At 71.7% G+C, this 56,613-nt stretch carries 48 protein-coding genes (2 of these 48 cut by a window edge); 26 read left to right on the top strand and 22 right to left on the bottom strand.

The features are described from left to right. Nucleotides 1–3,074, top strand: partial view of a hypothetical protein gene (locus ACIQNU_RS25225; protein ID WP_401370461.1) — the 3' portion only. It extends 646 nt beyond the left edge of the window; 3,074 of the gene's 3,720 nt are visible here — the last part of the coding sequence; the start codon falls outside the window, past its left edge; its stop codon occupies nucleotides 3,072–3,074. 13 nt (nucleotides 3,075–3,087) lie between these two features. Here the strand turns inward: ACIQNU_RS25225 and ACIQNU_RS25220 are convergent, their stop codons facing one another. The 5 genes from ACIQNU_RS25220 to ACIQNU_RS25200 form a co-directional block, all read right to left on the bottom strand. Next, nucleotides 3,088–4,185, bottom strand: a complete 1,098-nt coding sequence (locus tag ACIQNU_RS25220) for a maleylacetate reductase (protein ID WP_401370458.1) — start codon at nucleotides 4,183–4,185, stop codon at nucleotides 3,088–3,090. 29 nt (nucleotides 4,186–4,214) lie between these two features. After that, on the bottom strand, nucleotides 4,215–5,732 hold the full coding sequence (locus ACIQNU_RS25215) for a long-chain fatty acid--CoA ligase (RefSeq protein ID WP_401370455.1): 1,518 nt from the start codon (nucleotides 5,730–5,732) through the stop codon (nucleotides 4,215–4,217). 91 nt (nucleotides 5,733–5,823) lie between these two features. Beyond that, nucleotides 5,824–6,663, bottom strand: a complete 840-nt coding sequence (locus ACIQNU_RS25210) for an ABC transporter ATP-binding protein (RefSeq protein WP_401370453.1) — start codon at nucleotides 6,661–6,663, stop codon at nucleotides 5,824–5,826. Between the two features lie 34 nt (nucleotides 6,664–6,697). Next, nucleotides 6,698–7,540 (bottom strand): ABC transporter permease, encoded by an 843-nt coding sequence (locus ACIQNU_RS25205; RefSeq protein WP_401370450.1) that lies wholly within the window; start codon nucleotides 7,538–7,540, stop codon nucleotides 6,698–6,700. Continuing rightward, nucleotides 7,537–8,385 (bottom strand): ABC transporter permease, encoded by an 849-nt coding sequence (locus ACIQNU_RS25200; protein ID WP_401370447.1) that lies wholly within the window; start codon nucleotides 8,383–8,385, stop codon nucleotides 7,537–7,539. Before ACIQNU_RS25200 ends, ACIQNU_RS25205 begins: the two co-directional genes overlap by 4 nt. 190 nt (nucleotides 8,386–8,575) lie before the next feature. On the opposite strand from ACIQNU_RS25200, the gene ACIQNU_RS25195 reads away from it, so the two are divergent. From ACIQNU_RS25195 to ACIQNU_RS25185, 3 genes are read left to right on the top strand one after another with little or no spacing between them, the layout of a single operon-like run. Continuing rightward, on the top strand, nucleotides 8,576–9,565 hold the full coding sequence (locus ACIQNU_RS25195; protein WP_401370446.1) for an ABC transporter substrate-binding protein: 990 nt from the start codon (nucleotides 8,576–8,578) through the stop codon (nucleotides 9,563–9,565). Further along, on the top strand, nucleotides 9,562–10,572 hold the full coding sequence (locus tag ACIQNU_RS25190; protein WP_401370444.1) for an MBL fold metallo-hydrolase: 1,011 nt from the start codon (nucleotides 9,562–9,564) through the stop codon (nucleotides 10,570–10,572). Before ACIQNU_RS25195 ends, ACIQNU_RS25190 begins: the two co-directional genes overlap by 4 nt. An 18-nt stretch (nucleotides 10,573–10,590) precedes the next feature. Beyond that, complete coding sequence (locus ACIQNU_RS25185) at nucleotides 10,591–11,607, top strand: fumarylacetoacetate hydrolase family protein (protein WP_401370442.1); 1,017 nt, start codon at nucleotides 10,591–10,593, stop codon at nucleotides 11,605–11,607. A gap of 69 nt (nucleotides 11,608–11,676) precedes the next feature. Here the strand turns inward: ACIQNU_RS25185 and ACIQNU_RS25180 are convergent, their stop codons facing one another. Then, nucleotides 11,677–12,153: a MarR family winged helix-turn-helix transcriptional regulator gene (locus tag ACIQNU_RS25180; protein ID WP_401370440.1), complete on the bottom strand. Its 477-nt coding sequence runs from the start codon at nucleotides 12,151–12,153 to the stop codon at nucleotides 11,677–11,679. A gap of 90 nt (nucleotides 12,154–12,243) precedes the next feature. On the opposite strand from ACIQNU_RS25180, the gene ACIQNU_RS25175 reads away from it, so the two are divergent. Genes ACIQNU_RS25175 through ACIQNU_RS25155 form a run of 5 tightly spaced genes read left to right on the top strand, consistent with a single transcriptional unit; the run spans nucleotide 12,244 to nucleotide 17,444 of the window. Next, entirely contained in the window at nucleotides 12,244–13,098 is an 855-nt protein-coding gene (locus ACIQNU_RS25175) for a p-hydroxycinnamoyl CoA hydratase/lyase (protein WP_401370437.1), read from the top strand. Nucleotides 13,099–13,115: 17 nt separating this feature from the next. Then, nucleotides 13,116–14,090, top strand: coding sequence for a dioxygenase (locus ACIQNU_RS25170; protein WP_401370436.1), 975 nt, complete (start codon nucleotides 13,116–13,118; stop codon nucleotides 14,088–14,090). A 5-nt stretch (nucleotides 14,091–14,095) separates the two neighbouring features. Then, nucleotides 14,096–15,580 carry an aldehyde dehydrogenase family protein gene (locus ACIQNU_RS25165; protein WP_401370433.1) on the top strand — a complete coding sequence of 495 codons (1,485 nt, stop codon included), beginning with the start codon at nucleotides 14,096–14,098 and terminating at the stop codon, nucleotides 15,578–15,580. Nucleotides 15,581–15,589: 9 nt separating this feature from the next. Beyond that, a complete protein-coding gene (locus tag ACIQNU_RS25160; RefSeq protein WP_401370430.1) occupies nucleotides 15,590–16,255 on the top strand; it encodes a nuclear transport factor 2 family protein in 666 nt (221 codons plus the stop codon). Nucleotides 16,256–16,295: 40 nt separating this feature from the next. Further along, nucleotides 16,296–17,444, top strand: a complete 1,149-nt coding sequence (locus ACIQNU_RS25155) for an ABC transporter substrate-binding protein (RefSeq protein ID WP_401370428.1) — start codon at nucleotides 16,296–16,298, stop codon at nucleotides 17,442–17,444. A 45-nt stretch (nucleotides 17,445–17,489) separates the two neighbouring features. Here ACIQNU_RS25155 and ACIQNU_RS25150 read toward each other — a convergent pair whose 3' ends face one another. The 4 genes from ACIQNU_RS25150 to ACIQNU_RS25135 all read right to left on the bottom strand — a co-directional run bounded on the left by ACIQNU_RS25150 (nucleotide 17,490) and on the right by ACIQNU_RS25135 (nucleotide 20,815). Beyond that, on the bottom strand, nucleotides 17,490–18,056 hold the full coding sequence (locus ACIQNU_RS25150) for a sigma-70 family RNA polymerase sigma factor (RefSeq protein WP_401370426.1): 567 nt from the start codon (nucleotides 18,054–18,056) through the stop codon (nucleotides 17,490–17,492). Nucleotides 18,057–18,319: 263 nt separating this feature from the next. Next, the gene (locus tag ACIQNU_RS25145; RefSeq protein ID WP_401370423.1) at nucleotides 18,320–19,138 is read right to left on the bottom strand and encodes a hypothetical protein; all 819 of its coding nucleotides are present in this window, start codon (nucleotides 19,136–19,138) and stop codon (nucleotides 18,320–18,322) included. 11 nt (nucleotides 19,139–19,149) lie between these two features. Continuing rightward, nucleotides 19,150–19,992 carry a lytic transglycosylase domain-containing protein gene (locus ACIQNU_RS25140; protein ID WP_401370421.1) on the bottom strand — a complete coding sequence of 281 codons (843 nt, stop codon included), beginning with the start codon at nucleotides 19,990–19,992 and terminating at the stop codon, nucleotides 19,150–19,152. 127 nt (nucleotides 19,993–20,119) lie between these two features. Beyond that, nucleotides 20,120–20,815, bottom strand: a complete 696-nt coding sequence (locus ACIQNU_RS25135) for a hypothetical protein (RefSeq protein WP_401370420.1) — start codon at nucleotides 20,813–20,815, stop codon at nucleotides 20,120–20,122. 49 nt (nucleotides 20,816–20,864) lie between these two features. On the opposite strand from ACIQNU_RS25135, the gene ACIQNU_RS25130 reads away from it, so the two are divergent. The 8 genes from ACIQNU_RS25130 to ACIQNU_RS25095 all read left to right on the top strand — a co-directional run bounded on the left by ACIQNU_RS25130 (nucleotide 20,865) and on the right by ACIQNU_RS25095 (nucleotide 29,282). Beyond that, nucleotides 20,865–21,227 (top strand): hypothetical protein, encoded by a 363-nt coding sequence (locus tag ACIQNU_RS25130; RefSeq protein WP_401370418.1) that lies wholly within the window; start codon nucleotides 20,865–20,867, stop codon nucleotides 21,225–21,227. Further along, nucleotides 21,224–21,523 (top strand): hypothetical protein, encoded by a 300-nt coding sequence (locus tag ACIQNU_RS25125; protein ID WP_401370416.1) that lies wholly within the window; start codon nucleotides 21,224–21,226, stop codon nucleotides 21,521–21,523. The genes ACIQNU_RS25130 and ACIQNU_RS25125 overlap by 4 nt, the downstream gene beginning before the upstream one ends. A gap of 121 nt (nucleotides 21,524–21,644) precedes the next feature. Continuing rightward, entirely contained in the window at nucleotides 21,645–21,953 is a 309-nt protein-coding gene (locus ACIQNU_RS25120; RefSeq protein WP_401370415.1) for a hypothetical protein, read from the top strand. Nucleotides 21,954–21,970: 17 nt separating this feature from the next. Continuing rightward, nucleotides 21,971–22,732, top strand: coding sequence for a hypothetical protein (locus tag ACIQNU_RS25115; protein ID WP_401370412.1), 762 nt, complete (start codon nucleotides 21,971–21,973; stop codon nucleotides 22,730–22,732). Between the two features lies 1 nt (nucleotide 22,733). Beyond that, nucleotides 22,734–24,044, top strand: a complete 1,311-nt coding sequence (locus ACIQNU_RS25110) for a hypothetical protein (protein ID WP_401370409.1) — start codon at nucleotides 22,734–22,736, stop codon at nucleotides 24,042–24,044. Between the two features lie 182 nt (nucleotides 24,045–24,226). After that, nucleotides 24,227–25,720, top strand: a complete 1,494-nt coding sequence (locus ACIQNU_RS25105) for an SCO6880 family protein (RefSeq protein ID WP_401370407.1) — start codon at nucleotides 24,227–24,229, stop codon at nucleotides 25,718–25,720. A 251-nt stretch (nucleotides 25,721–25,971) separates the two neighbouring features. Beyond that, entirely contained in the window at nucleotides 25,972–27,465 is a 1,494-nt protein-coding gene (locus tag ACIQNU_RS25100; RefSeq protein ID WP_401370550.1) for an ATP/GTP-binding protein, read from the top strand. Nucleotides 27,466–27,488: 23 nt separating this feature from the next. After that, complete coding sequence (locus tag ACIQNU_RS25095) at nucleotides 27,489–29,282, top strand: type IV secretory system conjugative DNA transfer family protein (protein WP_401370548.1); 1,794 nt, start codon at nucleotides 27,489–27,491, stop codon at nucleotides 29,280–29,282. Here the strand turns inward: ACIQNU_RS25095 and ACIQNU_RS25090 are convergent. Both ACIQNU_RS25090 and ACIQNU_RS25085 read right to left on the bottom strand, forming a co-directional pair. Further along, the gene (locus ACIQNU_RS25090) at nucleotides 29,176–30,429 is read right to left on the bottom strand and encodes a DUF418 domain-containing protein (RefSeq protein WP_401370405.1); all 1,254 of its coding nucleotides are present in this window, start codon (nucleotides 30,427–30,429) and stop codon (nucleotides 29,176–29,178) included. The two genes, ACIQNU_RS25095 and ACIQNU_RS25090, sit on opposite strands and share 107 nt — an antisense overlap. Continuing rightward, a complete protein-coding gene (locus ACIQNU_RS25085) occupies nucleotides 30,426–30,818 on the bottom strand; it encodes a hypothetical protein (RefSeq protein WP_401370403.1) in 393 nt (130 codons plus the stop codon). Before ACIQNU_RS25085 ends, ACIQNU_RS25090 begins: the two co-directional genes overlap by 4 nt. Nucleotides 30,819–31,065: 247 nt before the next feature. On the opposite strand from ACIQNU_RS25085, the gene ACIQNU_RS25080 reads away from it, so the two are divergent. Continuing rightward, on the top strand, nucleotides 31,066–32,088 hold the full coding sequence (locus ACIQNU_RS25080) for an NlpC/P60 family protein (RefSeq protein ID WP_401370401.1): 1,023 nt from the start codon (nucleotides 31,066–31,068) through the stop codon (nucleotides 32,086–32,088). A 90-nt stretch (nucleotides 32,089–32,178) separates the two neighbouring features. On the opposite strand, the gene ACIQNU_RS25075 is transcribed toward ACIQNU_RS25080, so the two are convergent. Further along, a complete protein-coding gene (locus ACIQNU_RS25075; RefSeq protein WP_401370399.1) occupies nucleotides 32,179–33,228 on the bottom strand; it encodes a hypothetical protein in 1,050 nt (349 codons plus the stop codon). 70 nt (nucleotides 33,229–33,298) lie between these two features. Beyond that, nucleotides 33,299–34,270 carry a hypothetical protein gene (locus ACIQNU_RS25070; RefSeq protein WP_401370397.1) on the bottom strand — a complete coding sequence of 324 codons (972 nt, stop codon included), beginning with the start codon at nucleotides 34,268–34,270 and terminating at the stop codon, nucleotides 33,299–33,301. A gap of 284 nt (nucleotides 34,271–34,554) precedes the next feature. Between ACIQNU_RS25070 and ACIQNU_RS25065 the strand changes: the two genes are divergently transcribed. After that, the gene (locus tag ACIQNU_RS25065) at nucleotides 34,555–35,028 is read left to right on the top strand and encodes a DUF4913 domain-containing protein (RefSeq protein WP_401370395.1); all 474 of its coding nucleotides are present in this window, start codon (nucleotides 34,555–34,557) and stop codon (nucleotides 35,026–35,028) included. 3 nt (nucleotides 35,029–35,031) lie between these two features. Here the strand turns inward: ACIQNU_RS25065 and ACIQNU_RS25060 are convergent, their stop codons facing one another. Next, entirely contained in the window at nucleotides 35,032–36,114 is a 1,083-nt protein-coding gene (locus tag ACIQNU_RS25060; RefSeq protein ID WP_401370393.1) for a hypothetical protein, read from the bottom strand. A 206-nt stretch (nucleotides 36,115–36,320) separates the two neighbouring features. Between ACIQNU_RS25060 and ACIQNU_RS25055 the strand changes: the two genes are divergently transcribed. Then, nucleotides 36,321–36,920, top strand: a complete 600-nt coding sequence (locus ACIQNU_RS25055) for a hypothetical protein (RefSeq protein ID WP_401370391.1) — start codon at nucleotides 36,321–36,323, stop codon at nucleotides 36,918–36,920. Nucleotides 36,921–37,040: 120 nt separating this feature from the next. Further along, nucleotides 37,041–38,633, top strand: a complete 1,593-nt coding sequence (locus tag ACIQNU_RS25050; RefSeq protein ID WP_401370388.1) for a glycosyl hydrolase — start codon at nucleotides 37,041–37,043, stop codon at nucleotides 38,631–38,633. A 38-nt stretch (nucleotides 38,634–38,671) separates the two neighbouring features. Here ACIQNU_RS25050 and ACIQNU_RS25045 read toward each other — a convergent pair whose 3' ends face one another. After that, nucleotides 38,672–41,620 (bottom strand): AfsR/SARP family transcriptional regulator, encoded by a 2,949-nt coding sequence (locus tag ACIQNU_RS25045; RefSeq protein WP_401370385.1) that lies wholly within the window; start codon nucleotides 41,618–41,620, stop codon nucleotides 38,672–38,674. 290 nt (nucleotides 41,621–41,910) lie between these two features. Here ACIQNU_RS25045 and ACIQNU_RS25040 point away from each other — a divergent pair, with 290 nt between their 5' ends. Continuing rightward, the gene (locus tag ACIQNU_RS25040; protein WP_401370383.1) at nucleotides 41,911–43,800 is read left to right on the top strand and encodes a hypothetical protein; all 1,890 of its coding nucleotides are present in this window, start codon (nucleotides 41,911–41,913) and stop codon (nucleotides 43,798–43,800) included. Nucleotides 43,801–43,888: 88 nt separating this feature from the next. Here ACIQNU_RS25040 and ACIQNU_RS25035 read toward each other — a convergent pair whose 3' ends face one another. After that, on the bottom strand, nucleotides 43,889–45,301 hold the full coding sequence (locus tag ACIQNU_RS25035) for an MFS transporter (protein ID WP_401370381.1): 1,413 nt from the start codon (nucleotides 45,299–45,301) through the stop codon (nucleotides 43,889–43,891). 21 nt (nucleotides 45,302–45,322) lie between these two features. Beyond that, nucleotides 45,323–46,696: an FAD-binding oxidoreductase gene (locus ACIQNU_RS25030; protein WP_401370378.1), complete on the bottom strand. Its 1,374-nt coding sequence runs from the start codon at nucleotides 46,694–46,696 to the stop codon at nucleotides 45,323–45,325. Nucleotides 46,697–46,918: 222 nt separating this feature from the next. Between ACIQNU_RS25030 and ACIQNU_RS25025 the strand changes: the two genes are divergently transcribed. Further along, on the top strand, nucleotides 46,919–48,073 hold the full coding sequence (locus ACIQNU_RS25025; RefSeq protein ID WP_401370375.1) for a LuxR C-terminal-related transcriptional regulator: 1,155 nt from the start codon (nucleotides 46,919–46,921) through the stop codon (nucleotides 48,071–48,073). Nucleotides 48,074–48,082: 9 nt separating this feature from the next. On the opposite strand, the gene ACIQNU_RS25020 is transcribed toward ACIQNU_RS25025, so the two are convergent. After that, complete coding sequence (locus ACIQNU_RS25020) at nucleotides 48,083–48,670, bottom strand: TetR/AcrR family transcriptional regulator (RefSeq protein WP_401370372.1); 588 nt, start codon at nucleotides 48,668–48,670, stop codon at nucleotides 48,083–48,085. 92 nt (nucleotides 48,671–48,762) lie between these two features. Between ACIQNU_RS25020 and ACIQNU_RS25015 the strand changes: the two genes are divergently transcribed. Further along, nucleotides 48,763–49,836 (top strand): alpha/beta hydrolase, encoded by a 1,074-nt coding sequence (locus ACIQNU_RS25015; RefSeq protein ID WP_401370369.1) that lies wholly within the window; start codon nucleotides 48,763–48,765, stop codon nucleotides 49,834–49,836. 214 nt (nucleotides 49,837–50,050) lie between these two features. After that, a complete protein-coding gene (locus ACIQNU_RS25010; RefSeq protein ID WP_401370367.1) occupies nucleotides 50,051–52,126 on the top strand; it encodes an SMI1/KNR4 family protein in 2,076 nt (691 codons plus the stop codon). 22 nt (nucleotides 52,127–52,148) lie between these two features. Here the strand turns inward: ACIQNU_RS25010 and ACIQNU_RS25005 are convergent, their stop codons facing one another. Further along, nucleotides 52,149–53,423, bottom strand: coding sequence for an MFS transporter (locus ACIQNU_RS25005; protein ID WP_401370364.1), 1,275 nt, complete (start codon nucleotides 53,421–53,423; stop codon nucleotides 52,149–52,151). Nucleotides 53,424–53,652: 229 nt separating this feature from the next. On the opposite strand from ACIQNU_RS25005, the gene ACIQNU_RS25000 reads away from it, so the two are divergent. Beyond that, complete coding sequence (locus ACIQNU_RS25000; RefSeq protein ID WP_401370362.1) at nucleotides 53,653–54,567, top strand: 2-deoxy-5-keto-D-gluconate 6-phosphate aldolase domain-containing protein; 915 nt, start codon at nucleotides 53,653–53,655, stop codon at nucleotides 54,565–54,567. Between the two features lie 23 nt (nucleotides 54,568–54,590). On the opposite strand, the gene ACIQNU_RS24995 is transcribed toward ACIQNU_RS25000, so the two are convergent. Both ACIQNU_RS24995 and ACIQNU_RS24990 read right to left on the bottom strand, forming a co-directional pair. Then, entirely contained in the window at nucleotides 54,591–55,139 is a 549-nt protein-coding gene (locus ACIQNU_RS24995) for a Uma2 family endonuclease (protein WP_401370546.1), read from the bottom strand. Between the two features lie 341 nt (nucleotides 55,140–55,480). After that, on the bottom strand, nucleotides 55,481–56,613 hold the 3' portion of the coding sequence (locus tag ACIQNU_RS24990) for a M28 family peptidase (RefSeq protein ID WP_401370359.1). 2,302 nt of this gene lie beyond the right edge of the window; 1,133 of the gene's 3,435 nt are visible here — the last part of the coding sequence; its start codon lies beyond the right edge, outside the window — the gene reads right to left on this strand; its stop codon occupies nucleotides 55,481–55,483.

Genomic DNA, 56,613 nt, shown 5'->3' with positions numbered 1-56,613 from the left:
CGCCCGCCGCGCAGGAACCCGTCACCGCCGAGCACCTTCAGATGCTGTTCCGTGCCGCAGCCGTTCGCTCGGCCAGGAGGAAGCGCAGACTGCTGGTCGTGGTGGACGCGCTGGACGCCGACGCCGCATGGCCCGGTGGGCCCAGCATCGCGGCCCTGCTCCCCTACGAGCCAGTGCCCGCACAGATCACGAAGCAGGGCGGAAAACGCTCGCTCCGCGTCATCGTGTCGAGCCTTCCCGCCGCCGAGCCACCCACCGACGTACCGGCCGACCACCCCTTACGCAGAAGGGAGTTCGTACGCGCCCTCGACCCCGTGGCGCAGACCGGGGACATCGAGCGTGCCGCCCTGGAGGAACTGGCTCGGCTCGGGGCGTCCGAGGTGGGGCGGACCCTCGTGGGGCTGCTTGCCATGGCCGGGGCAGGTCTGCGTACCGAAGATCTGGCCGCGTTGGCCGGCGTCGACCTCGCCGAGGTCGACCTGTTGCTGGCGCGCGCCCGGGGCCACTTGCTGGACGACCTCGACACCTACGCCTTCGGCACCGACGACCTACTTCACACCGCACGGGAACAGAGCGGGCCCGACCTACGCGCCCACTGCACCGGCCTCCTCCACGCCTGGGCCGACTCCTGGCAGGCGCGCGGCTGGCCCGCCTCCACACCCCCCTACCTCCTGTCGCACTATCCGCGTCAGTTGTGCGAGCCCCGCCGCATCGAGCGGTACGTGCTCGATCCGCGCCGCCAGCTTCGGCTCGTCGCGGACAGCCGGCTCGATGAGGCGCTGGCGCAGCTCGACCTCGTACCGGCCGGGGACGGCGAAGACCTCGGGTCGGCCGCACGCGTGGCCGTCTCCCGTGCCCTGCTGTCCCGGCGCGCCCGCCTCGTACCCAGGCACTTTCCCGAGCTGTTCGCGCTCGCCGGAGACGCCACCCGCGCGCGGGAGCTGGCCCTGTCGGCGCCGGACGACGCGGACAAGGCGGTACGGCTGGCCGATGTCGCCGTGGTTCTCCATGAGGAGGCAGCGGCACGGGAGGCGGCTGAGTGGGCGGTGCGCGCTCTGGCAGCCGCGCCTCTGCTCGCCGAACAGACCCAGCAGTGGGAGGACTTGGCCAAGGCGGGCTTCGCGCTCCACGACTGCGGTCGGCGCGAGGCCGCGCGCCCAGTGCTGCGTGCCGTCCTCTCCTGCGAAGCCGTGGGATGGGCGTCCCGCATCGAGGCCGCGAAGCTCCTCGGTGCGGAGACCACGGACTGGCTCCTCAGGGTGGCGGAACACGCCGAGGCGCTGATCGAGGGTGCGGCCGGGGAGCAGGCCGAAGCCCTGGAGATCTGGGGGGAGTTGATCGAGGAAGGGGTGCTGTCCAGATTCGACCCCAGGTTTCAGGACCTCCTCAAGGACGCCCGACCGCAACCACTCCCCCCGCCGCCGGAACCACCCTCCAGGCCGAAGCAGAAGGGCCCCACAGGTGCCGCCACCATCCGGGACCGCATCGAAATCTTCTGCGCGGACCTGGACCCCTCCACGGACCTCACCCACGTCGACCTCATCGCGCTCGGCGTCAGTGCGTTGATGCCAACCCGTCGCGGCAAGGCCCGCAGCCTGGCGCGGACGGCACGAGAGGAACTGCTCGCCGCCCTCACCGCCCCCGAGACCCGCTCACCCGCCGACCGCGCCCATCTGAGCCTCGAACTCTCCACCACGTTGACCCGCGTCGTACGGGCCCTGCTCGATGTAGATCACGAGACCCCCGCGAAGGACCTTCTGGACGAGGTCCCGGAAGCGCTGCGTACGGATGTGCTGGGCGACGACATCCGGGAACAGGCCCTCACCGTACTGGAACAACAAGCCGCCCCCACGACGGAGACGGACTCCGAACTCCCCGTAATCAAAGAGGCGTTGGAGAAACATCCCGCCCACGGGCGACAGCTCCTCGCCGCCGCCTACGCACGCTGGGAAGGGCATGCGTCCGAGGTGGGCGGCCTCGGGTGGGGGCTGCCGCTGGCCTCGGCGCTCGCCACGACCGGGCACATCGAAGAAGCCGAACGGCTCGCGCGCCGGTCACCGGAACCGGCCGGGCGGGCAGCCGCGTTGGCCGCCGTGTCGACGGGCTGCGCGGTCGGCGGGTACGGCGCGGAGGCAGGCCGGTACGCACGGCAGGCCGCCGCGTCGGCCACGGACCTGCCCGACGACCCGGCCGTACGCGGACTGGTCGCCCAGGCGTTCGCGCACGCCGGTGACGCCGGATCGGCGGAGGCGTGGGCGAGCTGGGAGCGGCCGAGGGGCGAAGTGCGGGAGCAGGTCGAGCGGTCGCGGATCGCCGTGGCCGTGGGTCTCGCCCGCCACGATCCCGAGGCCGCCGCCCGGATCGTGGGAGAACTCCTCACGGAGGCGGACCGGGTGGCCCGCTCACCGCGCCAACGCGGCAGGCTGCTCCCCCGGGTCGCGGAGCTGCTGCTCGCCCTGCCGGATCCACGGCGCCCCGGCCCCGCCCTGTCCGCGACCCTCGCGCGCCTCTGTGCCGGTGAGGCGGAGTCCCTCCAGTCGTGGAACCCGTACACCGTGCTGCTCAACGGCCTGCTCAAGGCGAGCGGGCACTTCCCCGAGGTGCCCTCACTGGGGGACAAACTGGGGCACTGGGAGCGGTACATGGCCTCGACGCCGTTGCCCGACGGCGTGCTGCCCGTCGCGGAGTGGGCCGTCCTGCACGCCTTCCGGGGCGATGTCCGCACCGCGCGGGACACGGCCGCGCGGGCGGGTACACCGGGCGAGCGGGCCGCGGCCCTCGCCGCCGTGGCGGCCTACCTCGCCGGCATCCCGGCCGTCGTCCCCGCCACGGACGGCCGGGCGCCCCAGCGGCGGCGGGTGCTGCGCTTCCTCGCGCTCGCCGATGCCCTGGGCCCGGACGCGTCCCGCGACGAGGACCAGGCCCGCCGTCTCGTACGGGAGGTACTGACGGGCGAGCACTGGCGCGAGCACTGGCGGTACGCGCTCCCGCTGCTCCCCCGCCTTGCCCCGCGATCCGTGCCCCTCCTCGCGGAGCTGGCCTCCGCGCACACCCGCCCCCAGCCGCAGTCCTGACGAGCCCCTGCCGTCATGCGTCCGCGCCGCTGTACGCCCTCCGCAAGAGCGATTCGGCATCCGAGAAGCTCAGGGGACGGGGGTTCGCGTAGGGGTGGGCGACCGTCAGTTCGGCGATTCTGGAGATGTCGGACTTCTTCATGCCCAGTTCCTCAAGGGATCTGGGGGCGCCCAGGGTGCGGGACAGGGTTTGCAGGGCCGCCGGGGCGTCGTGAGTGGACAGGGCTCGGGTGAGAGGGAGCAACTGGGCCTGCGCGGCAGGCGCGTTGAAGGCCAGGGCGTACGGCAGGACCACCGTGTGGGTGGCCGCGTGCGGGAGGTCCAGGGCGCCGCCCAGTACGTGGCAGAGCTTGTGGTGCAGGGACATGGTGGTGGCGCCCAGGCAGGCGCCGCAGAGCCAGGCCCCATAGAGGGCGTCGGCGCGCGCCGCCGGAGCGGAGGGGTTCTCGGCGATGGCCGGCAGGGCCGTGGCGATGCGGCGTACGCCTTCCTCGGCGAGGAGCGCGACGAAGGGGGAGGTGTCCGGTGCGTACAGCGCCTCCGCCGCGTGGGCGATGGCGTTCATGGCGCTGGTGACCGAGTCCACGGTGGGCAGGGAGTAGGTGAGTTCGGGGTCGTAGACGATGGCGCTCGCCAGGACTGCCGGGTCCTTCCCGGTGGTCTTGCGGCCCTGTTCCGTCAGTCCCCAGGTCGGCGTCATCTCGGAGCCCGCGTAGCTGGTGGGGACGGCGATGTACGGGAGGCCGGGGTCCAGGGCCAGCGCCTTGGCGAGGCCCGTCGCGGAGCCGCCACCCACGGCCACGCAGGCGTCGGCCCCGCGCGCGGCGGCCTCCGCGCGTGCCTCGGCGGCGACCGTGACCGGCACGTGCGTACGGGCACCCGCCCAGGTCCCCGCGCAGCGCGCGCCGAGCCGGGCCGCCACGGTCGCGGCGAGGCGGGCGCGGCCGGGCGTCGAGAGGACGAGGACGCGGCTCAGGCCGAGTTCGTCGGCCAGGGACGGCAGTGCGCGCAGTGCGCCGGGGCCGAAGGTCACCCGGGCGGGCGCCGGGCGGTAGGTGAAGGCGAACGGCGCCCCGGCCCCCTCCGCCGGATCCATGTCTTCCGGATCCATCTGTCGCCCCCTCATTCCGTCGCGCCCCCTCATTCCGCCGCCCCGAAAGCCGCCCGTATCTCCGACTTCACGATCTTCCCGGCCGCATTGCGCGGCAGCGCGTCCGTGAACTCCACCGTCCTGGGCACCTTGTACTTGCCGAGCCGCTCCCCCACGAAGGCACGCAACTCCTCGGCGCCGACCTCGGTGACGGCCCCGGTGCCGGGCCTCAGGACCACCACCGCCTTCCCGACCTCGCCCCACTCCTCGTCCGGTACGCCTAGGACCGCGCACTCGGCCACCGAGGGGTGGCGGTAGAGGACGTCCTCCACCTCGGCCGGGTACACGTTCTCGCCACCGGAGATGAACATGTCCTTGACCCGGTCGACGATGGACGCACAGCCCTCGCCGTCGATCACCGCCACATCGCCGGAGCGGAACCAGCCGTCCACGAACGCGTCGGCGGACGCCTCGGGCCGGCCCCAGTAGCCGGGTCCGACATTGGGCCCGGCGACGACCACCTCACCGCGCTCGCCCGGCGCGACCTCGGCCCCGTCGGGCCCGAGGAGCCGTATGTCGGTGAAGAAGTGGGGAACGCCCGCCGAGCCGATCTTCCGGTCGCTCATCTCCTTGGCCAGGCACAGCACCCCCGCGGTCGCCTCCGTCATCCCGTAGCCCTGGACGAAGGACAGGCCCCGGTCGAGGTAGGTCCGGATGAGGGCGCCGGGGACCGGGGCGCCGCCGCAGAGCAGGAGGCGCAGCGAGGAGAGATCGGCGTCGGCCCACCGGGGTGAGGCGGCGATCCGCTGGTACATCATCGGTACGCCGAAGAGGAAGGTGGCCCGGTCCTGTTCGATGGCGTCGAGTACGCGCTCGGGGTCGAAGCGGGGTTCGAGGATCACCTTGCCGCCCTTGAGCAGGGTGGGCAGACAGGTCATGTTCAGCGCGGCGACGTGGAAGAGCGGGGCGGTGACCAGGGTGGTCCCGTCGGACGCGATGTCCATGTCGACGAGCACGTTGTAGCAGTTCCAGACGGTGTTGCCGTGCGTCAGGGCGGCGCCCTTCGGCACACCCGTGGTCCCCGAGGTGTACAGGATGAGGCAGAGGTCGTCCGGCTCCACCCGCTCGTCCAGGGGCTCGCCGGACGCCGCGGTGAGCGCCGCCTCGTAGCCGTCGGTGACGGGGAGCAGACGGATCCCGAGGGGTTCGGTCACCTTGAGCGCCGTCGCCTCGTGCTCGGGTCCGGACACCAGGACCGTCGCCCCGCTGTCCTGGAGCATGTACGTGAACTCGGGTGCGGTCAGGCGGGTGTTCAGGGGGACGAAGACGGCGCCCAGCGCGCTGACGGCGAACAGGGTCTCCAGGAGGGCCGGGTGGTTCGGCCCGAGGTACGCCACCCGGTCTCCCCGCGAGACGCCCAGAGTGTCGCGGAGTACGTGCGCGAGCCGGGTGACGCGCTCGTCGAGTTGACAGTACGTCAACTCCTTTCCGCCGTAGGCGATGGCTACGCGGTCGGGGGTCCTGCGGGCCCGGCGGCGGGGCCAGGACCCGATGCCCTGGTCGTACATCCTCGGTGCAACTCCTTCTGCTGGGACGGGACGACGGGGACGAAGGAAGCCGAAGCCCGCGAGCCAAAGCCCGCGAGCCGAAGCCCGCGAGCTAAAGCACGGGGGCCGACGCCGCCTTCTCCGACGCGTTCCCCGACACGTCCTCCGGCGCCCTCTCCGGTCGCTTGATCGCCCGGTACACATGGGCCCGCAGCCGTGCGAACTCCGGCAGTTCCTTGGTGGTGACCTGGTTGCGCGGGCGCGGCAGCTCGATCTCCAGGACCTCCTGGACCTCGGTCGGCCGGGGAGTGAGGACGACGACGCGGTCGGCGAGGTAGACGGATTCGTCGATGTCGTGGGTGACGAACAGCACCGTGACGCCGTACTCATGGCGCACCCGCAGCAGCAGGTCCTCCAGATCGGCGCGGGTCTGGGCGTCGACCGACGCGAACGGCTCGTCCATGAGGAGGATCTGCGGCTGATACGCGAGCCCGCGCGCGATGGCCACCCGCTGCTGCATCCCTCCGGAGAGCTGCCAGGGGTACCCGTCGATGAATCCGGTGAGGCCGACCGCCTCGACGGCCTGCCGCACCCGTTCACGGCGGTCGGCCCTGCTCAGGCCGCGCTGCCGCAGCAGCGGGAACGCGATGTTCTCGCCGACCCTCATCCACGGATACAGCGAGCGGCTGTAGTCCTGGAAGACCAGGGCCATCTCCTCCGGGGGCTCCGTGACCCGCCGGCCGCCCAGCGTGATCTCGCCCGAGGTGGGTGCGAGCAGTCCGCAGAGCATCTTGAGCAGGGTGGTCTTGCCACAGCCCGAGGGGCCGACGATGCAGACGAACTCGCTGCGCGCCACCTCGAAACTGATGTCACCGACGGCGTGGGTGGCGTCCGCGCCGAAACCGTACGTCTTGGCGAGACGGGAGACCTGGAGCATGGGGTCCTGGAGCATGGGGTCCTCTGCTTTCGGGGGAACGGTCACGGAGTCAGCGGGCGCCGGTCGTGGCGCCCCGGTGCCAGGCGAGGACACGGTTCTCGACCACGAGGAAGAGCGCGTTGAGGAGGTAGCCGACGATCCCCAGCAGGACAATGCCCGACCACATGTCGACAATGGCGAAGGTGCGCTGGGACTGGAGGACGAAGTAGCCGATGCCGTTGGAGCTGGCGACCATCTCGCTCACCACCATGAGGATCACCGCGAGCGACAGGCTGGTGCGCATCCCCGCGAAGATCTGCGGTGCGGCGGCCGGCAGTACGACCGAGCGCAGTTGGTCGTACCGCCCGATGCGGTAGACGCGTCCGGTGTCGACCAGGGTGGGTTCCACACCGCTGACGCCGTCGACGGTGTTCAGGAGGACGGGCCACAGGCACGCCAGGGCGATGAGGAAGATCTTCGAGGTGTCGCCGACGCCGAGGACGAGCATGGCGGGCGGGATGAGCGCGGTCGACGGGATCGCCCGCAGGAACTCCACGAGGGGCGAGGCGATCCGCCGTGCCGTACGGAAGCGTCCGAGCAGTACGCCGACGAGGACTCCGGTCACGACGGCGAGGGCGTAGCCGGACAGGAGCCGGGCGAGGCTGGGCAGTACGTCGGTGCCGAAGCGTTCGAAGAGCCACAGGTCGCCGAAGGCCCGGAGGATGTCGCCGAGCGGCGGGTAGTAGTACGTCCCGCTGCGGTTCGACGCCACCCAGACGACGGCGATCAGCACGATCGGGACCGTGATTTCGAGGACCGTGCCCAGGGTGCGGCGGCTCATGCGGCGGCTCTTGCGGGGGCTCACGCGGGGGCGCGTGCGGCGGTTGATACGCAGGCTCGTGCGGCGGCTCATGCCAGTGTCTCCCGGTGCGAGGGGTGCCAGTGCAGGGCCCGCCGTTCGACCTGGGCGAACAGGGTGTTGAGCGCCCATCCCAGCAGGCCGGTGGTGGCGATCAGTGAGTACATCAGCGCGATGTCCCCGCCCTGGCGCGCTTCGCTGATCGACCGTCCGAGACCGGTCGAGCCGACGATCAGCTCCGCGGTGACGGCGAGGATCAGCGCGGTGGCCGAGGCGATCCGCAGCCCGGTCGCGATGTACGGCACGGTGCTCGGCAGCACGACCCGCAGCGCCCGCCGCGCCCACGGGATGCGGTACGAGCGTGCCGTGTCGAGTTGTACGGGGTCCACGCCCCGCGCCCCGTAGAGCGACTGGATGAGCACCGGCCAGGTGCAGGCGAACGCCACCAGGAACGCCTTGCCCGACAGGCCCGTGCCGTAGACGAGGATGGACAGCGGGATCAGCGCGACGGACGGCACGGGGCGCAGGAACTCGATGACCGGGCGCAGGGCGCGGTACGCCAGTTCGCTGAAGCCGATGAGCATCCCCAGCGGCACGGCGATCACCGTGGCGATGGCGAGCCCGACCGCCCAGCCCTGGAGGGTGCCGGCGACGGCGGTCCAGTAGGCGGGTTCCTGGACGCGGGCGACCAGGGCGTTCAGGACGGTGCTGACCGCCGGGAAGTGGTCGTCGGAGACGAGCCCGGTGCGTACGGCCAGTTCGGCGAGTACGACCACGCCGAGGACGCCCGCCCAGGTCTGGGCCCAGCCGGGCAGCCGGAGACGGCGGGACGGAGGGCGCCGCCCGGTCGCCGGTGCCGGACCGGTGCGGGGTTCGGACAAAGCGTCGTCGCTTCGCATGGCCGCTCCTTGTCGTGCGGTGCCGAGGTGAACCGCAACGTAAGGAACAGCCGAATCCTTGTCAACCTACCTGACAACATTCCTGAGATAAATCAGGAAACCTGTCAACTTCCTTGACACTCAAGAGGGTGCGTGCTGCCATCTGTTCGCATCCCTGGCGACGGCGCCAGGCCGCTCGGAAGGAAGCACGATGAGGAGATTGCGGACTTGGGCCGGCACCGCCCTGCTGGCGCTCGGCGTCTCGGCCTGCGGCTCGGGCGGCGGCGGCCCGTCGGCCCCGGCCGATTCCGGGAAACCCGTCAAGGTCACCGTCGGCCTGCTCTCCGTCGCCGCGGTGGCGCCCGCCTACCTCGGGGACGACCGGGGGTTCTTCCGCGACGAAGGGCTCGATGTCGCGTTCCGCCCCGTCCAGGGAGGCGCCGAGGCGGTGCCCATGCTGATGTCGAACGAGATCCAGTTCAGCTTCGGCAACGCCATCTCGATGGCCTACGCCCAACTCCAGGGCATCGGCACGCAGTTCGTGACCGAGGGCGCGCAGGGCGGAACCGGGCCCAAGGACGCCACGACCGGGATCGTCGTCAGCGGGAAGAGCGGCATCAAGAGCGCCGGGGATCTGGCCGGGAAGACCTTCGGCGTCAACCAGCTCAAGGCGCTCGGTGAGATCACCATCAGGACAGCGCTGGAGAAGCGGGGCGTGGACACGTCCCAGCTCAAGTTCGTGGAGATCGACTTCCCCGAGATGAACGCCGCCCTGGCCAACGGCTCGATCGACGCGGCCTACTCGACGGAGCCCTTCATGAGCCAGGCCCTGGCCGCCGGCAACCGCACCGTCCTGGACGCGGTCGCGGAGACGGCGCCCCATCTGTCGCTCTCCGGGTACTTCACGTCCCAGCAGTACGCCGAGAAGAACAAGGACGTCGTTGCACGCTTCCAGCGCGCGATGAACCGGTCACTGGACTACGCGGCATCGCACCCCGACGAGGTGCGCACCGTCATCCCGCAGCACACCAAGGTTCCCGCCGCGGTGGCGAAGCGGATGAAGCTGCCGCACTGGACGTCCGAACTCAACGTGGACTCGATCCGGCTGCTCATCCGTCAGGGGCGCGCGTACGGACTGTTCAAGAAGGACGTCGACGTGGACGCGCTGCTGGGAAGCGCCGCCCGGACGGGCTCCGAGTGAGCGGCGACCCCTCGGTGACCGCCACCGACGCGCCCGGCACCGACTCGCCCGTCACCGGCACCCGGGTCACCGAGGTCGCCGACGGAGTCTTCGCCTACGTCCAGGACGACGGCGGCTGGTGGGTGAACACCACGGGGTTCGTGGTGGGCGGCGACCAGGTGCTGGCCGTCGACGCCTGCGCCACCGAGCGACGGACCAGGGCCCTGCTCGGCGCCATCGCCGGGACGGCCGCGAAACCCGTGCGCACCCTGGTCAACACCCATTACCACGGGGACCACACACACGGGAACGTGCTCTTCGACCAGGCGGTCATCGTGGGCCACGAGCGGTGCCGCGCCGGTGTGCTGGCAGATCCGGTACTGGAACACACCCCGCCCGTCTTCGCGCCCATGCCGCACTGGGGAGCCGTACGCAAGGCACCGCCCACGGTCACCTTCACCGACCGGCTCACCCTGTGGTTGGACGACCTGGAGGTCCAGCTCCGGCACGTGGGAGGGCCGGCCCACACGGACAGCGACATCGTGGTCTGGCTCCCGCAGCGCGACGTCCTGTTCACGGGCGACCTGGTCTTCAACGGCGGGACACCGCTGCTCATGAGCGGATCGGTCACCGGATACCTGCGGACCCTGGAACACCTCCGGGCCATCGGCGCCACCACCCTGGTGCCGGGCCACGGCACACCGTGCGGCCAGGAGGTCATCGCGCCGCTGGAACGGTACGCCCGACTCGTCCTGGACGCCGCGGCACAGGGCCGGTCGGCGGGTCTGAGCCCGCTGGAGACGGCGCGCGAGCTGGACCTCGGCGAGTTCAAGGACCTCACCGACCCGGAACGGATCGTCCTCAACCTGCACCGGGCCTACCTCGATCTCGACGCCGAGAACGGCGGGGACAGGGACGACGGCCGGGGCCGGGACAAGGGCGGGAACGAGGACGCCTTCGACTACCCGGCCGCCTTCGCCGACACGGTCGCCTTCAACGGCGGCCGACCGCTCCGCTGCACCGCCTGACCTCACAGGAGTCCCCCGATGCGCTTCGTGACCGTGACCGACCCACCCGACCCGACCCCGCCCACCACTCCCCCCGAACATCCCGTACCGGCGGCACCCCACCGCACCGGTCTCCTCCTCGGCGACCGCGTCCGCCTGTTCCCCGAAGGCACGACCCTGCTGGACCTCCTCCACGACCCCGACGGCCTGACGGCGGCCGGCGAGAAACTGAACGCCACTCCCGGTGAGACCGTCGCCCTGACCGGCGTACACCTGGCCGCTCCGCTTCCGCAGCCTCCGACAGTCCGCGACTTCATGGTCTTCGAGCGGCATGTCGAGGGCGTCTCAATGCTCATGGGCGACGGGAGCGGGCCGGTCGACGAGTGGTACGAGATGCCGGCGTTCTACTTCACCAACCCGTACGCCGTGACGGGACCGTACGACGACGTTCCGGTTCCTCCGGGGTGTCAGGTGCTCGACTTCGAGCTGGAGGTCGCGGCGGTCGTCGGGAAGGCGGGGCGGGATCTGACGATCGAGGAGGCCGAGGGGCACATCGCGGGCTACATGATCATGAACGACTGGTCGGCGCGCGATCTCCAGGGCCCGGAGATGCGCGTACGGCTCGGCCCGGCGAAGGCCAAGGACACGGCGACCACGCTGGGGCCCGCCCTCGTCACGGCCGACGAGCTGGCCCCGTACCGCGAGGGCGACTCCTTCGATCTGGGGATGTCGGTGTCCGTGAACGGCACCGTCATCGGCTCTGACCGGCTGACGGGCATGGCGTGGAGCTTCGCGGAGATGGTCGCCTACGCGTCGCGCGGCACCTGGGTCCGCCCGGGGGACGTGCTGGGCTCCGGCACCTGCGGCGGCGGCTGTCTGGCCGAACTGTGGGGGCGCAGGGGGCGGGACGCCCTGCCCTCGATCCAGGTCGGCGATGTGGTGACGATGACCGTGGAACAGCTCGGCACGCTCCGCAACACCGTGGTGCCCGGCGTGGCACCGCACCCGCTCGCGCCGCGCACCCGTCCACCGCACCGGGTTGCCCGACCCCATTGAATCAGGTAACCTGATACTCGTCAGGCTACCTGACAGGGAAGGAGGGTGCCATGCGAGCCGTGCAGGGCGTCAGACCTCCGCGAAACCAGCCCCGAGCATCCGCACACAGCTCTTCAGGTCGGCCAGCAACTGCTCACGGCCGTGCGGTGTCAGCTCGCGCAGCATCTGGCTCTCCACGACATCGACCGCCTCTTCGCAGGCGGCCAGGGCCTCGGCACCGACGGGGGTCAGCGTGATACGGATCAGCCGGCCGTGCGAGCTGTCGGCCTCCCGGCCCACATAACCCTTGCCCTCCAGGACCTTGACGACCTCACTCATCGACTGCGGGGTCATGAAGGTCCGGCGCGCGAGCTGGGCGTTGGACTGTCCGGCCCGCGCGCCGAGTTCGAACAAGGTGGCGTACTGAGGGGTGGTCAGCCCGTACGGGCGTACCGCCTCGTCGAGCTGGCGGCGCATCGCGCGCTCAAGGCGCCCGATCACATAGGTCACCCGGGGCTGCTGTCGGGGCGCCGGGACAGCAACACGGCGCGCTTCTTCGTCAGTCACGCCGTCGAGAGTATCAGTTTCTTGTCAACCTCTTGTCAGTCTCTTGTCAGGGCCTTGATGAAGTACCTGACACGATGGAAGGAACATCTCATGCCCGAGGAACGGTCAGAACGGTCCTGGTCCACCGTCCGCGTCGCGTACGACTCCGGCATCGCGTGGGTCACCCTCGACCGGCCGGACAAACGCAACGCGATGAGCCCGCAGCTGAACGCCGAGATGATCGAGGTACTGGAGGCCGTCGAGGCCGACGACCGCTGCGGTGTGGTCGTACTGACCGGCAGCGGTGAGTCCTTCTCGGCGGGCATGGACCTCAAGGAGTACTTCCGCGAGGTGGACAAGGCCCCCGAGTACGTCCAGCTCAAGGTGCGGCGCGACTGCTCGCAGTGGCAGTGGCGGATGCTGCGCGTCTTCTCCAAGCCGACCATCGCGATGGTCAACGGCTGGTGTTTCGGGGGCGCGTTCGTCCCGCTCATCGCCTGCGACCTGGCGATCGCCGCCGACGGGGCGCAGTTCGCGCTCTCCGAGGTCAACTGGGGCATTCCGCCCGGCAATCTGGTGACCAAGGCGCTGTCGGAGGTCGTCGGGTACCGCGACGCGCTCCGGTACATCATGACCGGCGACACCTTCAACGGTGTCCAGGCCGCCGAGATGGGCCTGGTCAACTCCAGCGTCCCGCTGGCCGAGTTGCGCGCGGAGACGGTCAAGCTGGCGAACAACCTGCTGGCGAAGAACCCCGTCGTGGTCCGCGCCGCCAAACTCGGCTTCAAGCACAGCCGCGACATGAGCTGGGGCCAGGCCGAGGACTACCTCTACGCGAAGCTGGAGCAGTCCCAGTTCCTCGACCCGGAGCGCGGCCGGGAGCAGGGGCTCAAGCAGTTCCTGGACGACAAGACCATCCGGCCGGGCCTCCAGGCGTACGAGCGCCACGCCCCCACCGCCGGCTGACCGGGACGGGAGCCGGAATGTCCCCCGCATCGCCCAGGACGGCGCGCGCCCCGGAGCGCACCTGCCCCGCGGACATCACGTCCGCCGTCGCGATGAGCTTCGCGGACTGTCCGCGGCCACGGCTGCGGCTGCTGATGCAGATGCTCGCCCACCACCTGCACGCCTTCGCCGAAGAGGTACGGCTGACGGAGGAGGAATGGAGCGCCGGGATCCGTTTCCTCACCGAGACGGGTCGCGTCACCACCGGTGAGCGGCAGGAGTTCGTGCTCCTGTCGGACACGCTCGGCCTGTCCATGCTCGTCGACGCGCTCCAGCACCGGCCGGACGGAGCGGTGGACGCGGTGGACGCGGCGGCCACGGAGTCCACCGTGCTCGGCCCCTTCTGGGCGGCGGGCTCCCCCCTGCGCGCGTACGGCGCCTCGATCGCCGAGCGTCCGGCGGGCGTACCCACCTGGGTCCACGGCCGCGTACTCGACAGCGCGGGCGCCCCGGTTCCCGGCGCCGAACTGGACATCTGGCAGAACGGGGACGACCGGCTCTACGCCGTCCAGGACGCGGGCGCCCCCGAGCACCATCTCCGGGGCCGCTTCCGCACCCGCCCGGACGGGCGATACGCGTTCTGGGCCGTACGGCCGACCGCGTACCCGATCCCGGACGACGGACCCGTCGGCCGGATGCTGGCGGCCACCGGGCGGCATCCGTGGCGCCCGGCACACCTCCACCTCAGGGTCCACGCCTCCGGATTCCGGCCGCTGACCACGCATGTCTTCGACGCGGACAGCCCCTACCTCGACTCGGACACGGTGTTCGCGGTCAAGCCGTCGCTGATCCGCGCCTTCGTACCCCGCGCGGCCGACGACCCGGAGCGTCCCGCAGGCGGCGAAGGCGGCACCGAGGGCGGCGGCCCATGGTTCTCGGTCGAGAACGACCTCGTCCTGTCACCCTCCCCGACCTCGACCCCGTCACCACCCCCCAGCGCCGAGAAGGAGTAGCGCCGATGGGCACCGACAACACCCCCGGCGAGCCGGGCGACCGTCCTCAGGACCTGCTGATCGGCGGCCGGTGGCGGCAGGCCGAAGGCGGCCGTACGACATTCACGCTCAGCCCGATCACCGAACAGCCCCTGCCCCCCGTGGCCGCGGCGTCCCGGGCCGATGCCACCGCGGCGGTGAAGGCCGCCGACGCGGCGTTCGCCACCTGGTCGCAGTCGGCTCCGGCCGCTCGCCGCGCCCTCCTGCTGCGCGCCGCCGACCTCCTGGAGGAGCGAGCGCCCCGCATCACCGCCACCATGACCGAGGAGAACGGGGCGGTCGCGGCCTGGGGGCACTTCAACGTCCGTCTCGCCGCCGGAATCCTGCGCGAGGCCGCCGCGCAGGCGTACGGACTGGTCGGCGAGGTACTGCCGTCGGACGTTCCCGGGCTTCTCGCCCTGGGCGTACGGCAGCCGGTGGGCGTCGTCGTCGGGATCGCGCCGTGGAACGCCCCGCTCATCCTCGGGGTGCGCGCGGTCGCCTGGCCGCTGGCCTACGGCAACACCGTGGTCCTGAAGGCGTCGGAGGAGTCACCCCGTACCCATGGCGCGATCGCCGAGGTGCTGCGGGACGCGGGGCTGCCGGACGGGGTGGTGAACCTGGTCACCAACGCCCCGGAGGACGCCGCCGAAATCGTGGAGGACTTGGTCGTCCACCCGGCGGTCCGCGCCGTGAACTTCACCGGCTCCACCCGGGTCGGCCGGATCATCGCGGAGAAGGCGGCGACGCACTTCAAGCGGACGCTGCTCGAACTCGGCGGCAAGGCACCGCTGGTCGTCCTGGACGACGCCGACCTGGACGCCGCGGCGGCTGCTGCCTCCTTCGGCGCGTTCATGTACCAGGGCCAGATCTGCATGTCGACGGAGCGCATCGTGGTCGACCGGTCGGTGGCCGACGCGTTCACCGAGCGGCTGGTCGCCCGCGCCGGTGCGCTGGTCACCGGCGACCCGAGGAAACCGGGCACGCAGCTCGGCCCGATGATCAACAGGCCGTCGTTCGCGCATCTGCGGGCGCTCATCGAGGACGCCGTGGCGGGCGGGGCGCGGATCGCGACGGGCGGCGGCTTCGATGACCTGGTCCACGAACCCACCGTGATCACCGGGGTCACCTCTGCGATGCGCCTCTACCACGAGGAGTCGTTCGGCCCGGCGGTCGGCGTCGTGGTGGCCGGCGACACCGACGACGCCGTACGCATCGCCAACGACACCCCGTACGGACTGTCCGGTGCGGTGTTCGGCAAGGACGAGGCGCGCGCGATGTCCGTGGCGAAGCGGCTGCGTACCGGCATCGCCCATGTCAACGGCGCCACCGTGCACGACGAGCTGATGATGCCGTTCGGCGGGGTGGGCCACAGCGGCTGGGGGCGCTTCGGCGCGCGGGCCGCGCTCGCCGAGTTCACCGACCTCCGCTGGATCAGCGTCTCCCAGCAGCCGCGCCACTACCCGATCTAGGAGCCTTTGATGGACCACGACGAGCAGGTGATGGACCATCAGCTCGCCGAGCGGCTGGCGATCCGGGAGCTGATCGAGAACTGGGTGCTGTGGCGCGACGCGGGTGACTGGGACCGCTTCCGTGAGGTGTGGCACCCCGACGGCCGGATGACGGCCACCTGGTTCCAGGGCTCGGGTGAGGAGTTCATCGAGGTCAGCCGCGCCGGGTTCGCACGCGGCGTCCGCATCCTGCACTTCCTCGGCGGCACCACCGTCGAGCTGCGCGGCTCCCGGGCCGTGGCGCAGACCAAGATGACCATCTCGCAGCGCGGTCCGGTCGAGGGCGTCGTCTGCGATGTGGTGTGCACCGGCCGCTTCTACGACTTCCTGGAGAAGCACGACGGCCGCTGGACGATCCTGCTCCGCCAGCCGATCTACGAGAAGGACCGGCTCGACCCGGTGACCGCCGGTCCCGGACCCGCGCTCGACCCCGGTCTGCTGGCCGCCTTCCCCGAGGGGTACCGCCATCTCGCCTATCTCCAGACCCGGATCGGCTACCGGGTCAAGCCGGACATGCCGGGGCTGACGGGGCCCGAGGTCCAAGCGCTGTACGCGCGCGGGTCGGCGTGGCTCGACGGCGCGGACTCCCCGTACACCCACACCCACACCCACACCCACACCCCCATGTCCCCGTGACATCCCCACACCGTTCCCGTACAGGAAGGCACTCCCGACCATGACCAGTTACCTCAGCAGGCGCCGGGCGCTCACCACCGCGGCGGGTGCCGCTCTCGGCGTGACCGCCCTCGGGGCCACCTCGCCGGGCGCGGCGGCGGCGCCCGCCGCGCGGCCGGCCCGAGGGGCCGCCGGGGAGGAGACCCGGACGCTGGACGAGCTGTACCAGGCCGCCCTCGCGGAAGGCGGCAAGCTCGTCCTCTACGCCGGCGGCGACACCCCGAACCAGCAGGACGCCACCAAGGCGGCCTTCCTGGCCCGCTTCCCGGACATCGACCTCCGACTGATCGTGGACTACAGCAAGTTCCACGACGTCCGGGTCGACAACCAGATCGCGACCGGCACCCTGGTCCCCGACGTGGTGCAACTCCAGACGCTCCAGGACTTCACCCGCTGGAAGCAGTTGAACCGCCTGCTCTGCTACAAGCCGGCCGGATTCTCCAGCGTGTACGGCGGTTTCAAGGACCCGGACGGCGCGTGGGTCGCGACCGGGGTGATCGCGTTCAGCTTCCTGTACGGCGTGGCGGCGGCGGGTGCCGGGGCGCCGGGCACCCCGGCGGATCTGGTCGACCCCGGCTGGAAGGGCAGGATCGCCTCGTCCTACCCGCACGACGACGACGCGGTCCTGTACCTCTTCAGCCTGTACGCGGACACGTACGGCTGGGACTGGATCGCCCGGCTCGCCGCCCAGGAGATCCAGTTCGCCCGGGGCACCCACACCCCGGGCGTCGCCGTGAACGGCGGGCAGAAGGCCATCGGTATCGGCGCCGCCGGTACGCTCACCGCGCCGCCGACCGCGCCCACCAAGTGGGTCGTCGCCCCGGGCCACCCGTTCATGGCGTGGGGCCAGCGGGCCGCGATCCTCCAGGCGGCCAAAAACCCGACGGCCGCCAAGCTCTACCTGAACTGGCAGTTGACCACCGCCCGTCAGCAGACGGCGTTCAACGGCTGGGCGGTCCGCACGGACGTCACCCCGCCGGCCGGGCTGCGGCCGATATGGGACTACCCGGAGGCACATGTGGACGGTTTCCCCCGTTTCATGGCGGACCGGGCGGCGGTCGAGCGCTGGAAGCAGACCTTCGCGCTGTACTTCGGAGAGGTCGAGGGCGACCCGTCGCCCGGCTGGCTGGGGCTGCGCCCGGGGGCGTGATCCCGACCAGGTAGAGGGAGGTCGGCGGCCGGTGGTTCCCCGCGGTCAGCGGTCCGCCACTTCCTCCACCGCGCCCGCCGTCCCCTCAAGGACCACCTTGAGGCTGCGCAGGGCGTAGTACACCCGGGACTTCACGGTGCCGCGCGGGATGCCCAGGTCGTCCGCCGCCTGCTGCGTGGTGCGGTCCGCGAAGAACGTGGCCTCAAGTACCTCGCGGTGCGCGGGTGTCAGTGCCTGGAGGGCGTCGTGCAGCACCATGGACGACAGCATCCGCTCTATGTCGTCCACCTCGGTTCCCATGTCGCCCAGCCAGCTCGTGACGCTGATCTCCGTGGGGCGCGCCATCCGGGTGCGGTGCGCGTCCACGACCAGGTTGCGGGCGACCCGGAACATCCAGGGGCGGACGGCCATCCCCTCGTCGTCGGTCAGGTTCTGCTTGATCCAGCAGCGCAGCAAGGTCTCCTGTATGACGTCCTCCGCGCGATGCGCGTCGCCGTCCACCATCCGCAGCACATAGGAGTACAGGGCCGGGCCGTGGTCCAGATAGAGATCGCGTAGCGCCTGCTCCTCCGGGGAGACCGCGCTCGCGGATCCTATGGCCGTCAAGTTCATGGCTGTGCTCCTGCTCCTCGGACGACCAGCCCCCAAGGGGGGGTGCGCGCCGGGGGCCCCTGGGATGTCGGAGGCCCGCGATGCACGTGGGGCTGACGAGCACCGGAGTGTTCCGAGCCACGGTCCACGTTCGTTTGACACTCGTTGTACGAGGCGATGGACGCGCAGGTCAGGAACGGTACGGGGCAGAGTGCGCGGGGCTTCCCCTGAGGGCTTCGAGATGCCTATGAGGGCTCAGGGGCTCCGGAGCGGCCCAGGAGGGATCAGGCGTATGCCGCCGCCAGTTCGTCCATCTGTCCCCGGACCTGTTCCGCGAGTTCCGCGTGGGCGGGCGACAGCCTTCCGCGCCGTTCCAACTGGTCCCACATGTGGAGCAGTTCCCTTCCGTGCGTGGCGGCGGCCCGGTCGTCGTCCAGCCGCTGCCAGGCGGCTGCCGCGCGCGCGACGTCCACCTCCGCCTGCCCGTCCCAGGTCCGGCACCGGATCCGCGCGACGGCCAGGGCAAGGACGATCGCCTCGCGGTGGTCGCCGCACAGATGCGCGAGGTACGCCTCCACGGCCCGCGCCTCCACCGCGTGCGGATGCTCGGCGCCCACCAGGTCGGTCAGGCTCGCGCGCAGCACGGACGCTTCGACGTATGCCTCTTCGAGCCGGCCGTCGGCCGCCCATGCGTTGATGCGGCCGACCTGTTCGGTGAACTCGGCGGGGAGGTCGACGGCGAGGACGGGGGGCGGGGCCGCGGCGCGGGCGCGGGCGACAGCCACGGCGATCGCGGAGGCGGCGGTGGGAGCGGGAGCGGGAGCGGGGGGTGTCTCGGTGAAGGGGGCCTCGGGTTCCGGGGCGGGTTCGGGTTCCTCGGGCGGGAGGACCTGGCTGGAGCCGTCCGGCGAGACCTCCAGGACGAAGGGGGTTCCGGAGCCGTCGTCCACCGTCGCCTCGACGGCTTCGCCGCGCTCCTCCGCGTACCGCTGCAACTGGTCGAGTACGGCCTCGTGCACGGACTGGCCCGGCGCGGCGCCGACGGGCTTTCCGTCGATCTCGGCGAGTCCTTCGTCGGCGATGTACACGTCGAAGCGGTCCATGGATGCCCTCCTCAGGTGGCGGACGTGGTCGGTTCGTCCGGCTGGAGTGAGGCCGGGACGGAAGGGGTGACGCCGGGTGTGGCGCCCGAGGGTGGGGCGCCGACGCCCTGGTACTTGGCGAACTGGACGCGGATGGAGAAGACGTAGCCCTGGGCGTCGTCCGCCGTCGGCATCCCCTTGGCCGCACGGACCTTGTCCATGCCGACGTGGTAGCCGGCGAGGGCGAGGTCCAGAACGCTGGTGAGGTTCCCGTCGGCATCCGTCTTCTTGACCTCGCCGTTGTCGATCATCTTCTGTGCCTGGTCGGCCAGTTCGCACAGGTAGCGGCCCTGCGCCATGATCGAGTCCGCCGCGTCCGTGGCGGAGGTCTTGTCGTTGTCGTCGTCGTCCTTGCCGTACTTCTCGAAGATGTCCGGCGGCAGTTGCGAGAGCCCCTTCTCGCCGTTCGGGCCGACCGCCTTCGCGTCGAAGCCGGACTCCCTCTCGATCTGCGCCGCGATGACGATCGGCCCGATGGCGGAGCACAGCTCGCCGGCCTTCTTGATGTGTTCCGCCAGGTCCGTGGGGACGGTGGAGACGTCGAGTTCGCCCTTGCCGTCGCCCTGGAGGATGTTCAGCGACTCGTTGGCGGTCTCCTCGTTGGCGCCGTCTCCGCCGCCGCCTCCGCCGAACAGCAGGATCAGGGCGATGAGCGGGGCCAGGAGGACCCCGAAGCCGCAGATGATGATCAGGATGACCGCGCCGCCGCCCAGGACGACCGGGGAGAAGAGGCAGCCGCAGCCGGCGCCCGCGGCGATCGTGTTTCTGGCCGCGTTCGACTTGCTCTCTCCACCGCCCTCACCCGCCCCGCTCATGCGCGCCTACTTCTTTCTCTTGCCTTGAACCGCTCCGGCCACACGACCCGTTGTGGTGTCCGACGGGCTCGGAGTGTTCAAACGGCCCGCAGAGCAATCCGGTTCAAACCAGTGGAAAACAGATGAGTCAGAGCAGCGGAACCATGAGCGGCGAAAGGGGTGGGGCACCCGTGGGCACTCCTTCGGCACAGCCGCCGGGCTCGCAGTCCTGGGTACGCGGACCGAAATCCGCGGAGCCGAAATCCGGAGAGCCCAGGTCCGCGGAGCCCAAGTCCGCAGAGCCGAAGTCCGGGGAGCCGCAACCCGCCCGTCCGGCGCCGCGGGCCGGCACCGCCGGTCCGGCGCAGTGGACGCGAGCCCCCCGCCCCAGGCCGGCGACGGACGCCGCCGCTCCCGCACCTCGGACGAACCCGCCCGCTCCCGCACCCCCGGCGAACTCGCCCGCTCCGGCGCCCCGAACGAACGCGGCCCGTCCGGCGTCGTCCGGTACGCACACCGGCCGCCCGGCACCCCGTACGAACACCCCCGCTCCGGCACCCCGTACGAACACCGCCCGTCCCGCCCCCCGATCGAACACCGCCGCTCCCGCGCCCAGGGCCCGCACGGCGGCTCCGGCACCGACGGCGCCCACCACGCCCACCACGCCCACCACGCCGGCCGCCCCCGCGAGGACCCGCCCCCGGCGCCCCGCGACCCCCGCGTCCCCGCCACCCGCCCCCGCACGGCGCGCGACCCCGGCGCCCGAGTCCGCTGCGGACCGGACCGGGCCGAAGCGGCCCCGGCAGGCGCGGAAGCGGGACAGCGGCGAGGTCGGGTGGGTCAAGGCGCACGGCGGGTCCGGTGCGAGCACGCTGGCCGAGGCGCTCGGCGGCGTGGACGTGGGAGCCCGCTGGCCGCACCCCAGGAAGGGCGAGCCGCGCCGGATCGTGCTGGTCGGCAGGACCAGCGCGGACGGACTGCGCGCGGTCTCCCGGGTGCTGCGCGCGCTGGACGAGGGGAAGGCCCCCAGCGGGCTCGACCTGCTGGCCGTCGCCCTCGTCGCCGACGCCCCCGGACGGCTGCCGCTCAGTCTGCTGCACCGCATCCGGGTGCTGCGCTCCGTCGCCCCCGTGTACCGGGTGCCGTGGATACCGTCCTGGCGCACGGGTGGCCGCCCCAAGTCCCCGCCGAGGAGGCTCGCCATGCTCGCCGAGCTGGTGAGCGGCGAACTGGACGGATCGAGGTCCACGTCATGACCCGTTCCCTGCCCGTCGCCCGGCTCCTGGCCGCCAAGCCCTACCATCCGCCCGTGGGCTCCGGCGCCGACACCATTCTCAGCCTTCTGGCCTGGTGCGTCTCGGCCGCCGGAGTCGCCGGGCTGATCTTCGTCGGCATCCAGATGTCGCTCCAACTGCGCCGCGGTGATCCGGGCGAGGGCGGCGAGCACTTCCGCGGTGTCTTCTACGTGGTCATCGGCTGCGTGCTCGCCGCGACGGCGGGTCCGCTCGTCGGCTTCCTGGGCGATCTGTCGCTCCGCGGCGGTCCGCCCTAGCCCACCCCGGCGCTCGCGCGCCCCCAAGCACTCCCCTCACCCACCCAGTCGCTTTCTCGATCACGTCTCGACCACTTCTCGCCCACCGCTCGACCCGGGCCCCATTTCCTCGGAGATCCCCATGTCCTCACTGCTCGACAAGGCCACCATCTTCCTCGCCGCAAACCCCGTTCCGGGAAAATCCGAGGTTCCGGATCCGCAGCGGAGCGCTCCGGAGGAACTCACCACCATCGTCGACACGGTCCTCGGCATAGCCGCCTGGGCCGGTACCGCCGCGGGCGTCGCCGGAGTTCTCATCACCGGCGCGATGATGGCCGTCTCGGTGAAGCGGGGCGAGAGTTCGGAGCACATGAGCCGCCTCGGCATGGTGCTCGGCGGCTGCATCCTGGTGGCGACCGCGGGCCCGCTCGTCACCTTCGTCTTCCAGTGAGGCAGCGGGACTTCGGGATGTTCTCGCGCAGGAGGGAGCGCGTCGAGGAGTCCAGGCCGTTCTGGAAGCAGCGCAGTTGGCAGCTTTCGGCGGGGTTCCTCGGCGTCGTCGTCGTACTGAGCATCGTCGCCGCGCTGACGTCCGCCACGGACGACACGGACGACCGTGCGCGTGCGGCGGCGGCCGTCGGCCCGCTCTCCGAGGCCGCCGTCATGAAGAACGGCCGGCCCGAGGGGTGCAGTACCGACGACAGCGCGGGCGACACCGTGCCCAAGACCGCGCCCAAGGACGTCAGTTGGCGCAAGCTCGGGGTCGGGGACGTGCCCGTCTCCGTCTCCGCGGGACCCACCAGGATCGAGAAGGCCGACAAGGTCCTGTGGTGGTGTTACGCGCACACACCCGCCGGCGCCATCATGGCCGCCCATGTCATCCCCTCCCAGATGAGCGGGCCCGACTGGCTCACCGTCACCCGCCAGCAGGTCGTCGCCGGGACGGGGCGCGAGATGTTCGAGTTCCAGCGCTCACTCGCCCAGGACATCGCCCCGGGGAGCGACCCCGGGCCCGTCGCCTCGTACGCCGGTTACTCGGTGATCTCGTACACGAGCAAGGCGGCCACCATCCGGGTGCTCCTCAAAGGGGAGCAGGGGTACGGGGCGTGCAGCATCGATCTGCGGTGGAGCGGCGGCGACTGGAAGATCCTGCCGGGCGGCAACGGCGACCTCCAGACGTCGATGACGTCCGTCTCCAACGTCAGCGGCTACACCATGTGGGGAGGCTGACATGCAGTGCGGTGACACGAAGCTCAACCTGATCTCCAGCTTCTTCAGCTTCCTCGGCAACCCCATCAAGACCATCCTCGACCTGGTGTCGAACTTCGTCCTCGCGGCGGCCGTCCAGGTGTTCGGTGGGCTGGTCCGGCAGGTCCCCACGTTGACGGGGACCAGTTCGTCCAAGACCATCGGCAGCCAGACGCAGTGGATCGTCGTCTACCTCGCGGTCGGCTCGCTGCTCTTCGCGGCCGGCCGGATGGCCCTTGAGCGCAGGGCCGACGCGGGCAAGACGGCGATGAAGGGCATCCTGCGGGTCATTCTCGTCTCGGGCGCCGCGACCACCGTGGTCATGGCCGCGGCCAGTGTCGCGGACGACTACTCCAAGGCGCTGTTCGACGAAAGCGTGAAGACGCTGCTCGCCGGCATCGGCAGTTGCTCGGGCAAGAGCACCATCGAGAGCTTCCTGATGCTGGTCCTCGCCTTCCTCCTGCTGATCTCCGGCATCATCCACACGATCCTGATGTACATCCGGCTCGGCGTGATGATCCTCATGCTCGGCACCCTCCCGATGGCCGCCGCCGCCTCGATGACGGACTGGGGTGGCGGCTGGTGGCGCAAGCACATCGCGTGGATGGTCGCCTGGCTGCTCTACAAACCCGCGGTCGGTCTCATCCTGTACGCGGGCACGGTGATGATCAGTTCCAGCAAGGGCACCAGCCCCGACGCCCCGAACGAGGTCGCCTTCGTCAGCGAACGCATCGCCGGTATCGGCGTGATGCTCCTGTCGGCCATCGCGCTGCCCGCACTGCTGAAGCTCATCGTGCCCGCCACGGCGGCCCTCGGCTCGGGCAACCCGATGTCCACCGTGGGCGGGGCGGCGGGCAGCCTGGCGACCGGCGCGGTCCGGCTCGGCGGCGGTGGCAGCGGTAGCGGCAGCGGCGGTTCCGGTGGCGGAATGGGTCCGAAGGGCCCGTCGGGCGCGGCCTCTTCGGGCGGCGGTTCGGCCGGGTCGGGTGGAGCGAGCGGTTCGAATGGATCGGCCGGAGCGAGCGGATCGAACGGATCCAGCGGTTCGGCCGGAGCGGGCAGCTCGGGCAGTTCGGGCGGCGCCAGCGGATCAGGCGGTTCCGGCGGAGGTGGTTCCGGCGGAGGCGGGGTCGGCGGCGGTGCCGCGAGCGGCGGGCGCGCCGCATCGGGCGCCGGGGCGGGCGCGGCGGCAGGCCCGGCCGCAGCCGCCACCATCGCGGCGGTCACCGTGGCGAGCGCCGCGGCGAAGACCGTCAGCGGTGCCGTCGAGGGCGCCGGCGAAGACACCAACTGATCCGGGAGCGTGACGACGCGGGACGACCGCCGGTCCTTCCCCGTCGTCGCCTCCCCCTGACCGGCCGCTGAGCCGCCTTCCCCCGGGGCGGCTCAGCGGTCTCCCCCTCCCTCCCCCGCTCCTCCCCTCCCTCCACCACCATCCGTCGCGCACCCGTCACTTCACGAAGGGAAACCGGACCCATGTCCACGGAAGCCGCCCCCCGTCCCACCTACGGGAACTGGCGCAGGCCACGGCGGCCGGGGCTCGGCCCGCTCGGACTCGTCGGCACCTTCGCGGTGTTCGGCGGACTCGTCATCACCCTGCTCGCGTCGCTGATCTCGCTGTACGCCGCGATGGTCGTGCTCGTGCCGGTCATCATGTTCGTGCTGCCGCTGTCCGTCCGTACCCCCGACGGGCGCAACGTCTACCAACTGGTCGCGCTGCGCATCGGGTGGCGGCGCCGGAAGGCGAAGGGCGCGCACCTCTACGTCTCCGGCCCGCTGTCCAACCGGCCCGGTGGCCGTTTCCGCCCGCCGGGCCTGCTCAACAAGGTCACCGCGACGGAGAGCCGCGACGCCTATGACCGCCCGTTCGGCATCCTGCACCACCCGCAGCGCAATCTGTACACGATCGTCCTGGGCTGCGACCCCGACGGCGGCTCGCTCATCGACCCGGACCAGGTCGATGTCTGGGTGGCGCTGTGGGGCGAGTGGCTGGCCCGGCTCGCCCACGAACCCGGTCTGCGCGGCGCCTCCGTGATCGTGGAGACCGCCCCCGACCCCGGTACGCGGCTCGCCCACGAGGTGCTGCCGCGTATCCACCCCGACGCTCCGGCCGCCGCCCGTGCCGTGATGGAGGAGGTCGTCGAGCGCTATCCGAGCGCGTCCACCGAGATGCACACGTACGTCTCGCTCACCTATGGCGTCCCGGGCGGCCAGAAGCGCCGGAAGGACGACATCATCACCGACCTCGCCATCCGTATCCCGGGTCTGCTCAGCGGGCTCGTCGCGGCGGGCGGCGGGGCCGCGTATCCGCTGTCGGCGGAGCGGATCGCCGAGGTCGTCCGCGTCGCGTACGACCCCGCCGTCGCCGCCGATGTCCTCAACGCCCGTGCCCAGCACGGCGGGACGGGCCTGGAGTGGGAGGACGCGGGACCGGCCGCCGCCGTCGAGAGCGTGAAGAACTACCACCACGACTCGGGGGTGTCCCGTACCTGGATGCTGACCCTGGCGCCGCGCGGCACGATCCGCTCGTCGGTGCTGCGGGGCATGCTGGAGGCGGCCCCCGGCACCCGCCGCAAGCGGGTCGCCCTGATCTACCGGCCCATCGACCCCGCGACCTCGGCCCGGATCGTGGAGGCGGACCGGCGCAGCGCCCAGTTCATGGCGACGTCCGGCAAGGGCATGGTGCAGGCCCGCGCGGCCTCCGAGGTGAAGGCGGCGGAGCAGACCGCGGCCGAGGAGGCGTCGGGTGCGGGGCTCGTGGAGTTCTCGCTGATGCTGACGGTCACCGTCGACAACGAGGAAGAGCTGGCCGACGCCGACGTGACCGTACGCAATCTGACCGCGGCCTCGCGGGTGCAGATGCGGCCCGCGGACCGGATGCAGGCCGCCGCGTTCAGCTGCACGCTGCCCGCCGGAATCCTGCCGTGGGAGCAGACCCTCGTCCCGCACGAGATCCAGGAGGCGCTGTGAGCCGCAAGGAGCGCAAGCAGGCCGAGCAGGCGGACCGGCTCGCCGAGGAGCGGGCGCACCGGGAGCTGAAGGAGGGGAAGAAGCCGTCCGGGGCGGACGGGACCGGCGCGAAGAAGGGCGCAGGGGCGAGTGCCGGCGAGCGGCGCGACGGGAAGCGTAAGGCTCCGGCCCGGCCACGGGAGCTGTATGTCCCGCCGCGGGGCTGGTACGGCGCGGGCGGTGGGCGCGTCGGCTACATGGATCCGCCGACCATGTGGCGTGCGACCACGGTGCAGGCGTGCGGGATGTGGCCGTTCGCGGCGGGTTCGGGTTCGCCGATGACGGGGGTGCCGCTAGGGCAGCATCTGTTCACCGGTGCCACGGTCTGCGGCGACCCGCTGAACTGGTTCACGCGGGCCCGTTACATCTCCAACCCGTCCCTGTTCATGCTCGGGATGCCGGGCCTGGGCAAGTCGACGCTCGTCAACCGGATGCTGATCGGGCTCGCCGCGACCGGTGTCGTCCCGCTGGTGCTCGGCGACCTCAAGCCGGACTACGCCGACACCGTCCGCGCGCTCGGCGGCCAGGTGATCTCCATCGGCCGTGGCCGGGGCGGCATCAACGTCCTCGACCCGGGTGCGATGGGCGCCGCCGCCGTGAAGATCGGCGGCGAGGCCGGGGAGGTCCTGAAGGCCGAGGCCCATGGCCGTGTACTGAACATGGTCGCCGCGCTCATCACCATCGTGCGCGGCCGTCCCATGGACGACCACGAGCAGTCCGTGCTCTCCGCCGTCCTCCACCATCTGCGGGAACGCACCCCGGTCGGGCGTGCCGCGCTGCTGCCCGATGTGCTGCGGATCCTCACCGAAGGTCCACCCCGGGTGCGCGCGGTGACGCTCGACCGGGGCGACGACACCCGCTACCGGGACGCCGTCGACCCGCTGCACCGCTCCCTGCTGGGCATTCTCGACGGCCCGCTCGGCGACACCTTCGCCTCCGAGACGTCGACCCGTATCGACCCGGACGCGCCCGCCGTGTGCATCGACATCTCCGGCATCGGTGAGGCCGACACGCAGTTGACGGCCGCCGCGATGCTCGCCGCCTGGTCGGACGGGCTCGGCACGGTGGCCGCCTCGCACGCGCTCGCGGACGCGGGACTCGCCCCCCGGCGGTGGTTCTTCACGGTGCTCGACGAGCTGTGGCGCCCGCTGCGTGCCGCCTCCGGCATCGTGGACCGCATCGACGCGCTGACCCGTCTCAACCGCTCCCTCGGTCTCGGCGACGCCAAGATCACGCACACGCTGAAGGACGCCGAGGCGCTGGGCACGGACGCCGACCGGGCGAAGGCGCGCGGCTTCGTGGAGCGGGCCGGGATGGTGGTGTGCGCGGGGCTGCCGAAGACCGAGATGGAGGATCTGGGCAAGGTGGTGGGGCTGTCCCGGCGCGAGATCGAACTCGTGTCGTCCTGGTCGTCGCCGCCCGGCTGGGGTGTCAACGGTGAGAACGAGGAGCCGCCGGGCCGGGGCCGCTTCCTCATCAAGGTCGGTGGCCGCCCCGGTATCCCCATCAAGGTCGCCATCACGGACGCGGAGCGCCGGCTGCACAACACCAACACCCGCTGGACGCCCAACGAGGAGGCCGCCGAGCAGGCGGTCGAGCAGGCCGCAGCGCAGGTGGCGCGGGCCGCGCAGGACGGGACGCACGCATTCCACGAAGGGCCGGGCGCGCCCGGTACCGAGACGCCCGCCGGGAGGTGGACCGCGTGAGCGGCCCGCGCGGGGGCGGCGGCATGAACGACCAGTGGGCGTGGGCGATCTTCGCGACCGCCGGCACCGGCTTCCTCATGTTCACCGTCGCCTGGTCCGGCGGCACCCTCGGCTCGGGGCTCTCCGGCCACGGCTGGGACGCCCCGCCCTTCGCCCTGTCCACGGTCGGCCGCCTGGTCTCCGAGGGACCGGCCGCGCTGTGGCCCGGGGCGCCGGCCGGCGCCGTCTACGGGGGCATGCTCGGCCTGATGGTGCTCATCGCCGTGCCGATCGCCCTCACCGTCGTGCTGCTCCTGAACCGTGCCTCCCGCCCGAAGGGCCTCGCCGGACGCCGTGAACTCGCCGGTATGTGCCCGAAGGGCGTCGAGGCGCGCGCCCGCGAACTGCGTCCCACACTGGAGGGCCGCGAGCGGCTGCACCCGGACGAGACCGGCAACCTCCTCGGCGACCTCGACCCCAAGGGCCCCGAACTGCGCAGCAGTTACGAGGACGTGGAACTCGACCTGATGGCGCCCCGCGCGGGCAAGTCGACCGGCATCGCCATTCCCCGGGTGCTGCGGGCGCAGGGCGCCGTCCTGCTCACCTCCAACAAGTCCGACGTGTACGCCGTCACCCGCGCGGAGCGCGAGAAGGCGGGCACGGTGTGGACGTTCGACCCGCAGGGCATCGCGCACACCCCGCGCGCCATGTGGTGGAACCTGCTCGGCGAGTGCGACACCATCGAGGCGGCGCGGCGGCTCGCCGGCCACTTCGTGGCGTCGGTGAACGACGACACCGCGAAGAAAGACTTCTGGATCTCGGCCGCCCAGAACACGCTCACCGCGCTGTTCCTGGCCGCCGCGCGCAACCGGGCGCCGGTGACCGAACTCCTCGCCTGGCTGGCCGACCCCGCCGACCGCACCCCGGTCGACCTGCTCCGGCAGGTCGGGCTCGTCGCGATGGCGGAGCAGTTGCAGGGCACCGTACGCGGCGCTGTGGAGACCCGGGACGGGATCTACGAGACGGCCCGGCAGACCGTGTCCTGTCTCCTCGACCCCGAGATCCTCGCGTGGGTCACGCCCGATCCGACGCTCCCGGAGTTCCGTCCGGACGTGCACGTCCTCGGCAACGACACGCTGTATCTGCTGTCCAAGGACGGCGGCGGTTCGGCGGCGGGCGTCATCGCGGGCCTCGCCGACGCCACGATGCGCGCGGGTGTCGTCGCCGCCGAACGCATGGGCGGCCGGCTCGACCCGCCGCTGACCGCCGTGCTCGACGAGGCCGCCAACGTGTGCCGCATCTCCGACCTGCCCGACCTCTACTCGCACTTCGGCTCACGCGGCATCAACGTCGTGACGCTGCTGCAGAGTTACCGGCAGGGCGCCCGGGTGTGGGGCGAGGTGGGCATGGACGCGCTGTGGAGCGCGGCCACCGTCAAACTCCTCGGCGCGGGCCTGGACGACGCGGACTTCGTACAGAAGATCTCCACGCTCGTGGGTCAGCACGACGTGAAGACCCCCAGCATCTCCCGCAGCAAGGACGGCACGTCCCGCTCGTACTCCTACCGGCAGGAAGCGGTACTGCCCCCCGACCGTATCCGCGCCCTCCCCAAGGGCACGGCCCTTCTCCTCGCGACCGGTGTCCGGCCCGCCCTGATCCGGCTGCGTCCCTGGTACAAGGAGCCGGGCGCGGGCGCGATCTCGGCGGCGGCGAAGGCGGAGACGAAGGCGATCACCGCACGGGCCGCGGGCCGGTTCGCGGGCCGTCCGACGGAGGCACTGCCTCCGGGTGTGCCGCTGGCGAAGCCGTATCCCGTCCAGGACGCCGCCCCGAGGTGAGCGTACGCAGCACCAGCTCGGCGGGCCCGTACCGCGTCCGGGCCATCAGCCGTGCGCCGACGGCGAGTTGGACGCCGTACAGCACCACACAGCCCGCGAGGACGGCGGCGGCGCCGACCCGGTCGTAGAGCCCGAGGCCGTATCCGGTGAACACGAGGGCGAGTACCAGTGACTGGGTGAGGTAGTGGGTGAGGGCCATGCGGCCGGCGGCGGCGAGCACGGCCGCCGCCCGGCCGCGCGGGTGGAGCAGCAGGAGCAGCCCGCAGACGTACGACGCGGTCAGGGCCGGTCCGGTCAGGACGGCGATCGCGTGGCCGGTGAGGAACCAGCGGCTGTCCAGCGGCCCGTTGGCGCACACGGCGGTGGCGACCGAGCCGGCGAGGCCGAGGGGCAGCCACCGTACGAGGGTCCGGCGCAGCCACCGCCGGTCCCGTGCCCGGCGCTCCAGCAGGCCCGACTTGGCAGCCGCGAGGCCCGCCAGGAACGCGGCCAGCATCTGCGGCGCGTACAGCAGATTCGCTTCGAGCGTCGCCGGCAGGTCGTGCAGATGGGCCCCGACCACGGAGAGGACGCCGCCTCGGCGGGCGGCGATGGTGTCGGCGACGAGAGGCGCGTACTGCTCGGGCGTCATCGGCAGGGTGGTGGCCACGGTGAGGAGCCCGTGGCCGAGCAGGAGCAGGGACAGGACCGCCACGAGGCCGACCGCGAGCCGTACGGCGGTGCGGGGGGTGAGGCCGCGCAGGCCGTACAGGACCAGGGCCAGGGCCGCGTACGCCGTGAGGATGTCGCCGGGGTAGAGCAGCACGGCGTGGGCGAGACCGATCCCGAACAGCCCGGCCACGCGCCGCAGATGGCGCGGCGCGAACGCGGCGCCCGCCCGCTCGGCGGACCGCATCTGGAGGACGAAGCTGTAGCCGAAGAGGAAGGCGAACAGGGGGTAGAACTTGGCGGAGACCAGCGCGGTCGTCAGCCAGGCGGCCACCCGGTCGGCGCCGGACGCCTGGGGTCCGCCGCCGAGCGCGAGGTAAGGGCCCGCCATCATCAGGGCGTTGACGAAGAGGATGCCGAGCAGCGAGAACCCGCGCAGCACGTCGATCTCGTGGACCCGTCGCCCTGGTGGGCCGGGCTCCTTGCCGTCGTGGCTCACCGGGCCACCGTGAGCGCGGTACCGAACGCGACGGTCGCCGCGAGGAACCAGCCGAACGGCGGGGCCAGCAGATGGCGCGGCAGCCACACCCGGGCGGCGTGGGGCCGGTTGCGTGGATAGACCACGGGCACGGCGGCGCCGATCGGGGGCAGCCCGCGCCATGGCCCGGAAGCGCCCGGATCGAGGACGAAGGACCGCCCCAGGTGGTCGGTGAACACCACGAGCCCGCCGCGCCTGCGGTCGGTCTCCGCCCGCTCCGTCACCCGGCCCTTGACGAGGACGCCCCGCACCGACAGCAGCGCGATCGTCGCGGTCTGCCGGACGGCGAGCAGCAGAAACCCGGAGCCCAGTCCCGTGCCCAGGGCCAGGAGCAGCAACTCCGGTTCCATCAGGCCGCCTTCACTCGCCGTACGTCGTGCACTCGCCGTATGTCTTCATCCCCACCCCGCGTGGTTCGCCCGCCACGCGTCCTTCCCGCGCACAACGGATGCCGGGTGCCACCGGTTCACGCCACCTTGAACCGCGCCGCGGGGGCGTCCGTTGTGAGGGTGTACTCGCCGATCTGTGCGGGCGTACCCCCCGTCCCCGCTCCTCCGACCGTACGAAGGGAGCTTTCGGCCCCCCATGACACGGCCCATGCGCACTCAAGGTCAACGGGCGGCGACCGTCGTCGCCCTGGCCTGCGCCCTGACGGCGACGACCCAGCAGGGCGCCCACGCCGACCCGGAGACCCTGACCGAGGTACGCGCCCGGCTCCAGCGCCTCTACCACGACGCGGGTGTCGCCACGGACAAGTACAACGGCGCGGGCGAGAAGGTGACGGCGCAGAAGAAGCGGGTCGCCAAGCTCGACGCCCGCGTGGACGCCACCGAGAAGGAGCTGACCCGGCTCACCTCGCTGGCCGGGGCGGCGGCCCGCGCGCAGTACCGCGGCGGCAGCCTCCCCGCCGAGTTGCAGTTCGCCCTCGCCGACGACCCCGGCCACGCCCTGGACAACGCGGGCCGGACCCTCCAGGCGCAGGAGGCCACGCGGGACGTGATCACCGGTCTGGCAGCCGCGCACGAGGATCTGCGTACGCAGACCACCGACGCGGCCGGCGAGCTGAAGCGGCTGGAGGCGAGCCGCCGCGAGCGGGCCGCGGAGCGCAAGAAGATCCTGCGGAACATCGACGCCGCCGAGCAGTTGGAGTCCCGGCTCGCGGAGCCGGAGCGGCTGCGCCTCGTCGCCCTGGACGACCAGGAGGCACGGGAAGCCCAGGCGAAGTGGGTGGACACGGGCATCCTGAAGAAGGTCGGCACCAAGACGACCCGGGCGGGCCTCAAGGCCATCGCCTACGCCACGCGCCAGATCGGCAAGCCCTACATCTGGGGCGCCGCAGGCCCCAGCTCCTTCGACTGCTCCGGGCTCACCTCGCAGGCCTGGCTGGCCGCGGGCGTCCCCATCCCGCGCACGTCCCAGGAACAGTGGCGCCGGCTGCCGCGCGTCCCCGTCGAGGAGATGCGCCCCGGCGACCTGGTCATCTACTTCGCCGACGCCAGCCATGTCGCCCTCTACGTCGGCGAGGGCCAGATCATCCACTCCCCCCGCCCGGGACGGACGGTGACCGTGGCACCGGCCGGGTCGATGGCGATCCTCGGGGTGGTGCGACCGGGCGGGTGAGGGCGCGTGGAGGGTGCATGAGGGTGTGGGGACAGAACAGGGGCCGGTACACCGCCTGTCGGAGCGGGGGGTGTACCGGCCACCGGTTCGCTAGCGACGGGGGCTGGAGGAGCCGCTACTGGAGTTGGTGTTCCGCGTTCCCTGGCGCCGGAGGGGCTGCCGCGCGCCCTGCATCCCCGACGTGCTCGCTTCCTCCCGGGACCGGCTGCCTTGCCCCTGTCCCTGCGCCGCGTAGTAGGCCGTCTGCGCGTTCCGCGCCGTGCTCGTGGGCGTGTCCCGTGACGACGACGACCCCGGGGACGAGCGGTGCGCCGTGGACCGGGATCCCCGCGACTCGGGCGCGATCCTTTCCGTGTCGTGCCGTTGGGGCCTGCGCCTGCTCTGTTCTGTGTAGCTCACCGACCCGAAGGTCACCTCGTCGCGGGTGGACCGGCCCTGGCCACCGTCCCGGGGCCGCGACCGCTCCGGCGCCGGCCGCGCCTCGGCGATGTGGTCGTTGCGATGATGGGTGAAGGTCCGGCGATCCTTCTCCCTGGCCTTCTTCGCTTCCTGGCTCGTGGGACCGGTCGTCGCGAGAGCGGCGATGGTGGTGGCGTTCTGCACCAGACCGGCGGTCGGGCCCACGTAGGGGGCGAAGGCGTTCACCATCCCTGCCCCGAAAGCCACCCCCTGCGCGGTTGCCCTGGCCGCGTCCTGGAACACCCCTCTGGTGAGGCCGTCCTCCTGGTAGGTCTGATACGCGGAGCTCGCGTTGTTCCACACGTCCCAGGCCTGCGTACCGGTGTTCATGACGCCGCCGGTCGCTTTCGCGGCGCGCCCGGAGATCCCGTACGTCTCGGCCGCCGCTCCTCCCAGCACGATCGCGTTGGCGACGACCTTGATGCCCGTGATGATGTCTTTACGGCTCTCCGTCACCCAGTCCTGTCCCTTTGCCAGCGACACCTTCCAGTCGTTCCGGCGGTCGGGGTCGGCCCTGTACAGATTGTTGCGCTGGTCGAGGAAGTGCAGCGATGAGCGCCTTTCCTCGGAGTCGGGGGACGAAGGGAAGCTGGCGCTGTCGTACAACTCCGGGGCTTCGTCCGAAAGGGAGGGCCGCCGCCCTCTCTCCAGGTCGATGCGCCAGACGGGGGTTTCCGGCATGTCGGGGGTCCTTTCCCGTGGCGGGGGAACTGCTTGCCTGCCCACTCAACGCAACCGCGATCCGGACGGTTCAGGAGACGGATCCCCGCCCCCGCTTGTGGGCCGTGTCCCGGCGGTGGTGGCTCCTGTGTCCGGTGGTGCTGCTCGGTTCCGAACCACTGGAGTCCCCCCGCCTTCCCCTGCTCTGCTGGACCGAGGCCGGCGGCGCGGGCATCTGGTCGACCGGGTGCTGCGGAGGCGCAGTGGTCGTGTTCTGGGGAGGTGACGTGGTCAGGTTGGTGAGCGTCAGGTTGCTGAAGTTCGGCAGCGGGTCGAGTTGCGGAGCCGGAGCGGTGGCCCGCTGCCACACCTGCGCCCGCTCCCGCGCGTGTGCCTGCTCCAGCTCCGCGGCGGTATACCGCGCGACCCGTTGGTTGTTGTAGAACTCGCCGCCCTGCGCGATCCCTTGCACCACCGCACCGGCCGTCTGTACCGCCAGCGGTGATCCGAACGCGTACGCGGCGGCACCACCGGCCTTGAACGCGCCCATGGCCGCAGCGAGAACGTCGGGCGGATCGTTGGGATGCGGCTTGAGCGCCTTCTGCCCTTGCAGGAAGACCGTCCGCAGACCGTCCGCGCCGCTCAGCACGACACCCCAGTTGTAGAACGACCTGGCTCCCCTGCCGGCGTCCTGCAACGCGGTACCGATGCCCTGTGCCACCAGCCCGGCGGGCTGGAGTGCGTCGACCGCGGCGTCCACGACCCAGGGCGTCCGCTCCGCCACCCAGGCGCCCGCGTTCCCGGCCGCGTCGAGGCTGGAGGTCATCAGCTCGGAGCCGGCGATGTAGTGCCACGCGTTCGCGACAGGGCTGTACCACTGCTCGGACGCGTTGCTCTCCGGCGGCGGGGTCGGTGTCCGGGACGCCGCCTGCTCCGGGTCCCTGTTCGAGCCGGACCGTCCGCCCTGACGCGAACTCTCACCCCGCGAGCCGCCGCCCGTGTCCCGCCGCCTTCCCTGCCCGTCTCTCTCCCGCTCTTTTCCGTTCCCCTTCTTGCCCGCCATGCCAAGCCTCCTTCTCGCCGACTGACAGCCGCGCCCGGCGGCCCGTACGTCGGCCGGGTTCGGCCCTTCTGCCGGGACACGACGTTGCGGGGGCGGAAAAGGTTCAGGCCCCGGCCGGCGTTCTGGCGGGAAGGAACGAACGGCCGGGTCGCCGGATCGGTCGCGGGCTCATTCGACCGCCCGGTGAACCATCCGCCGCGCCCGTCCGTCGTGTCTGTGGCGGCGATCGTGCCTGTGGTGGCGATCCGGGACCGCCGGACCGCGCGCAAGTCCGAAGGAGCACCATGACGGTCGACACCGTGGGCGACGAGCAGGGGCGGGAGACCGAGGAGCCGCCGCCCGCACCGAACTTCATCCTCTATCTGGAGGGTCCCGCCTACACGGACGCGCTGCGCCGGCTCAGCCTGTGGACACACCATGTGCTGCTGCCGGTGTACGGCAGGGAGGTGACCTCCAGCGCGCCCTGGTGCGGCAGTTGGTGGGAGCATCCGGAAGCGGTCGCCCAGCTCCATGGGCTGTGGCTCGCCTGGGGGGAACTGACCGGTCCTGGCTCCGGTCCCGCCGGGCCCGCCAACTGGCACCGTGACTATCTGGGCCCGGTCATGCAGTCCCTGCGGGATCCGCAGGGGCCCTTCGCCGGCTGCAAGCCCGGCGCCCACCGCCCCAAGGAGACGCCGACCGTGGTCGCCATGGACCCGTTCGGTCCGCCGCCCCCTCCCCCGCCGCCCCCGCCGCGCAGGTCGACGCGGAGCGCCTGACGGTCACATCGCCCGGCCCTTCTTCGGGGCCGGAGCGTGCTGGGGCGTGGTGGGCCTGGAGAGGTCGGCGGAGCTGCGCGGGCTGACCGGGGTGCGGTAGGAACCGTGCACGGATTCCAGCCCCTCGCGGCTGACGAGGCTCGCCGGTGCGGCGGGCCTGGTCGGAGAGGTCGTCCCGGGCGGGGTGGACGGGGTCGACACAGGGGTGGAGGAGGTCGGCGAGGTGGCCTCGGCGTCGGTTCTCCGCGCGTGTTCGGCCGCCCGGTAGCCCTGGCCGTCGAAGGTCTGGGCGCTGTCCACGCGCTCCCACCGGGAATCCGCCGACCGGGTCTCCGTGGTCCGCTGCTCCGACATCGCCCGCTGATCCCTCGGCCGATCGGTCCCGGTGACCGGAGCGTCCCGCGCGGCGCCCCTTGAGTCCGCCGGGCGTACGAAGCGCTCCTCGAACGCGGCCTGCCGCGCACTCTGCGCCCTGGCCCTGACGGACTCCTGCCAACTCTGCCGCAGCGCCTCCCTCGCGTGCGCGTTGGCGACATAGCGGTCGACCATGGGCATCTGCGCGCGGTGTGCGCCGAACACGTCCTTCCATGGCTCGGTCCTGACCATGTGGAGAAGGGCGTCCTCGAACGCCTCGTGCTCACGTGGCGAAAGCCGTCCGATCGCCCGGTCCAGCGGGGCCAGCGCCGGGTGCGACGCCCGCTCGAAGGCGGACGGCTGCGGCTGCCGCTCCGGCTGCGGCGCGTACCCGCCCCGGCCGAACGGCTCCCTTTCCTGGCCTCCGCCGGCCGGGCCCATGCCCTGGTTCTGCCCGCGCCACGAGCCGTCGTTCCACGCACCATCGCTCCACGAGCCATCGCTCTGCGAACCATCACTCTGCGAACCGCCACCCGTGAGGCTGCGCCACGTCTCGCGCAGTGCCTCCCAGAGGCGCTCCGCGAGGTTCAGGTCGTCCTCGCCCCCGCGCCGCTCGTTCCGCACGCCGTACTCGGTGTCGAACAGCCTTTGTGCCAGGGCGATTTCGGGCGGTGCCTTGGTCAGCCGCCGTGGTTGCGGTGGTTGTCGGGGAGCGGAGTTGCTGTCGGCCATCGTCGCCCTCTCTCCTCGGGACTCGTCCCGGACCGGATCCCTTGGACCGGGCCTGCCTGCCTGCCCGCCGGCACCAGACACGACGGGCAGCCCCGACAAAGGGTTCAATCGCGGTGCTCGTGGAGTGAACCGGCGACCCGGGCCGCGCCGTTGTGGCGCAGAAGGGCGCTCTACGAGCACCACAGAACGGACCGAAAGGGACGAACATGTCCGGAAACCCAGGCGGGAACGACAGGAATCGGTTCCGCCTCCAAGGCGAGTACGACCCGTCCCGCGGCTTCGCGGGGCCGAGCCGCGACTACGGCAGCGGTGCCGGGCAGGTGCCCCAGTCCGCCGTCCAGGCGAACAACCCGGCGCCTGTCACCGACCAGTACGGCTACGCCGTGGACGAACTTCCCGCCTACGCGCGGGACGGGGTCGGCTACTCCGACCAACGCGCCACCTCGGCCTACTCCTACACCTCGGCGCCCTCACGAGGGGCGTCCGAGCCGGGCAACGCACCGGGCTATGGCGCCGCCACCGACGCTCCGCGCCATGGAAGCGCGCCCGCCGGAGGCAATTACGGCACGTCCGCAGGCGGCAACATCACGGGAAACCCCTACACCACGAGCCCGACGCGGATGACTCCTTCACCGCCCCGCACCGCCAACCAGAGCGTCTCCCAGTACGCCAACACAGGCCAGTCCGCCAGCTCTTCCGAGCGCCGCCGGACGGATCCGGGGTCCTCGTCCGGTCACCGCAGCTCCCGGCAGGGCCACGGTCACGGGCAGAACCGCCAGTCCGGGCAGGGCCGCAACTCCAGGTAGCCCAAGCCGACCACGGTCAGCCGCTGCGCCGGTGAACCATCCGCCGCGCGCATCCGTCGTGCCTGCGCGGGCGGCACCCCATAGGCCGGCCCGCGCAAGCTCGACGGAGAGGCATGCTCCATGCGCAGACGCACATCCTGGCTCCTGGCCCTGTTACTGGTGATCGTCGGAGTCACCGGCACCGCCATAGCCGTCCAGGCCAACCGTTCCGACGGCGGGGACATCAACAGCGAATCGGCCGCCGCGAGCGGCGCCGAACACACCGTCACCTTCCAGAACAAGACGGCGAACCGTATCTGGGTGGGCAGCACGGTCAACGCCGACGGCTCGCAGGCGCTCACCGGACTGCCGACCCTCGACCCGGGCCAGTCCGCCACCCTCACCATCCCCGAGCGCTCGGGCGCCGGCCACTGGCGCGGCAAGTTCTTCGCGCGCGAGGGCTGTACCGGTGAGGAAGGCAGCACGTTCCACTGCGAGGTCGGCGACTGCGGACCGTTCGCCGACCGCTGCTCCACGGGTGAACAGCCCACAGGGCTCGCCGAGTTCAACTTCGACCCGAACGACAACCTGGCGCCCTGGTACAACATCAGTTACGTCAACGCCGTGTCGATGCCGATCACCATCACGCCCGACGGCATGGACCCGCCCCAGGAGGGTGAGTGCGCGGTCGCGGGATGTGTCGAGGATCTGCTCGCCACCTGCCCGGCCGACAACCTCGTCAAGGGCGCGGACGGCAGGCCCCTGGTCTGCGTGAACCCGAACCGGGACGCGAAGACCCCGTACAGCGACGCGATCAACAAGAAGTGCCAGACCGCGTACGCCTGGTCCAAGCAGGACACCGAGCCGGGCAACAAGACGGTGTTCCAGTGCACCAAGTGCGCCGGCATGACCGTCGCCTTCGGGGGTGCCGGCGCCCCGACGGACTCCGTCAGGTCCGTGCCGCCCGGCGCCGTGGAGCGGCCCGCCCTGGACGACGAGCAGCCGGCGTCGCACCGCAAGGGCGTCAGCCTCAACGACGTCCCCGGCGCGTCGCAGGCGCTCGCCGACTCCGGAGCGTCCTGGTACTACAACTGGACCTCTTCCACCGGCAATGTCACCAAGCCGAACGGCGTCGACTACGTCCCGATGATCTGGGGCCCCGGCTCCGTCACGGACGCCGAACTCGGACGGGCGGCCCAGGAGGGCAAGGAGCTGCTCGGCTTCAACGAGCCCGACATGGCGGGGCAGTCCAACATGTCGCCCGAGCAGGCCCTCGACCTGTGGCCGAGGCTCCAGGCGACCGGTCTGCGGATGGGTGCTCCGGCCGTCGCCACCGGCGGTGACCTCGAAGGGAGCTGGCTGGACCGCTTCATGAAGGGCGCCGCCGAGCGTGGTCTGCGCGTCGACTTCATCCCCCTGCACTGGTACGGGTCCGACTTCGGTCCGGAGGCGGCCAACCATCTGAAGGGCTACCTCCAGGCCGTCCACGACCGCTACCAGAAGCCGATCTGGCTGACCGAGTACGGCCTGATCGACTTCTCGCAGGGCACGCCGCGCTACCCGGGCGAACAGGAGCAGACCGCGTTCATCAAGTCGTCGACCCAGATGCTGAACGGACTGGACTTCGTGGAGCGTTACGCGTGGTTCACGCTGTCCACGCAGACCAGCCCGACCGGCCTCTACAACGGCGCCACCGCCAACTCCAGCGGCAGCGCCTACCGCGACGCGGGCTGACCCGGACCGGCCGGAAGACAGTGAGCGGGAGATGTGTGTCAGGCGGCCCCGTCCGTCGCCGCGGCCTCACGGCCGCGCGCGCCGGGCGGGCCGTCCGCACCGTCCACACCATTCGGACCGCCCGGACCATGCGGACCGTCGAGTTTCGCGCGGACCTTCTCGGCGTCCGGATGGTCGAACTCGGCGAAGATCGCCAGTGCCTGCCGCCAGCTGTCGTGCGCGGCCTCCGGATCGCCGGCCTCCAGCCGGACGTCCCCGAGGTTGCTCAGGGTGTCGCCCTCTCCCCACCGGTTGCCGATGTCCCGGTGCGTCTTGAGTGCCAGGTCGTAGTACTCCACCGCTTTGTCGTAGTGCTGGAGGCGGCCGTGGACCGTACCGAGGATGTCGTACGAGACGCCCTCGACCCAGCGGTTGTCGTTGGCGCGCAGGATGACCAGCGCCTGCTCCAGGCAGTCGATGGCCTCGCCGAACCGGCCGAGCCGCTGATAGGCGTCGCCCAGGTTGGCCAGGGAGATCCCCTTCGCCCAGGCGCCGCCGCTGGCCCGTTCGATGTCCATGGAGCGGCTGATGTACGCGACGGCCTCGTCCAGCCGGTCCAACTGCAGACACGCGTCGCCCAGGTTCCCCACCGCCATCCCCAGGCCGTCCGTGTCCCCCAGCTCCTCGTAGCCGGCGACCGCCCGGTGCAGCTCCTCGATCGCGTCGCCGGGCCGGCCGACGCTGCGCAGCGCGGCGGCCGTGTCCATGAGGCCCTGCGCCTCCCCCGGCCGGTCGTGGGCGCCGCGCGCGGCGGACAGGCCCGTCCGCGCGGTGTCGAGCCAGTCGTGCAGATGGCCGCGGAGGTAGAAGAACCCCCACAGAACGGCGGGCAGCCGCCAGGCGATGCCCGGCTGCCCGGAGCCGGCGGCCTGGTGCACAGCGGCGACAAGGTTGACCCGTTCGGTCTCGCACCAGGCCAGCGCCTGGTCCTGCTCCGTGAACTCCAGAGGCCGGCACCCGTCGGGCGGTGGCTCGATGGAGATCCTGCGCCGCCTCGGGGTGAGGAGGGGGTAGGCGGCGTCGGCGGTGTGCAGGTACCAGGCGAGCAGCCGTTCGACGGCGCGCTCCCGCTCCTGCGGTGTCTCGTCGGCCGCGACCCGTTCCCCGGCGTAGACGCGCAGCAGGTCGTGCAGGGCGTAGCGCCCGGGGAAGGGCTCGGTGAGCAGATGCGCGCGGGTGAGTTCCGTGAGCAGGCGCCGGGCGTCGCGGGTCGTGAGCCCGGCGAGCGCGGCGGCGGCGGGCACCGAGAGGTCCGGCCCCGAGTGCAGCCCCAGCAGCGAGAACAGGCGCGCGGCCGGGACGGACAGCGCCTGGTACGACCAGGAGAAGACGGCCCGTACATCGGTGGTGAGGTCGTCACCGCCGACGAAGGCGTCGAGGCTGCCGTGGCTGTCGCGCAGCTCATGGGCGAGCGCGCTGAGCGGAAAGCCGGGGTGTGCGGCGGCGTGCGCGGCGACGATGGCGAGCGCCAGGGGCAGCCGGGCGCAGCGCGTGATGATCTCGTCGGCCGCGTGCGGTTCCGCCGCGAGGCGGGCGGTGCCGAGGCGGCGCGCCAGGAGGTCGTGCGCCTCGGCGGACGTCATCGGGTTCAGTGTCAGAGGGTGGGCGCCTTCGCCGGCGACCAGGCCGGTCAGCCGGTTGCGGCTGGTGACGATGACCGTGCAGCCGGGCGAGCCGGGCAGCAGGGGGCGGACCTGGTCGGAGTCGCGGGCGTTGTCGAGCAGGACGAGCACGCGCCGCTCGGCGAGCATGCTGCGGTAGAGCGCCGCTCGGGCTTCGAGCCCGGCGGGCATCCGCGTCAGGGGAACACCGAGACCGTCGAGGAAGACGCGGATCGCCTCGTCCGGTGCGACGGCCGAACCGGTCGGGTCGAAGCCGCGCAGGTTGATGTAGAGCTGTCCGCCGGGGAAGCGGTCGGCTATCTCGTGGGCCCAGTGGACGGCCAGGGTGCTCTTGCCGACACCGCCCATGCCGCCGATCGACGTGATCAGCACGGTGGACGGGGGGCGGCCGTTCCCCCGCAACAGGTCGCGGCTCCAGTCGAGTTCGGCGCTGCGGCCGACGAAGGTCGAGAGGGCAGGCGGCAGTTGCGCGGGGCGGACCACCTGGGTGGCGTCGGGGGTCGCCGGCTCCGGCGGGGGGTCGGGCCGCCGGGGCCGCGGGTCGGCGTCCAGGGACGCGTCGGCCGTCAGGATGCGGTCGTGCAGGTCCTTGAGCGGTGCTCCGGGTTCGATGCCGAGTTCGGCCACGAGGGTGGCGCGCGTCCTGCGGTACGCGGCCAGGGCTTCGGCCTGCCTCCCGGACCGGTAGAACGCGAGCATGAGCAGCCGGCACAGCTGCTCCCACAGGGGGTACTTGGCGGTCAGCGCCATCAGTTCCGCGATCACCTCGCCGTGGCGCCCGAGTTTGACATCGATGTCAATACGGGTTTCCAGTGCCGAGAGGCGTTCCTGGTTCAGCCGGGAACCCTCGGACTCGGCGAGCGGGCCCGGGAGTCCGGCCAGCGCGGCGCCCTGCCACTCGCCGAGCGCGGCGTGCAGCAGATCAGCGGCGGCGGACAACTCCCCCGCCGCACGCGCCTTGTTGGCTTCCCCGACCCGCCGTTCGAAGACGGCCAGGTCCAGGGCGTCCGCCCGGAGACGGAGCAGATATCCGTCGCCGACAGAGACGACCACGCTCGGGCCCTCGACCGCGTCCCGGCCCGGTTCCAGTACCTTGCGCAGTCGCGACACATAGGTCCGGAGGACGGATACGGCGGCCGGTGGCGGTTCCTCGCCCCAGACCGCGTCGAGCAGCTCGCTGAGCGTGACGGGGCGCCCCCGCCGTAACAGCAGAGTCGCCAGTACCGCCCGCTGCTGGGGGGAACCGAGGTCCAGTTCCGCCTCACCACGCCATGCACGGACGGGTCCGAGCACAGCGAATCGCACAGAGCTTTGAGTGTCGTTCACCGTCACGACTCTACTGAACTGCGGTTCCCCGAAGCAGCTCTGACGGAACGTTCCCTTCCGGCCAATTTCGCCGCCGTCCCACCGGTTCGACCCGACCGTTTTTTCGGGGCATGTCGGGCGCGGTCCACGGCGGTCGACGGTCCGTCCGGCGGTCCCGCTCGGGTCTCCGCGGCCGTACTCGGGCCCGGGATTGAACCGTTCCCCTGTGACGCCCGTTGCGTTACGCGGGGACTGTCACGACGTTTCCCCGACCGGGCCGCAGGGCTGGGAACGTCAGGAAGGAAATGACCATGAACCGGGGCGAAGAGCCGGACGGGTCGGCCATGGCGGACGACCACGCCACGGCCGGGGAATCGGTGGACCTGAGCAAGCCGGACACCGCCGGGGAGGCGTCGGCCGAACCGGCGACCCGCTTCGCGGTGGTCATCTCCGGTGACGGCTCGGCCACCATCGACGGCGCACCCGTACCGGTGCCGGACGGCATGACGGTCGACGCCGCGATCCTCGACACGCTGCACGGCCACGCAAGCGACCTCGGCACCCCCGTGACAGCGCAGATCTCCGATCCCGGCGCGGGGTACGTGGCGTGTGTCGAGGTCGCGCCCGACGGGTCGAGCAGTCTGCTGGACCCGGCGGAGGCCGAGCTTCCGGACGACGCGGAGGGCGGGCTTCCGGGCCTGGCGGAGGACGGATCTCCGGACCAGGAAGAGGGCTGGGCCGACGCCGTCGAGGTGCCGTCGGAAGCGGAACCGGAGCCGGTCGGCGCGGCATGGGACGACGACGAGGACCCGGCGGGACCGGACGAGGAGCCACCGGCGGGGGCCGGGCGCGGCGGGCTCGCGGCGGCGACCGGCGGGGCGGTGGCGGGCGGGGCGGCTTCCTGGGACGACGACGAGGCCGACCTCGACGACGATGACAGGCCCGACCTCGGCCCCGGCCCCGGCCCCGACCTCGATCCGGGCCCCGACCCCGACCTCGATCCGGGCCCCAGCCCCGAGTTCGACTTCGCGTCGTACGCCGGACTCGCCTCCGCCTCCGCTTCCGCGTCCGCCCGGCACGACGAACTCGACCGGGACGGCGAGGGCGGCGCCGACGATCGCTTCGGCGACGACGATTACGGCGATGACGGAGCCCGTGGCGAGGGGATACCCGGTGGCCGCGACACCGACGATCGCGCCAACGAGGACGAGGACGACGAGGACGACGACACCTTCGGCGCCGCCGCGCACGGGGTGTCCGAAAACCGACAGTCCGCGCCCGAGCCCAGCACCCCCGTGGTCCGCAGGATCCTCCGCAGAAGCGGAACGCGTCAGTCGGACGACGAGTACGAGGGGCCCGGTCTGCTCCACAACCCGGTGGTCGTCGGCCCGATGGCCCTCGTCGTGACCGCCCTCGTCGTCGTTCCGCTGGTGATCCTCGGCAGCGGCGGATCGGACGACGGCGGCGGCCAGAACGAGGCCGCGGGCTCCGGCACGGCCGCGAGCAAGTCTCCGCACACCACTCCGTCACCGAGCGACTCCGCGCTCCTCGACGCGCTTCCGCCGCCGCCCACCTCGACGGCCGGCACGTCGTCGCCCTCGTCCTCGCCGTCCGAGTCGAAGGAGCCGAAGGGCGGCACGGTCACGGTGACGGAGAGGCCGCCGCAGACCACGGTGACCGCGCGCCCGCCGCAGGCCACGGTGACGGCGAAGCCCCCGCAGGACACCGCTGCCGCCGCCGTGAAGCGTCTCGCCAAGAACGACCCGTCCGGCCGGCACATCTGCTACCGCGCGTATGTCTCGGGACAGGGCTGGCAGAAGCCGGTCTGCGACGGAACGCTGGCCGGCACCGTGGGCCGTAACCGGCCGATCAAGGCCGTCAACATCGCGACGGCCGGAGTCGACGGCTCGTCCGCCGTCGGCTTCCTGAACGACCCCCACTCGACCAACGGCCAGGGCAAGTTCGAGGAGTCGTGGACGCCGATCAAGTCCGGCGAGAACCTCTACGTCGGCAGCACCCGCAAGGGAGCGCCCAACATGTCGGCGTTCGCCGTCAACATCGGCAGCGGCCAGATCTGCCAGCGCAACAAGATCCACGAGTGGGAATGGGGCGAGAGGTGCACCGCAGCGCGCCCCGAGCTGAACTTCACCGGCACGCTGGAGAACAACCGCTTCCTCGAAGCGTTCAAGGTCACCGTGTGAGCGGCCGGGGCGGACGGACCGCGTATGCCTGATGCGGGGATGCGCGGATGCGGGGATGCGCGGGTGCGGGCCCCAGGCGTCACGGCTGCTACGGCTGCTTCGGCTCGCGGCGCCTGAAGGTGGCCGCGAACACCGCCCCGACGAGCGGGAACACGGCGACGATGCCGAGCGCGGTGCCGAGCGACACGGACTTGGCCAGCGCGCCGGCGGTCGCGCTGCCGACGCCTCCGCCCACGAAGAAGGCGAGGTTGAGGAGCCCCATGGCGCCTCCTCGCCGGGCCGCGTCGATGTGCGCGGACATCACAGCGGTGCTGAAGACCTGCGTCACGGAGAAGGCGCCGAAGCCGAGTGAGGCGCCGAGGATCAGGAGGAGGACGCCGGAGCCCGCCAGGGCGGCGCCGAGCAGGGCGACGCCGAAGGCGAGGGCGACGGCGGCCGGCAGGAGGTTGCCGCGGCTGCCCGCGGTGAGCCTGCCCGCGAGCCGCGAGAGGACCGCGCCGGCCACCGCGCCGGGCAGCAGCCAGAGACCGACGGCCGGCACGCTCCAGCCGTGCTCGCGCACGAGGAGCTGCGGGACGGCGTACATCGCGGCGAACAGGCCCCCGTAGACCCCGATTCCGATGGCGGCGGTCCGCAGGAAGACGCCGTCCGTGACGAGTCGGCGCGGGACGAAGGAGTTCTCCGAGGTCCGGACGCGGCGTACGAGGCACGCGAGCGACGGCAGCAGGACGGCGGCGGTGGCGAGCACGACGGGGGTGCTCAGTGCGAGCGCGGACGACTGGATGAGGACGAGGAACGACATCGCCGTCAGGGTCAGCAGGCCCGCACCGGGCAGGTCCATCGCCGCGTCCGCCGGGCGGGACCTCGCGGATGCGGATCCGGCAAGGGACTTGCCCGACTTCCTCCGGGCCGCAGCCCCGGGCAGGCACAGCGGGACGGCGGCGAGCGAGAGCGCGGGCAGGATCAGGGCGACGCGCCAGCTCACCCAAGCGGTGAGCACGCCGCCGGCCAGGGTGGCGCCGGCCGAGAAGACCGCCATGGTCGCGCCGAATCCGGCGAGGACCCTCGGTCGCAGCGCGGGGGCCGTGGACGCGGTGAGCGCCATCGCGCAGGCGGCCATCGCACCGGACCCGGCCGCCTGGACGAAACGTCCCGCCACCAGGACCCCGAGCTGGGGCGCGACGAGGCAGATCACGGCGCCCACGGTCAGGGTCACCGAGCCGAGCAGCAGAGCGGCGCGCACGCCCCGGGTGTCGGCCAGCCGCCCGAACAGCGCGGTGCCGACGCCGAGTGCGAGGGCATGGGCGGTGAGCACCCACGCGGTGGCGGCGGGCGAGGCGTGCAGGGCCCCGGCGACGTCGGGCAGGGCGACCCCGGCGGCGGTGACACCGAAGACGACGGGGCCGAACAGGGCGCCGTAGCGCAGCCCGGCGGAACGGGCGCCCGGGGAAGGGGTGTTGACGGTGGTGGTCGCGGCGGACGCGGCCTGACGGGTGGTCACGGGAACTGGCTCCTCGGTCATTCAGGGGCGCGGGGCGATGTTGTGGTGGTGCCGGAAGGTGTTCTCCGGGTCGTACGCGGCCTTCACCCGGGCCAGCCGGGCGAGCGTCGGGGCGTCGAAGCACTCCGCCGTCGCGGTCGCGGTGTCGGGCCCCGCGAGGAAGTTGAGGTACCGGCGGCCCGTGCCCCAGGGCTCCATCGCCCGCAGCACCTGGTCGCGCCCGCCCGGCGGCGACAGCGTGGAGAGGATGTACGCGCCGTCCCGGGCGCCGACCGCGTTGGGCACATCGGCCGGGCGGCCCAGCGCCCCTCCGGTGTGCCGCACCTCGACCATCGTGTCCCCGCACCCGGAAGCGGGACCGGCGACGCGCAGCAGTTCCCCGGTGGCCGCCGCCCCCAACTCGCGCAGCACGATGTTGCGTTCGTGGTACGGCAGCGGATGCGTGACGTCCTGGTGGATGCGGGCGACGGCGGTGTACGGCATCTCGGCGACCGAGTCCAGGAGCGCCGAACCGGCGGCGCGCAACGGCCGTACCAGCCGCTCGCCTTCCTGGGCCGTACCGGTGAAGGCGATCCTTATGTGCGCGGCGAGCCGGCCGCGCAGGAAGTCCGGTACGTCCGGCACGTCGGGCAGCCGCAGCAGCGCCAAGGAGGACGTCATCTCCTCCGGCACGGTGGCCGTCCACCGGCTCCAGGTGTCCAGCACCCGCGCGCTCTGCTCGCCGGGGAAGTAGAGCCCGCCGCCGTACAGCCGCCGCACGGGCATCAGCCGGAACCACAGGCCGGTGACGACGCCGAAGTTGCCCTTGCCGCCGCGCAGCGCCCAGAACAGGTCCGGGTGCGCGTCGGCCCCGGCGTACCGGACGGCTCCGTCCGCCGTGACGATCTCGGCGCGGACCACATGGTCGGCGGCGAATCCGTACCGGCGCCCCAGCGGGCCGAGCCCGCCGCCCAGGGTGTAGCCGACCACGCCGACCAGGGGCGACGAGCCGTTGAGCGGCGCCAGGCCATGCCGTCCGGCGCTCTCGATCACCTGGTGCCAGCGCGCTCCCGCCTCGACGTACGCGGTGCGCGTCACCGGGTCCACGACGACCGCGTTCATCCGGCGGGTGCTGATGAGGACACCGCCCGTGGCCGGAGCGGCGATGCCGTGGCCGGTGGCCTGGACGGAGACCGGAAGGCCGAGTCCGGCGGCGAAGGACACGGCTGCGGCGACGTCGTCCGTCGTGAGCGCGGCGACGACGAGGGCCGGCCGGTGCCGCGCGATCAGGTTGAAACCCGACAACTCCGTGTCGTAACGGGTGTCTTCGGGGGTGAGCGTCTTCCCTTTCAGCCGCTCGGCGAGCCGGTCGACGGAGGCTTTGTCGAGCATCGACCGCACCGGTCGCTCTGCCACGGATCTGTCCACTGTGCCGTCCACTGTTCTTGTCCTCACTGGCTCGTCCTCGTCGGAGGTGGTGGAGAGCAGCGTTCCGGCACATCGGGAGCTGTCCCATCCCCTTGTCAGGGGGATACGGGAGGGCGTGCCCCGTCACTTGAGGGGTGGGGGCGAGGGGCGGGGCGGGGCCCCCTCAATCGGGGGGTTGGAAGCTCGCCCCTGGGCTGCGAGAGTCGGTGGATGACCAGTGCGGCTGCCACCACCCGTAGCGCCACGACCCGTAGCGCCGTAGCCGTCGGCCGGGCGGAGCTGCTCTCCCGGTCGGCGAGGGCGACGGACGCCCTGTCCCTGTTCGCCGAGGCCTCTTCCCACCTCCGGCGCCTCCTCCCGTACGACGCCTCGGTCTGGCGGGTCACCGACCCGGTGACCGGCATGATGACCGCGCCGGTCCGTGCGGAGAACCTGGACGAGAGCGGGTGCGCCGTCTACTGGGAGTCCGAGTTGTTCACGGACAACGTGAACCTCTTCCGCGACCTGGTGCGGGCGCCCGTACCGGTCGCGGGGCTGCGCGCGGCCACCGGTGGGCTGCCCTCGCGCAGCACCCTCCACCAGACCTTCCTGCGCCCCCGGGGACTGGACGACGAACTGCGCGCCGTCCTGCGCGTCGGCGACCGGCCGCAGGGCCACATCAGCCTGTTCCGGGCCCAGGGCCGCGCGGCCTTCGACGCAGGCGACATCAAGCTGATCGCGTCGCTGCTCACGCCGCTGGCCAGACGCCTCCGTTCGTTCGCCGAGCCCGCCCCGCACCCTCTGCCCGATGCCTCGCACGGCCCCGGCCTGCTGCTGTTCGGCGCACAGGGCCAACTGCTGTCCGTCAACGACGACGCCGGGACGTATCTGGAGAACCTGCCGGAGGGACCCGCGGTCCCCTCCCCCGGAGGCATACGCGTGCCGTCCTGGATCCAGGCGACCGCCATGAAGGCGCGCGCCATCGCGCAGGAGCGCGACCGGGGGCAGGCGCGGGCCCGGGTGCGCGACCGGGCGGGGCGCTGGCTCGTCTGCCACGCGTCGTGCCTGCGCGACGCGGACGGCGGACTCGGGGCCTCCGCCGTCGTCATCGAGCCCGCCAAGACCTCCGAGATCGTCCCGCTCGTCGTGGACGCCTACGAACTCACCGACCGCGAGACCGAGGTGACCCAGTACCTCGCCCGCGGCCTGGCGACCGGCGAGATCGCCGCACGTCTGCATCTGTCACCGCACACGGTCCGCGACCACATCAAGGCGACGTTCGAGAAGGTGGGCGTCTCCACCCGGGGCGAACTGGTCGGCAAACTCTTCACGGAGTACTACGCACCACACGCGGAGCGGAACACCACCCGGGTCCGCCGCGACTGAGGTCGTGGCTCAGCCCCGGCTCAGCCCCCGCAGGAGCACATCGACCGTGTGGTCGATCAGGTGGTCGTCGATCGGCTGCCGGGTGAGCAGCGCGCGGAAGTGCAGGGGTGCGACGAGTAGTTCGAGGGTCGAGGTCGCGTCCGTGTGGGGAGGCAGCTCGCCGCGGGTCGTGGCACGGTCGATCAACACCTGGGCCGCTTCGGCGCGGGTTCGCCAGAATTGGGCGCGGCCTTCGGCCAGGGCGGGATCGTCGTCCGTGGCCGCCATCGAGCGTGCCAGCGCGGCGCCCAGCGGTGTGGCCAGGTAGGCGGCGACCGACCGGGCGAAGACCACCAGGTCACCACGGATCGCACCCGTGTCGGGGAGGCGCAGCTCCTGGTGGCTGTGGTTGAGCAGGGCGTCCAGGATCAGTTGCTCGGGCGACCCCCACCGGCGGTAGACCGACGTCTCATGGACCCCGGCCCGCCGGGCGACGTCACCGATGGCGACCGCGTCGGCGCCGCGCTCGGCGATCACTTGCAGGGTCACGTCAAGGACAGCGGTACGGACCCGGGCCGACCTGCCACCGGTACGCCGGCGCACCTCGTTCTCACTCATCCAGTCCAGCGTAACGCAGAAATCTTGCGTTAGGTGCGGGCCTGCCGTAGCGTTCCAAACGCAGGGAAATTGCATTAGTGGAGGGAGTCGCGATGTCGTACCAGTGGCCGCTCGACGCGCGGGAGCTGTTCGGCGAGCGGTATGCGCAGATGGTCAACACCGGTCTGCCGGTGGCGGACGTGGACGCGGTGCGCGGCGCGGTCACCGACATGTGGGCGCGGGGGCCGGGAGGCTGGGTGCCGGAGTGGTCCGAGCTGGCCTCCGGCTACGCCGCCGCGGGCGCCCATCAGCTCGCGGCGCTGGCCTACGGATGGGCCAAATTCCCCACCCTGGCCGATGAAGCCAAGCGTGAAGCACTGGCGAAGCAGTTGGAGCAGTACGAGCTGGCCGCTCCGCACTTCGGGGTGGAGTTCCGGCGCGAGGTGCTCGAACTCCCGTACAAAGACGGCTCCACCACGGTGCCGGTGCACCTGCTGGCACCGTTCGAGCTGCCCGCCGACAGGCCGGTGGTGATCGCCAGCGGCGGCGTCGACAGTTGGAAGATGGACATGCACGCGGTACTGGAACTGCTCGCGGTGCGGTTGCGCGTACGGGTCGTGGCCTTCGACATCCCCGGCACGGGCGAGTCGTCGGTGCCGATGACCCCGGACGGCGGCGCCGAGATCGTCGGCGGGCTGATCGCCCACGCGCGGACGCTCGGCAACGGCGTCGTGGGGCATGTGGGCATCTCGATGGGCGGGTACTTCTCGGCCCGGTCCGGCCTGGCCGGAGACGTCGATGCCGCCGTCGACCTGGGCGGACCGGCCGAGTACGCCTTCACGCGGGGAGCGCCGACCCACTTCGGCATGGACGGCATCGTGGGCAACGCACTCGGCTTCGACCACCGGCCGACCCCCGGGGAACTTTCCTCGCCGTTCGCCGCGTTCTCCCTCCGCCCCCTGCTCGACCAGGACAGGAACGCCCCGATGCTGGTCGTCAACGGCGCCGACGACGTCCATGTCCCCCAGGAGGACACCCTCGTGTTCGAGGGCCGCCGCGACACCGAGGTCGCACTGATCCCGGACACCGGCCACTGCGCCGTCTCGAAGTTCCCCGAGGTGCTTCCCGTCATCGTCGAATGGCTCGGCCGCACCCTGGACAACGCCCCGGCGAAGCGCCGCCGCTAGCGGGACTTCACGTCGAGGATGGTGAAGCGGTACGCCGGAAGCGTCACCGTGTACGCGTTCCAGCGGGGCCACGAACGGAACCAGGGGCTTCCCGTCTCCGGTGACGTCCCCTCTCCGCTGGCGGCGCTGCGAACGCCCGTGATTCCGGAGGCATTTCGGGTCCGGTCTCCGTGGGACGGGGGCGCTGTCAGTGGTGGGTGGCAGCATCGGACGTATGACTGACCCCACGGCGACGGACACCGACACAGCGGACACCTGCCCGACGCACGCCACCGCAACGGACACGGCGGCAGCGGACACCACGGCCTACGACTGGCGGTCCTTCCTGCTCGGGTGGAGCGGGGAGTGGGCGGATTCCCTGTCGGAGGACGAGTCGCGGGGCGAGGACGACGAGGCCGCTCGGCAGGCGCGTTGGCTGGGGTTCCCGCCCGCGTCCGAGGACCGGATCGCGGCCATGGAGCGGCGCATCGGCCGCCGAATGCCCCCGTCGTACCGGGAGTTCCTCAAGGTCAGCGACGGGTGGCAGCACGCGGGCGGGTTCGTGTCGCTGCTGGCGGGGACCGACGACGCGCGCTGGCACAACGACGAGTCGGGGCTCGCGGACGTGTTCGAGGAGGACCTGGACGAGGACTCCGAGCCCGAGGAGCGGCGCGAGGCGGACCTCTGGCGGCGCGGGCTGCAACTCGACGTCGAGTCCGACGCCACCTACGTCCTCATGGACCCCGAGGATGTGGACGAGGTCGGCGAGTGGGCCGTGTACACATGGGCGGGCTGGCGCGCCGCGCCGCCCGAACGGTACGCGAACTTCCTTGAGTTCATGCGGTCCATGCACCGGGAGTTCCACAGCCTGCGGGCGCACCGGAGCGACGGGGAGCCGGCCTTCGTCAACGACACGACCCGCAATCTGGACGCCCTCCTGGACGAAGCCCGGATGGAGGCGCTGCGCGGCGGCTGGGAGCGGGCCGGCAGGACTCTGGACGAGGCCAAGGAGTACGGCAGACCGGGGGCCACCGGGCTGGGTGACCAGATACGCCGTCTGCTCGGACAGACCTCCATGGTGTACTTCGACGGCCTGGTGACGGACCCGCGGTACGCGCCCGAACTGCTGCCACCGCTGGTCGCCGAGCACGCGGCCCACTCGTATCGGGACGACTCCACACTGAAGTTCTCGCTGCGGGGCGCCGACGACGACCTGGTGTCCCTGGCCTACGCGACGCTGGACCAGGTGCGTGACGGCACCTACCGGTACACGGCGGCAGGGCCGTTCGGCGAGGCGGTCGAGCGGGCGCGGGAGCTGGCGCGGTGGGGAGAGACCGACGGGGCATGGCGGACGCTGATGGACGCTCTGCCCCGGTGGGAGCCGCTGGGACCGGACCATCTGGCGCCGCTGGGCTGGGTGGCCGACCCCTTGCTCGGCAGCCTGCTGACCCCCGAGCGGGGCCGCGAACTGCTCGCCACACCCAGGGGCGGGCACGCGGGTGAGGCACCGGCTCCGACGGCCGCTCTCGACCCGGGCAACCTGGCGTGGCTCGCGGACCCGGACCCCGGCGGCAACCGCACGTCCTACCGGTTCGTCCTGGTGGAAGGTGTGGAGCCGGAGGAGTTGGCCCGGCGTCTCGCGGACGGGGATGGGGACGCGGACGGGGGTGGGGGTGGCCCCGTGCTGAATCGACCGGCGACCCGCTGGGAGGCGGCGCGCCACGGCTCGCGGCGCGACCGAGGAGAGTTCTCGTCCTACGACGACAAGGCTCTGATGGCGGTCGGCCGGGCCGGCGCCGGTTGGAGCTTCGCCTTCGACGGGGAACCCGCGCCGTTCGACCGGCAGCGGTTCGTCTCCCCGGCCGGGGCCGTCGGCGGGGGCACCCGCGCGGTGGTCGTATGGGGCGGTTTGAGGTCATGGCGCGGGGACGCGTTCTTCCACCTTTCTGTGGCGCGGGACGGTGTCGAGGACGTCGAGGAGTACGCCTTCACCTACGCGGACGGAGAGATCCGGAGAAGCGGGGACATACCGAGGGCGCTGGAGCCGAGCCGTTTCCTCGGTGAGCCGGAGGACGCGGCCGAGGCGGAACGACCGCTGCTGGAGGCGGTCGCCGCGGAGTTCGGTGTCCGTCTGCCGCGTCATGCCCTCGTGAACGGGCGGCTGCACACGTTCACTTCCCGCTCCTGGACACGGCCGCCGAGGGACGGTGAGACGTACACCGTGATCCGCATGGGCTGGGGGGCCGGGGCCGGAGCCGCGCACGCGGCGGACGGCGAGCGGCCGGGGGACGAAGGGCCGCGCAGCACATGAGGACCGGCCGGGCAGAGGACGCTCATCTCCCCTCCCCCGCAAGGCCGTTCGCACCGTTCGTACCGTGCGCGCCCTTGGAACGGGGGGTTCGGGTGGTTGCGCCAATGATGGCCGCGGCCACGCAGGCCAGCGCGCCGAGACCGATGGCGACGCGGGGGTTGAACGCCTCGGATACGGCGCCGATGACGGGCGCGCCGATCGGGGTGGTGCCGACGGTCGCGGCCGACCACAGGGCCATGACCCGGCCCCGGTACCCGGGGTCGGCCGAGAGCTGGACGGTGGCGTTGCCGGTGGTGAGGAAGAAGATGGTGGCCAGACCCACCAGGAACGAGGCGCCGTACGCCGCCGGCAGCGTCGGCGAGACGGCGAGCAGACCCATCGCCGCCGCATATCCGACGGCGGCTCGCGTGAGGCGGGGGACGCCGGTCTTCTCCCGGCCGAGGACGTAGAGGCCGCCGGAGACGGCGCCGAGGCCGAAGGAGCCGAGCAGCCATCCGTATGTGTCGTCGTCGCCGCCGAAGGTGTCGCGGGCCAGGAGCGGAAAGCTGACCTCGAACTCGAAGGCGAACGTCGCGATGAGGGCCATCATGATCAGCGGTCGGATGATGTCGGGGATTCCCGCCGCGTAACGCAACCCGTCCCGCAGTTGTCCCTTGGCTCTCGGAGTGGGCACCGCCGGATGCAGGGTCGACGTGTCCAGGGCGAGCAGCGACGCGATCACCACCAGGAAGCTGGCGGCGTTGATGAGGAAGCACCAGCCGATGCCGACCGAGGCGACGACCAGCGCGGCGATCGTCGGTCCGAGGACCCGGGCCACGTTGATCAGGGTGGAGTTGAGGGTGACGGCGTTGCGGACCAGTGCGGGGCCGACGACTTCGGAGACGAACGCCTGCCGGGCGGGGTTGTCGACGGCGCTGAAGGTCCCGAAGGCGATGCCGAGGAGGAACACCTGCCACAGCTCGATCCGTCCGGTGAGGACGGAAAGGCCCAGCAGGAGGGAGACGCAGCCGAGGCCGAGCTGGGTGACCAGCAGGACCCGCCGTTTGGAGAACCGGTCGACCAGCAGTCCCGCGTAGGGCGACAGCAGCAGGACCGGGGCGTAGCGAGTGGCCGTGGTGAGTCCGAGCACCGTCCCGGAGTGCGTGAGGTGCAGGACCAGCAGCCCCTGGGCGACGGTCTCGACCCACGTACCGATCATGGACAGCGCCTGGCCGCTGGCGTAGCGCCGGAAATTGGGGACGGTGAGCGCGGCTCCGAGCCGGTGCAGACGCCCCGTCGGTGTGGTTGCTGCCGGCATCGGCATCGGTGAAGTCGCTTTCGGACGGATTCACAGGCGCCGAGGGTCGGCTGGCGCGGGTCCCCGGTCCCCTCGGGCGCCGGATGACGTGCAGCGCGAAAGGAGAGGAAAGCACAGGAAAACACATCATCGCGGACCCCGCATGCGCGCCGGCCCGCGTTGGACAGGACGCCCCGACGGACGGAACCTGGATACAGGTCACCATTGCCGCTGGAGAGAAGAGGACTGCATGACCGAAAAGACGCTCCTCATTCTCGCGGCAGACCACAGAAACAGCCTGGAGACAGGTCTCTACGGGCTCACCGGCCCCGCCGACCCGGCGCAGGCGGCCCATATATGCGCCGACAAACTACTGATCTTCCAGGCACTCCTGGACGCCGCGGAAAAGCTGCCGCCGGACGCGAAGCCCGGAATTCTGATCGACGAGCAATACGGCGCCGACGTCATCGAAATCGCGGGCCGCTCGGGTGGCCTCGTGGACCTGTCGGTGCCGATCGAGGCCAGCGGAAGCGAATGGTTCACCTTCGCGTACGGTGACCAGTGGCGGCGCCACGCGGAGTTCTTCCCCGCCGACCACGCCAAAGTCCTCGTACGCGACAATCCGGGGTTCGACCCGAGCCGCCGCGCCCGGCAGGCCAAGGATCTGGCCGAGGTCTCCTCCTGGGCCAAGGACGCCGACCGCCCCCTGATCCTGGAACTCCTCGTCCCGGCAAGCGAATCGGACCTGCGGGCCGCCGGAAATGAGGCGGCCCGCTACGACGCCGAACTCCGCCCCGGCCTCACGGTCGCCGTGATCGAATACCTCCAGGACCACGGAGTGGAGCCCGCGATCTGGAAGATCGAAGGACTCGAACACCACGAGGACGCCGTGGCGGTACTGTCCGCCGCCCAACGCGACGCACGAACAGCCAAATGCATCGTGCTGGGCCGCAACGCCCCAAAAAGCCACCTCGACCACTGGCTGAAGATAGCGGCCCCCATCCCCGGCTACGTGGGATTCGCGATAGGCCGCAGCATCTGGTGGAACCCCCTGGACGCCCACCTGCACCACAATTCCCCCCCGACGGAAACCCGCCACCGCATCACCGAGCGGTACCTCGATTTTGCCCGCTATTACCTGACGGCACGCGACACCAAATCCTGAGCACAGTCGCTTACGTCCCGGATTCACGGGACAAGGGCATCGAGATCGATGTCGACGGGAAACGGGACAGAGACCTTCAGCCGGCCTCGATGGATACCGGTAGGCACATAGGAACTCGTCATGGCATCAAGTTCGTAGCTGTGGACGGTGGGAGATCCGGCCTCGTCCTCGATGCGCCAGAAGTGGGTGATCCCGGCCTTGGCGTACTTGAAGGGTTTCAGGGACCGGTCGCGGTCCGCCGACTCCTCCGAGACGACCTCGACCACCAGGGCGACGTCCTCGGACGCGTACCAAGTGCGGTCGGGATCGTATGCGGCGGTGGAGACCAGGATGTCGGGCTCGGGTCGACTCTTCCGGTCGAGGCGGACCGTCATCTCGCGCTCAGCCTCGAAGCCCACGGGAGCTGCCTGCCGCAGGGCGAAGGTGAGGTTCTCCAGGAGCCGGGAGTGCCACGACCGCTGCGGCGACACCCTGAAGATCAGGGCTCCGTCGACGAGTTCGGTGTGCCGCGGCGCTTGAGGGAGGTTGTCGAGGTCATCCGCCTCCCAGCCGCTCGGCCTGGGCGGGATCATCCAGTCGGGAAGTTCGGCGGTCACGGCTTCCTCCACGCGCCTTCAGAAGATGGTCAAGGGCCTTGATCCCGGAACTCGGACATGGGCCGCGCATCTGCTGACAGCCCAATTTATGCTGTCGCGAACGGCTGCGGCGACGCGTGCTGTGAGCCGGTCGCGCCCCACGCCTTGTGGCGCCGTTCTGCCCCCGCCGTGAGCGCCGCAGGGCCGGAACCGACGACGTACAGCCGGTTCCGGCCCTGGCCCCCCTCCGGGCGGAGGCATGCTCACCGGTCGACCGTGCGAGCAGATCGGTGGGTCAGTGGGTCAGTGGCTCAGTGCTCAGTGGCTCCGCGGAGCGGTCAGTTCACCTCCAACGTGACGTCGTCCACCACGAAGGACGTCTGCAGGTTCTGGTCCTCCACGCCGGTGAATTTGAGGACGACCGTCTGACCCGCGAACTGCGCGAGGTCGTGGGTCTTGAGTGCGTAGCCGTTGGCGCTGTCCGTGTTCGACAGGGTGGCCAGGGTCTTCCCGCCCGCCGTCACGGTGAGCGTGTCGTAGGCGACGGGCTCCGTCTCGTCGGTGTCGATGTGCACGTAGTACGAGAGCCGGGCGGAAGTGCAGCCGGCCGGGATGGTCAGGCTCTGGGCGGCGCTGTCGGTGCGCGGGGAGCCCCAGCCGTTGAGCCAGGCCATGTAGGAGCCGCTGCGCGGGGTCTGGCCCGCCTGGTTGGTGATCACGCCGGAGGTGGTGGTCCACGGCGCGGTGCCGTTCTCGAAGCCGCCGTTGACGACCACCTGCGCCGGGGTGCAGCCGCCGCCGCTGCCGACGGTCAGGGTGTACGTGGTGCTGTGGCTGACGTTTCCGACGGCGGTGACCGTCAGGGTGTACGTGCCCGGTGTCGCCGCCGCGTCGACCGCGACGGACAGGGTGGCCGAATCTCCGGTGCGCACCGAGGCGGGGCTCACCGTGGCGTTGACCCCGGCGGGCGCGCCGCTGACCGAAAGACTCACGGTCTGGGCGGCGCCGCCGACCGTCGCGGTGTTCACGGTCGCGGTGGCGCTGCCACCGGGCTTGGCGTTCCCGGCGGCCGGGCTGACGACGACCGAGAAGTCCTGCGCCGGATTGTCGCCGCCGACGGCCTGCTTCCAGATCGTGTAGGCGACGCCGTCGGAACTGCGGTCCAGCACGGTGGCGTTGATGTTGTTCGTCGTGTCGCAGGCGCTGTGGTAACAGGAGTCGTACGCGACGTTCGCCGAGCCGCCCCACTTGGCGGCCTGCGCCGAGGTCTTGCGTGCGCTCGCCCCGGCCGCGTACCCGGAGGTCGCGATGCCGGCCTGCTGGAAGGAGTAGTCGTCGCTGCGGCCCTGGCCCTCGGTGTTCTCCTCGGGCGCCAGGTTGAGTGAGGTCCAGTACGCCTTCATCGGCGCGGCGGCGGCCGAGTTGAGGTTGTTGATGAAGTAACCGCCGTTGACCGAGCCGACCATGTCGA

The sequence above is a fragment of the Streptomyces sp. NPDC091292 genome, assembly GCF_044757265.1.
Classification (GTDB): domain Bacteria; phylum Actinomycetota; class Actinomycetes; order Streptomycetales; family Streptomycetaceae; genus Streptomyces.
This window is presented reverse-complemented; position numbering and strand designations above follow the sequence as displayed.

Coding starts and splice junctions, on each gene's coding strand:
- ACIQNU_RS25220 (WP_401370458.1), bottom strand. CDS start 4,185: ATGGATCCGGAAGACATGGATCCGGCGGAGGGGGCCGGGGCGCCGTTC.
- ACIQNU_RS25215 (WP_401370455.1), bottom strand. CDS start 5,732: ATGTACGACCAGGGCATCGGGTCCTGGCCCCGCCGCCGGGCCCGCAGG.
- ACIQNU_RS25210 (WP_401370453.1), bottom strand. CDS start 6,663: ATGCTCCAGGACCCCATGCTCCAGGTCTCCCGTCTCGCCAAGACGTAC.
- ACIQNU_RS25205 (WP_401370450.1), bottom strand. CDS start 7,540: ATGAGCCGCCGCACGAGCCTGCGTATCAACCGCCGCACGCGCCCCCGC.
- ACIQNU_RS25200 (WP_401370447.1), bottom strand. CDS start 8,385: ATGCGAAGCGACGACGCTTTGTCCGAACCCCGCACCGGTCCGGCACCG.
- ACIQNU_RS25195 (WP_401370446.1), top strand. CDS start 8,576: ATGAGGAGATTGCGGACTTGGGCCGGCACCGCCCTGCTGGCGCTCGGC.
- ACIQNU_RS25185 (WP_401370442.1), top strand. CDS start 10,591: ATGCGCTTCGTGACCGTGACCGACCCACCCGACCCGACCCCGCCCACC.
- ACIQNU_RS25175 (WP_401370437.1), top strand. CDS start 12,244: ATGCCCGAGGAACGGTCAGAACGGTCCTGGTCCACCGTCCGCGTCGCG.
- ACIQNU_RS25170 (WP_401370436.1), top strand. CDS start 13,116: ATGTCCCCCGCATCGCCCAGGACGGCGCGCGCCCCGGAGCGCACCTGC.
- ACIQNU_RS25165 (WP_401370433.1), top strand. CDS start 14,096: ATGGGCACCGACAACACCCCCGGCGAGCCGGGCGACCGTCCTCAGGAC.
- ACIQNU_RS25160 (WP_401370430.1), top strand. CDS start 15,590: ATGGACCACGACGAGCAGGTGATGGACCATCAGCTCGCCGAGCGGCTG.
- ACIQNU_RS25155 (WP_401370428.1), top strand. CDS start 16,296: ATGACCAGTTACCTCAGCAGGCGCCGGGCGCTCACCACCGCGGCGGGT.
- ACIQNU_RS25150 (WP_401370426.1), bottom strand. CDS start 18,056: ATGAACTTGACGGCCATAGGATCCGCGAGCGCGGTCTCCCCGGAGGAG.
- ACIQNU_RS25145 (WP_401370423.1), bottom strand. CDS start 19,138: ATGGACCGCTTCGACGTGTACATCGCCGACGAAGGACTCGCCGAGATC.
- ACIQNU_RS25140 (WP_401370421.1), bottom strand. CDS start 19,992: ATGAGCGGGGCGGGTGAGGGCGGTGGAGAGAGCAAGTCGAACGCGGCC.
- ACIQNU_RS25125 (WP_401370416.1), top strand. CDS start 21,224: ATGACCCGTTCCCTGCCCGTCGCCCGGCTCCTGGCCGCCAAGCCCTAC.
- ACIQNU_RS25120 (WP_401370415.1), top strand. CDS start 21,645: ATGTCCTCACTGCTCGACAAGGCCACCATCTTCCTCGCCGCAAACCCC.
- ACIQNU_RS25115 (WP_401370412.1), top strand. CDS start 21,971: ATGTTCTCGCGCAGGAGGGAGCGCGTCGAGGAGTCCAGGCCGTTCTGG.
- ACIQNU_RS25110 (WP_401370409.1), top strand. CDS start 22,734: ATGCAGTGCGGTGACACGAAGCTCAACCTGATCTCCAGCTTCTTCAGC.
- ACIQNU_RS25105 (WP_401370407.1), top strand. CDS start 24,227: ATGTCCACGGAAGCCGCCCCCCGTCCCACCTACGGGAACTGGCGCAGG.
- ACIQNU_RS25100 (WP_401370550.1), top strand. CDS start 25,972: ATGTGGCGTGCGACCACGGTGCAGGCGTGCGGGATGTGGCCGTTCGCG.
- ACIQNU_RS25095 (WP_401370548.1), top strand. CDS start 27,489: ATGAACGACCAGTGGGCGTGGGCGATCTTCGCGACCGCCGGCACCGGC.
- ACIQNU_RS25085 (WP_401370403.1), bottom strand. CDS start 30,818: ATGGAACCGGAGTTGCTGCTCCTGGCCCTGGGCACGGGACTGGGCTCC.
- ACIQNU_RS25080 (WP_401370401.1), top strand. CDS start 31,066: ATGCGCACTCAAGGTCAACGGGCGGCGACCGTCGTCGCCCTGGCCTGC.
- ACIQNU_RS25075 (WP_401370399.1), bottom strand. CDS start 33,228: ATGCCGGAAACCCCCGTCTGGCGCATCGACCTGGAGAGAGGGCGGCGG.
- ACIQNU_RS25070 (WP_401370397.1), bottom strand. CDS start 34,270: ATGGCGGGCAAGAAGGGGAACGGAAAAGAGCGGGAGAGAGACGGGCAG.
- ACIQNU_RS25065 (WP_401370395.1), top strand. CDS start 34,555: ATGACGGTCGACACCGTGGGCGACGAGCAGGGGCGGGAGACCGAGGAG.
- ACIQNU_RS25060 (WP_401370393.1), bottom strand. CDS start 36,114: ATGGCCGACAGCAACTCCGCTCCCCGACAACCACCGCAACCACGGCGG.
- ACIQNU_RS25055 (WP_401370391.1), top strand. CDS start 36,321: ATGTCCGGAAACCCAGGCGGGAACGACAGGAATCGGTTCCGCCTCCAA.
- ACIQNU_RS25050 (WP_401370388.1), top strand. CDS start 37,041: ATGCGCAGACGCACATCCTGGCTCCTGGCCCTGTTACTGGTGATCGTC.
- ACIQNU_RS25040 (WP_401370383.1), top strand. CDS start 41,911: ATGAACCGGGGCGAAGAGCCGGACGGGTCGGCCATGGCGGACGACCAC.
- ACIQNU_RS25025 (WP_401370375.1), top strand. CDS start 46,919: ATGACCAGTGCGGCTGCCACCACCCGTAGCGCCACGACCCGTAGCGCC.
- ACIQNU_RS25020 (WP_401370372.1), bottom strand. CDS start 48,670: ATGAGTGAGAACGAGGTGCGCCGGCGTACCGGTGGCAGGTCGGCCCGG.
- ACIQNU_RS25015 (WP_401370369.1), top strand. CDS start 48,763: ATGTCGTACCAGTGGCCGCTCGACGCGCGGGAGCTGTTCGGCGAGCGG.
- ACIQNU_RS25010 (WP_401370367.1), top strand. CDS start 50,051: ATGACTGACCCCACGGCGACGGACACCGACACAGCGGACACCTGCCCG.
- ACIQNU_RS25005 (WP_401370364.1), bottom strand. CDS start 53,423: ATGCCGGCAGCAACCACACCGACGGGGCGTCTGCACCGGCTCGGAGCC.
- ACIQNU_RS25000 (WP_401370362.1), top strand. CDS start 53,653: ATGACCGAAAAGACGCTCCTCATTCTCGCGGCAGACCACAGAAACAGC.
- ACIQNU_RS24995 (WP_401370546.1), bottom strand. CDS start 55,139: ATGATCCCGCCCAGGCCGAGCGGCTGGGAGGCGGATGACCTCGACAAC.